This window comes from Mycolicibacterium sediminis, assembly GCF_010731735.1.
Lineage (GTDB): Bacteria > Actinomycetota > Actinomycetes > Mycobacteriales > Mycobacteriaceae > Mycobacterium > Mycobacterium sediminis.
In genome coordinates this window covers 6,156,339-6,211,856 of sequence record NZ_AP022588.1, presented here as the reverse complement: position 1 = coordinate 6,211,856, position 55,518 = coordinate 6,156,339, and the positions used below count along the sequence as shown (strand labels likewise).

The window sequence follows — 55,518 nt, the reverse complement described above, 5'->3', positions numbered from 1 at the left end:
CGTCAGGTCCACGTGCGCGGCGAGGTGGCGAAGGTGGCACCCGAGGTCACCGCCGAGTACTGGTCCAAGCGGCCCCGCGGCTCACAGCTCGGCGCCTGGGCGTCGCACCAGTCCGAGCCCGTGGCGTCGCGCGAGGCGCTGCTCGGCCAGCTCGCCGACGTGACCGCCCGGTTCGCCGACCTCGACACCGTGCCCGTGCCGCCGAACTGGGGCGGCTACCTGATCGCGCCCGTCGAGGTCGAGTTCTGGCAGGGCCGGGAGAACCGTCTGCACAACAGGATTCGCGTCGACGTCCGGTCCGGCACCCTCGAGCGACTCCAGCCGTGACATCCCCCGTCGCTTCGCTCGCCCGGTAGACGTGGCGCGGCTCTTCGCCGACACCACACCCCTGCGCACCAAGGACTTCGCGCGGCTGTGGTGGGCGGGCATACCCACGGTCATCGGCGCCGGCCTCACCCTGTTCGCGGTGCCCGTCCAGCTCTACGCGCTGACGCAGAACTCGGCCTACGTCGGGCTGGCCGGACTGTTCGCGCTGGTGCCGCTGGTGGTGTTCGGTCTGTGGGGTGGCGCGCTGGCCGACGCGATGGACCGCCGGACGCTGCTGATCATCGCGTCGTGTGGGCTCGCGGTGGCGTCGGTGTTCCTATGGCTGCAGGCCGCGCTGCACCTGAACAACGTGTGGCTCGTGCTCTGTCTGCTGGCCTTCCAGCAGGCGTTCTACGCCGTGAACTCACCGACCCGGGCAGCCGCGATCCCGCGCATCCTGCCCGGCGAGCAGTTGCCCGCCGCCAACGCGCTGAACATGACGGTGACGCAGTTCGGCTCGATCGTCGGACCGCTGCTGGCCGGCATCATGCTGCACTGGGTGGACCTCTCCACGCTCTATCTGATCGACGCCGTCACGTGCGCGCTGCCGATCTGGGCGACGTTCCGACTGGGCCGCATCCCGCCGTCGTCGACCGAGAGCGGGTCGGCCCGGTGGGGGTTCGGCGCCGTCCTCGAGGGCTTCCGCTACCTCGCGGGCAACACCGTGGTGCTGATGTCGTTCGTCGTCGACCTGATCGCGATGATCTTCGGCATGCCGCGCGCGCTGTTCCCGCAGATGGCGCACGAGAGCTTCGGCGGCCCGATCGAGGGCGGCTCGACGATGGCACTCCTGGCCGCGGCGATCTCGATCGGCGCGGTCGCGGGCGGCGTCTTCTCCGGGTGGCTGCCGCGCATCCAGCGCCAAGGTCTGGCGGTGGTGATCGCGATCGTGGTGTGGGGCGTCGCGATGACGGGGTTCGGGGTGGCGAGCGGATTTGCGGCGGGCCGGGTCGGGACGCTGCTGTGGGTGGCGCTGGGCTGCCTGGTCGTCGGCGGCGCCGCGGACATGGTGTCGTCAGCGTTCCGCAACACGATCCTGCAGCAGGCCGCCTCCGACGAACTCCGCGGCCGGCTGCAGGGGGTGTTCATCGTCGTCGTGGCAGGTGGGCCGCGCGTGGCGGACACCTTGCACGGTGCCGCGGCGGCGGCGGTCGGGACGACGGTGGCCGCGGCAGGCGGCGGCGTCCTCGTCGTGGTCGGGGTGATCATCGCCGCGGTCGTCGTGCCCGCCTTCGTGCGCTATCGCGTCACGGCGTCGGCGACTTAGATTCCTCACATTCTCTGTGGTTACCATCGCGCGCGTGGTTGAACACCCGATGGACTCCGCCCCCGGTCTACGTGAACGGAAGAAGCAGCGGACCAGGGCGACCCTGATCGACGCCGCCATGGACCTCTGCCTCAAGCAGGGCTACGAGACCACCACCGTCGAACAGATCGCCGCGGCGGCCGACGTGTCACCCCGCACCTTCAGCCGCTACTTCACCGCCAAGGACGCGGTGTTCCTCACGCTCATCGAGGACTACTCGAACGAGGTCGCCCTCGAACTGGAGACCGTGCCGGCCGACGTCGGCCCGCTCGAGGCGATGCGCCAGGCCCACGTCGCGGTGCTGACCCGCGTCGCGCAGCGGCAGGTCGGCCGGATGACCACGGACCGGATCATCCTGATGCTCCGGATCATCAACGCCTCGGACGCGCTGAAGCAGGCGGCATCGGAGTTCCGGCACGACCACACCGAGGTCGTCCTGGCCAAGCGCATGGGCGTCGACGTCGACGACCGCCGCAGACGACTCGTCAGCGCGGTCTTCGCGGCGATCATCGTCACCGCCTGCGGCGACCTGATCGTCGACACCGACACCGTGCGGCTCGGTCCGCTGGTGATGGTCGAGCGTCTCGAGGAGGCCTTCGGTCAGGTGGCGATGTTCACCAGCGACCTCCCCGTTCCGAAGGACCCCGATCGTGTCTGACCTCGTCGCCTTCGCGCCGGCCCGCGGCGGCCTCCGCGAGCACAAGAAGCGACGGACCCGGGCGTCGCTGATCGAGGCCGCCGCCGATCTGTGCCGGCGCAACGGGTACGACAACACCACCGTCGATCAGATCGCCGCGGCCGCCGACGTCGCGCCGAGGACGTTCAGCCGGTACTTCCCGAACAAGGAGTGCGTGGTCGCCGCGATCACCGACGACCTCGACGACCTCATTGCCGAGGCGATGGAGACGCTGCCCGACGACATCACCGTCTACGACGCGCTGCTGCAGTCGTCCATCGAGGTGCTGAGCACCTCCGACGGCTCGGAGACGGCGGGATTCCGTCGCCTCGCGCTGCTCATCGAGATCATCAACGGGTCGACGTCGTTCCGGGCGTCGGCGCTGGCGCTGCGCCACGACGTCACCAACAGGGCGACGATGAAGGTGATGGCCCGCCGGATGGGCGTGCCCGAAGGCGACCGCGCGGTCGCGCTGGTCACCGACACCTGGGCCGTGATCTTCTCCGACTCGTTCGCGGGTCTGGGCAGGCCGGGGAACGAACCGGTCCGCCCCGACGTCATCTGCGACCGGCTCTCCGCGACCGTGGAACTGTTCCGCCGGACGTGGTCGCCGTACGACCCGCCGTCGCGGCGCGCAAGCCAACCCCACACGAGCGCGTCCGAGGGATAGCGACTACTTTCTTTGGTGACGGACAGCCAGTTCGGCGTCGACATTCAGAAGGGACCCATCGTGCCCGATCAGTCCAGGTCCGACGAGGTCGCGACGCTCCGCTACCCAGGTGGGGAGATCGATCTAGAGATCTCGAAGGCCACCGAGGGTTCCGACGGCATCGCACTGGGTTCGCTGTTGGCCAAGACCGGATACACGACGTTCGACGGCGGTTTCGTCAACACCTCGGCCACCAAGAGTGCGATCACCTACATCGACGGTGACGCCGGGATCCTGCGCTACCGCGGGTATCCCATCGAGCAGCTCGCCGAGAAGTCGACGTTCATCGAGGTGAGCTACCTGCTCATCTACGGCGAACTGCCCACCGCCGACGACCTCGAGCGGTTCACCACCCAGATCCAGCGGCACACGCTGCTGCACGAGGATCTGAAGCGCTTCTTCGACGGCTTCCCGCGCAACGCGCACCCGATGCCGGTGCTCTCCAGCGCGGTCAACGCGCTGTCGGCCTACTATCCGGACTCGGTCGATCCCGCGAACGCCGAACAGGTCGAGCTGTCGACCATCCGGCTGCTGGCGAAGCTGCCGACCATCGCCGCGTACGCCTACAAGAAGTCCGAGGGGCAGCCGTTCCTCTACCCGGACAACTCGCTCACGCTGGTCGAGAACTTCCTGCGGATGACGTTCGGCTTCCCGGCCGAGCCCTACGAGGTCGACCCCGAGATCGTCCGCGCGCTCGACATGCTGCTGATCCTGCACGCCGATCACGAGCAGAACTGCTCGACCTCGACGGTCCGGCTCGTCGGCTCGTCGCAGGCGAACCTGTTCACGTCGATCTCCGGTGGCATCAACGCACTCTGGGGCCCGCTGCACGGCGGCGCCAACCAGGCCGTGCTGGAGATGCTCGAGAAGATCCGCCTCGGCGACGACGACGTGGCGACCTTCGTCAAGAGGGTCAAGAACCGCGAAGAGGGCGTGAAGCTCATGGGCTTCGGACACCGCGTCTACAAGAACTACGATCCCCGCGCGCGCATCGTCAAGGAGCAGGCCGACAAGATTCTGGCCAAGCTCGGCGGCGACGACGAGCTGCTCGACATCGCCAAGCAGCTCGAGGAGATCGCGCTCACCGACGACTTCTTCGTCGAGCGCAAGCTCTACCCGAACGTCGACTACTACACCGGCGTCATCTACCGGGCCATGGGCTTCCCGACCCGCATGTTCACGGTGCTGTTCGCGCTCGGCCGACTGCCCGGCTGGATCGCGCATTGGCGGGAGATGAACGGCGAGCCCAGCAAGATCGGCCGCCCGCGCCAGATCTACACCGGCTACACCGAGCGCGACTACGGCAGCATCGACGGCCGCTAGCCGCCACCTGCCCTCACCTGTTTTCGCCGAAACGGCATTCCCTGTCGCGAAGAGGCCGCCTCCGCGACAGGGAATGCCGTTTCGGCGCAAGGTCGTCGTCCGCGGGAGACGCATGTCACCGCTCGGCGGCTTGTGAATTAGAAACTTGTGAACCCACAATGGTTGTGTGAATACAACCATCGGTGATCTGACGCCGCGGCGGAAGACCATCGTGCTGGTGTCCTGCTGCCTCAGCCTGTTGATCGTGTCGATGGACGCCACCATCGTCAACGTCGCGATCCCGTCGATGCGCGCCGACCTCGGTGCCTCGGCGTCGCAGATGCAGTGGGTCGTCGACGTCTACACGCTGGTGCTGGCCTCACTGCTGATGCTCTCGGGTGCGACGGGCGACCGGTTCGGCAGGCGTCGGGTGTTCCAGATCGGCCTGACCGTCTTCGCGGTCGGATCGCTGCTGTGCAGCATCGCGCCCAACATCGAGACGCTCATCGCCGCCCGGCTGATCCAGGCCATCGGCGGGTCGATGCTCAACCCCGTTGCGCTGTCGATCATCTCGCAGGTGTTCACCGGCCGCGTCGAGCGTGCCCGCGCGCTGGGCTTCTGGGGCGCGGTCGTCGGCATCTCGATGGCACTCGGCCCCACCGTCGGCGGCCTCCTCATCGAGCTGATCAGCTGGCGCGCGGTGTTCTGGATCAACCTGCCGATCTGCCTGCTGGCGATCGTGCTCACGGCGGTGTTCGTGCCGGAGACCAAGTCCCTGACGATGCGCAACATCGACCCCATCGGGCAGGGCCTCGCCGTCCTGTTCCTCTTCGGCATCGTCTTCACCCTCATCGAGGGACCCGGCCTGGGTTGGACCAGCCCGGGCGTGCTGGCCATCGCCGCGGCGTCCGCGGTGGCGCTGATCGCGTTCCTGCGCTTCGAGTCGCGGCGGCACGACCCGTTCATCGACCTGCGCTTCTTCAAGAGCATCCCCTTCGCGTCGGCGACGGTGACGGCCATCTGCGCCTTCGCCGGGTGGGGCGCCTTCCTGTTCATGATGTCGATCTACCTGCAAACCGAGCGGCAGTACTCGGCGATGCACACCGGCCTGATCTACCTGCCGATCGCGATCGGTGCGCTCGTCTTCTCGCCGCTGTCCGGCCGGCTGGTGGGCCGCTACGGCGCGCGCCCGTCGCTGTTGGCCGCGGGTGTCCTGATCACCTGCTCGTCGGTGATGCTGACCCTCCTGACGGCGACCACCCCGGTCTGGCAGCTGATCGTCGTGTTCGCGGTGTTCGGCATCGGCTTCTCGATGGTCAACGCGCCGATCACCAATGCGGCGGTCAGCGGCATGCCACTGGACAGGGCGGGCGCGGCGTCGGCCGTGACGTCGACCAGCAGGCAGATCGGCGTCAGCATCGGCGTGGCGCTGTGCGGGTCCGTCGCCGGGGCGGCCCTGAACGGCAGTGGCGCCGACTTCGCCGACGCCGCACGGCCGCTGTGGTTCGTGTGCGTCGCGATGGGTGTCGTGGTGTTCGTCCTCGGGATCGTGTCGACGTCGGCGCGGGCGGTCAGGTCCGCCGAGCGGCTGGCTCCGCTCATCGCGGGAACCCCGGCAGAGGAGGGCGCCCGTGTCGGATGACGCACTGGCCGACGACGTCTGGCGCGCGATGGCCGCCGTCGTCTTCGACAACCGGGACACGTGGAAGCGTGACGTCATCGAGAGGTCCGGTCTGCCGTTCAGCCGGATCCGGGTGTTGCGCAGGCTCGCCGGACGTCCGATGACGGCCAAGGAGGTCGCGGAGTCGGCGACCATGGACGCCCCTGCTGCCACCGTCGCGGTCAACGACCTCGAGGAGCGCGGGCTCGTCGTGCGCGAGGTGAACCCGGCGAACCGCCGGTGCAAGGTGATCTCGCTGACCGATGCCGGCCGCGACGTGGTGGCGGCCATCGACGGGGTCGAGGATCCCGCACCGGCGGCGTTCGACGCCCTCGACGTCGCCGATCTGCGCGCGCTTCGCGATCTGCTCGCGAAGCTGGGGGCGCACTAACCCTCGAGCACCGCCATCGCGGCGCTGTGGCCACCGAGTCCCGACACGGCGCCGCCGCGACGAGAGCCCGAACCGCACAGCATGATCCGGTCGTGCGCGGTGGCGACCCCCCACCGTCGCGCCGCCGTGTCCAGTGGCTCGTCGTCGTCGGCGAAGGGCCACGCCAACCCGCCGTGGAAGATGTGCCCGGCCGTCATGCCCAGGATGTCCTGCAGGTCGGCCGTCGTCTTCGACTCGATGCACGGATCGCCGTTGCCGTCGGTCATGACGACGTCCCGGATCGGTTCGGCGAGTACCGCGTCGAGCGACGCCAGCACGGCATCGGTGAGCACGCGCCGCGCCTCGTCGGGACTGCGGCCCGCCGTCAACCGGTGCGGGGTGTGCAGGCCGAACACCGTCAGCGTCTGCGCGCCGGCGCGCCGGAGGTCGTCGGACAGGATGGTGGGGTCGGTCAGCGAGTGACAGTAGATCTCGCACGGCAGGGGATCGGGCACCGCGCCGCCATTAGCGACGTCGTAGGCCGAATCCAGTTGCGACAGAGCCTCGTTGACGTGGAACGTGCCGCCGAACGCCTCCTCCGGTCCGACCGAGTCGTCGCGCAGTCGGGGCAGGCGTCGCAGCATCAGGTTCACTTTGACCTGCGAGCCGGGGGCCGACGGCGGTTCGGCTTCGCCGAGCAGGCCCGCGAGAACGGTGGGCGTGACGTTCGCGAGGACCACGTCACCGTGCACGCGGTGCTCGCCGTCGGCGGTCCGGTATCCGACCTCGCCGTCGGGGGTGACGGCGTAGACCTCTGCGCCGGTGACGATCTCGGCGCCGAACCCCGATGCGGCGGACGCGAGCGCCTGCGTGACGGCGCCCATCCCGCCGATCGGCACGTCCCAGTCTCCGGTGCCGCCACCCACCAGGTGGTAGAGGAAGCAGACGTTCTGGATCAGCGACGGATCGTCGGTGCGGGCGAAGGTGCCGATCAGTGCGTCGGTGGCCATGACGCCGCGCACCACGTCGTCGTCGACGGCCGCGGCGATGGCCTCGCGGATCGGCCTTTCCGTGATCGCCTCCCAGTCCGAGGCCGCGCCGCCGCCGTCGAGGACCGTGGCCCGCGCCTGAGCCCTGGTGGGCAGCGGCTGGGTCAGCGTGGGCCACAGCGGCCGGGTGACCTCGTTGCAACGCCGGTAGAAGTCGGCGAAGGCCGCCGCGTCCCGACCGGCGCCGATCGCGTCGAACCTGCTGTCCTCGCCGATCAGCAGCCCGGTGCGGCCGCCGTCGGCCGGGTTGGGCGTGTAGGAGGAGAAGCGCCGCCGGGCCAGCCGCACCCGGGCGCCGAGGTCGTCGACGATCTGCCTCGGGAGCAGGCTGACCAGGTAGGAGTAGCGCGACAGCCGGGCGTCGACGCCGGTGAACGCGTGTGCGGACACGGCCGCTCCGCCCACGTGGTCGAGCCGCTCCAGCAGTCGCACCCGGCGGCCGGCCCGTGCCAGGTAGGCGGCTGCGACCAGGCCGTTGTGGCCGCCGCCGACGACGACGGCCTCGAAGCGGTCGTGCCGCACGGCGGTCAGTTCAAGTAGCCTTCGACCTCGCCTGCGGGCCGGACCGCGGCCTTGTCGGGGTCCTGGCCGGCGTCACGCAGGGCGCGGCGCTGCCGCAGCAGGTCCCAGCACTGATCGAGCTGCACCTCGACCGAACGCAAGCGCTGGTGCTCTTCGGTCTCGTCGATGTCCTTGTGCTGGAGCTTGTCGCGCAGGTCGCGCTCCTCGGCGACGAGCTTGTCGACCTGGCTCAGAATGTCGTGGTCCTTGTCCATGCCCTCAGTCTGCCCGACTACCGTGATGGTCGTGGCGAGCGACAAGAAACCAGAGATCGAATTCCCCGACGGCCCCGCACCGACCGAGATGGTCATCACCGACGTCGAGGTCGGCGACGGCGCCGAGGCGGTGCCGGGCGGCAACGTGCGGGTGCACTACGTCGGCGTCGAGTACGACACCGGTGAGGAGTTCGACAGCTCCTGGAACCGCGGCGAGTCCATCGAGTTCCCGCTGCGCGGGCTGATCCAGGGCTGGCAGGACGGCATCCCCGGCATGCGGGTGGGTGGCCGCCGCAAACTGGTCATCCCGCCGGCGCAGGCCTACGGGCCCGCCGGAGGCGGTCACCGGCTGTCCGGCAAGACGCTCATCTTCGTGATCGACCTGCTGGACGTCCGCTGAGCGAGTCGTCCGAGTGGCGCCGGGAGTCACGCCGCTACCGGGTGCGTCCGGGCCCCGGCTGGTGGGCGGCGCTGCTGGTGGTGCCGCTGCTGCTGGCGGTGATCGGTTGGGCGGGCTTCGGCGACCGGGAGGTCGCGGGGCAGGCCGTGCCGAGCGCCGATCCCCCGACCGCGATGTCTGGTGCCCCGGGCCCGCCCACGCCGGCGCCGACGACTCCGGCGGCCGCGCCGCCTGCCCGGTCGGACCTGCCGTTCGGGCCGTTCTCGATCACGCGCAGCACGGACGGTTTCGTCATCGGCGGCAAGATGCCCGACGAGGGGCAGAAGTCGTCGCTGATCGAGGCGATCAGGATGGCGATGCCGGGTGCGGTCGTGGGTGACGAACTCGGGGTCGACCCGAACGTCCGCGTTCCCGACGTCGCGCTGCTCGCAGGCGTCTTCAGCGTCACCGCGAACATCCCCGACTTCCGCGTCACCGTCGATCGCGGCGTGCTGACCCTCACCGGCGTGGCACCGGGCGAGAGGGAGAGGGCCTCCGTCGAGTCGGCGGCCACCGAGGCGTGGCCGGGTCTGCCGGTCGTCAACGACATCCGGGTGAAGTAGGAAGCGTCATGGACTTCGTGACCCAGTGGATCTGGTACCTCGCGGCCTTCCTGGCCGGTTCGCTGGTGGCGTGGCTCGCGGTCGCCATCTGGGTCCCGTACGTCGGCGAGCAGGAGGCGCTCGACGCGATGCCCGGTTCGCGTGAGGTGGGGACGGCCGAATGAGCGACGTGAACTGGTGGTTGACGGCGGTGGCGTTCGTGCTCGGCGGCGCGCTGACCGTGACGTTCACCGTGCGCCGCGTCGTGCGCGAGGTCCCCGTCCGCGAGAAGGGCCGCAGCGCGGGCGCCGCGATCCTGGACGGCGAGTCACCCGACTAGCCGTACCGGCGCCGGGGTGAGGATGCGGGGTCCGGCCTCGGTGACGGCGATGGTGTGCTCGGTGTGCGCGGTGTTCGATCCGTCCGCCGACCGCAGGGTCCAGCCGTCCCCGTCCATGACCAGGCGGTCACTGCCGCGTGCCCACCACGGTTCGAGCGCGAGGGTCATCCCCGGCCGCAGCACGAGTCCCCGTCCGGCCCGGCCGCGGTTGGCGACGTGCGGGTCCTCGTGCATGGTGCGGCCCAGTCCGTGGCCGCCGAATTCGGCGTTGACGCGATAGCCGGCGTCGGTGGCGACCTGGCCGATCGCGGCGGAGACGTCGCCCAGCCGCCCGCCGGGTACCGCAGCGGCGATCCCGGCGTCCAGCGCCCGGCGCGTCGACTCGATCAGCGCCACGTCCGCGGGGTCGGCGGCGTCGCCCACGATGACCGTCACCGCGGCATCGGCCACCCAGCCGTCGATCGACACCGCGAAGTCCAGGGTCAGGACGTCACCGTCGCGCAGGACGTAGTCGTGCGGCATGCCGTGCAGCACGGCGTCGTTCACCGACAGGCAGATGACGTTGCGGAAGGGGCCGCGACCGAAGGATGGCGCGTAGTCCCAGTAGCAGGACGTCGCGCCGCGGTCGGCGACCAGCGTGCGGGCGTGGTGCTCGAGCTGCATCAGGTTCACCCCGGGCGCTGCCTCGGCCGACAGCGTCGCCAGGGTATCCGCCACGAATCGGCCGGTGACCGCCATCCTGTCGATCTCGTCGGCGGTCTTCAGTTCGATCACGAGGGCTCCGTTCAGCGTCGGTATTGTTATACCGCCACGGTAACAGGTGCCGGTATTTGAATACCGGCTATGCTGACGCCCATGGTGCGCGTACCGCTGAGTCCCGAGCAGGTGGCGGCAGGCCGACGGCTGGGCTCGCTGATCAGGACGGCCCGAGCCGGCCGCGATCCCGAGGCCGTCGCCCGTGACGCCGGTATCTCACCGGAGACCCTGCGCAAGATCGAGGTCGGTCGGATGCCCAGCCCCAGTTTCGGCACGGTGGTCGGTCTCTGTCAGGCCCTCGACATGTCCCTGCAGGACGCCGTCGCGGCCTGGCGTGGGACGACCGATCAGCAGGTGGCCATCTAGCTCGGACCGGGCAGCCGCAGCAGGAGTCGGGCGCCGCCCAGTGGGCTGGACTCCAGAGTGGCCGTCCCGCCGTGCAATTCGGCCTGCTGGGCCACCAGCGCCAATCCGAGGCCGGAGCCCGAATGCGAAGCCGTCGACCCTCGGGAGAACCGGTCGAACACCACCTCGCGCTCCGCCTCGGGGATGCCGACGCCGTCGTCGTCGACCGCGATCTCCACACCCGCCCGGGAACTGACCGCCGACAACTGGACGCGCGTCGCGCCGCCGTGCTTGACCGCGTTGGCGATCGCGTTGTCGACCGCCAGGCGCAGCCCGGCGGGCAGCCCCAGGATGATGACCGTGGGCGCGGGCGCCAGTGACACGTCGAGGTCGGGGTAGACCCGCATGGCGTCGTGGGCGGCGCGGTCCAGGAGTTCGGTGATGTCGACGGGGACGTGGTCGTCGGACGTCGACAGCTCGCCCTGTGCCAGCCGCTCGAGGGCCGACAGCGTCGCCTCGATCCGCGACTGCGTCCTGATGACGTCGCCGATGACCTCCTTGCGCTGATCGTCCGGCATGTCCAGCGTCGCAAGCACTTCGAGGTTCGTGCGCATCGCCGTCAGCGGGGTGCGCAACTCGTGCGACGACACCGCGGCGAAGTCGCGCGCCGACTCCAGCGCCGACTTCGTCCGGTCCTGCTCGTCCCAGATGCGCTGCACCAGGCCGTTGACGGCGTCGGCGATCTCGACGGCCTCCGTCGCGCCGCGCACCTCGACGTCGGGCTCGTCACCGCCGAGGTCGATGGCGCGGGTCTGCTGCGCCAGCCGCTTGAGCGGACGCACGGCGAACGCCGCGAGCAGCCAGCCCGCCACCGCTGCCGCGCCGATCGCGAAGGAGCAGATGACGATGACGCGACGGTGCAGGCTGTTCGTGTCGGAGATCGTGGAGTCGTAGGTCGCGCCGACGGCGACCGACATCTCCGGCGCGTCGATGCCCGCCACCCGGAACTCGACGGTGCGGACGCGGTACCGCACGCCGCCCACGACGGTGTCGGCGTAACCCGGCTCGAGATCGGGCAGGATGACCCGCGAGTTGGACGTGACGTTGCCGTCCTGCCGGACGGTGATGACCGCGTCGGCGTCGTTGGGGGACCGCGGGATCTGGTCAAGACCGCGGGGGAGGAACGGGATCGCGAATCCGGCGGCCTCGTCGAGGCGGCGGTCGAGACGTTCCTTGCGGTCGTTCGTGACGCCGATCCAGACGATCGTGCCCACGATCCCCACCACGATCGCGGCGGCGACGGCTGTGGCGAACGCCACGCGCGTCCGCAGTGACGGGGTGCGGCGGAAGATCCTGGACAGCAGGTTCACGGCCCTTACTGCTGCCTGAGCACGAACCCCACGCCCCGCACCGTGTGCAGCAGTCGCGGCGCGCCGCCCGCCTCCAGCTTGCGGCGCAGGTACCCGATGAACACGTCGACCACGTTGGTGTCGGCGGCGAAGTCGTAACCCCACACCAGCTCGAGCAGCTGCGCGCGGGACAGCACCGCCGTCTTGTGCTCGGCGAGGACGGCCAGCAGGTCGAACTCGCGCTTCGTCAGGTCGACGTCGGCGCCGTTGACGCGGGCGCGGCGACCGGGGATGTCCACCTCGAGCGGGCCCACCGAGATGGTCTCCGACGAGAACGTTGCGGTCGACCCGCGGCGGCGCAGCAGCGCCTTCACCCGGGCCACCAGTTCGGCGAGCACGAACGGCTTGACAAGGTAGTCGTCGGCGCCGGCCTCCAGGCCCGCCACCCGGTCGTCGACCGAACTGCGCGCCGACAGCACGCAGACGGGCACGTCGTTGTCCATCGCGCGCAGGGCCGTCACCACGCTCACCCCGTCGAGGACGGGCATGTTGATGTCGAGGACGATCGCGTCGGGCCGGGTCTCGGTGGCGCTGCGCAGCGCCTCGGCCCCGTCGACCGCGGTGAACACCTCGAACCCGGACAGCCGCAGGCCGCGCTCGAGCGACGCGAGCACGTCGGGATCGTCGTCGACCACGAGCACCCGGGGTGAACTCACACCGCTGTCCATGGCGCTCATCTTGCCTGATCGCACCACCCGATCGCGGGAGGCGCGTGACCGGAACGGAGGTCAGCTGCTTCCGCCCCCGCAGCCACCGCCTCCGCACGACGAGCCGCCACCGCACGACGAGCCGCCACCGCAGCTCCCGCCGCCGCCATCGGTGGCGTGGTACACGCCGGGGCCCGACGTCCCGCCCGCGACCGAGCCCCCGCCGCTCGCCCAGAACGCGGTCCGCCGTCGGTCGCGCCGGCGGACCATCACCACCATGAGGGCCGAGAAGAACACCCCGACGGCGACCACCACGAGCACCTCGGCCACTCCCATGGCCGAAGGCTACGACGTTCGCGGTGTCCGCGCATAGGGTGACGACGTGCTCGTCAGGCGTGGTTCGGCCGTCCGCCGGGCGAACGGCGCCGTCGCCGATCTGGAACTACCCGAGGCGGTGTTCCGGACCTGCCCGTGGCAGCCGCGGGAGTTGGTCGACCTGGGGCTGCGTCAGTGGCTGCGGTGCTGCGCCGCGGCCCTACACGACGGCGAGGTCATCGGGATGCCGTCGCACGCCGTCGACGAGGCGTGGCACGGCTTCATCCTCTGTACGGCCAGGTACGCGGCGTTCTGCCGGTCGGCGTACGGCCGGTTCCTGCATCACCACCCGGACGGCGGGGCCCCGCCCGGGGTCACCGGTGACCCGATGTCCGAGCAGCTCCGCCGCACGGTCGTCGCCTGGTCGGTCGTCGCAGCGCCGGGGGAGCAGTGCGTCCTGTGGGACCTGGACCGCCGCATCGGGGTGCCCGAACCGTGGGGCGTGTCCGCGACGCAGGTCACAGCTGTCGAACAGGATCTTCGCAGGGTCTGAACCACCCGAAACGGGGGTAATCCCATGTTCGGGTCGGGGGCGGTTCACGAGGTCGGCATGCCATTTCACGGCTGGGAAATGGTTTGACCTCACCTATTGTTGAGGTTTTACGGTGATGACATGAACTTGGAGACCGTCGCGCGACAGACGCTGTACCGGCAAACCCGGGCACGCGGCGGTGAACTGCGCGAGCTTGCGAACCGCGGCCTGCTCCGACGCATCTGGCAGTTCTCCGCACGGCACCACCGCAGGCTGGGCTTCTTCGTCGGCGTCAGCGTCGTCGGAGCGCTGCTCGCCGTCGCGACCCCGCTGCTGGCGGGCAAGGTCGTCGACGCGATCGTCAACGGTGGCGCGCCGGCGACCGTCGTGGTCATCGCCGCCATCATCGCCGCCGTCGCCTTCGCGGAGACCGCGGTCACGATGCTCACCCGGTGGCTGTCGTCGACGATCGGCGAGGGCCTGATCCTGGACCTGCGCACCGCGGTGTTCGACCACGTGCAGCGCATGCCCGTCGCCTTCTTCACCAGGACCCGAACCGGCGCGCTGGTCAGCCGCCTGGGCAACGACGTCATCGGTGCCCAGCGCGCGTTCTCCGACACGCTGTCGGGCGTCGTGTCGAACGTCGTCACCCTGACGCTGACGCTCGTCGTCATGCTGGGCATCTCGTGGCAGATCACGCTGCTCTCGCTCCTGCTGACGCCGCTGTTCCTGCTGCCCGCGCGCCGGATCGGCCGGTCCATGGCGACGCTGAGCCGCGAGAGCGCGATCAACAACGCGACGATGAACACCCAGATGACCGAGCGCTTCTCCGCGCCGGGCGCGACGCTCGTGAAGCTCTTCGGCAGCCCCGCGCGGGAATCCGAGGAGTTCGCCACCCGCGCCGGTCGGGTCCGCGACATCGGCGTCAAGACCTCGATGCTGCAGGCGACGTTCCTCAGCTCGCTGACGTTGATGTCCGCGCTCGCGCTGGCACTGGTCTACGGCCTGGGCGGCGTGCTCGCGATCGGAGGGCAGTTGGAGGCCGGGGCCATCGTCTCGCTGGCACTGCTGCTCACCCGGTTGTACGCGCCGCTCACCGCGCTGGCCAACGCCCGCGTCGAGATCGCCAGTGCGCTCGTCAGTTTCGAGCGCGTCTTCGAGGTCCTCGACCTGGTGCCGCTCATCCAGGAGAAGCCCGACGCCCGCGCGGTCCCCGACGGCCCGGTCACCGTCGAGTTCGACGACGTCCGGTTCGGCTACCCCTCGGCGACCGAGGTGTCGCTGGCCTCGCTCGAGGAGGTCGCGGTGCTCGACGACCGCGGCGGAGACGAAGTGCTGCATGGAATCTCGTTCCGCGCCGAACCCGGTCAGATGGTGGCGCTCGTCGGGTCGTCCGGCGCAGGCAAGTCGACCACCGCCTCCCTGGTGGCGCGGCTGTACGACGTGTCGTCCGGTGCAGTGCGGCTCGCGGGCGTCGACGTGCGCGATCTGACCTTCGAGTCGCTGCAGGACACCGTCGGCGTGGTCACCCAGGACGGCCACCTGTTCCACGAGTCGATCCGGTCCAACCTCACCCTCGGCACCGACGAGCGGACCGACGACGAGCTGTGGGAGGCCCTGCGGCGGGCCCGCCTGGCCGACGTGATCGCCGACATGCCCGATGGTCTGGACACCATCGTGGGTGAACGTGGCTACCGGCTCTCCGGCGGTCAGCGCCAGCGCCTGACCATCGCGCGGCTGCTGCTCGGCCGGTCGCGGGTCGTCGTCCTCGACGAGGCGACGGCGTCGCTGGACTCGGAGTCGGAGGCGGCCGTGCAGCAGGCCCTGGCGGAGGCACTGGCGGGTCGGACGTCGATCGTCATCGCCCACCGGTTGTCCACGATCCGCGCCGCCGACGTCATCCTCGTCGTGGAGGACGGCCGGATCGTCGAGCGCGGGACGCACACCCAGCTGTTGGCCCGGCGGGGCCGCTACACGCGTCTGTACGAGACGCAGTTCAGCGACGGGGCCGCTGCATGACACGACTGTCTCGCGAGCCCGCGATCTCGCCGCCGCCCGCGGTCGCCCGTGGCTCGTCGTCGCTGATCCGGCTGCTGCCCTACCTGCTGCCGTACCGGTGGCGGTGGGTGCTGATGTCGATCATCGCGCTCGCCAGCACCGGTGCCACCATCGTCATCCCGCTGATGACGCGGGCGGTCATCGACGGCCCGATCCGCAACCAGGACCAGCAGGGCCTCTGGGTGCTCGGCGCGGCCGCGATGGGCATCGGCATCACCGAGGCGCTGCTGTGGTTCATCCGGCGCTGGCTCGTCGCGCGCGCCACGCTGGGCGTCGAGGCGGACATCCGCAAGGACCTCTACGCCCGGCTACAGATCCTGCCCATGTCGTTCCACGGCCGGTGGCAGTCGGGGCAGCTGCTGTCCCGCGTGATGAACGACCTCAGCGCCATCCGGCAGTTCCTCTCCTTCGGGCTGCTCTTCCTGGTGCTCAACCTGATTCAGATCGTCGTGGTGACGGCCATCCTGCTGTCGATGTACTGGCCGCTGGGCGTCGTGGTCGTCGTCTCGGTCGTCCCGATCACGTTGACGGTGCTGCACTTCCAGCGCAAGTTCACCAAGCTGTCGCGGCTGTCGCAGGACCAGGCCGGTCACGTGGCGACCGACGTCGAGGAGGCCGCGCTGGGCATGCGCGTGGTCAAGTCGTTCGGACGCGAGGACTACTCGTTCGACCGCTTCGACCAGAAGGCCCGCGCGCTGTACGACACCGAGGTGAACAAGGTGGCGGTGTCCGCGAAGTTCTGGACGCTGCTCGAGGTGATCCCCAACATCACGCTGATCCTGGTGCTCGGGTTCGGCGCCTACGCCGCGGGCATGGGCCAGGTGACGCTGGGCACGCTGGTCGCCTTCATCACGATGATGCTGTCGCTGGTGTGGCCGATCGCCTCGCTGGGCTTCCTGCTGTCGATGACGCAGGAGTCCTTCACCGCCGCCGATCGCGTCGCCGACGTCTTCGACGCCACCCGCGACATCCACGACGGACCGATCGACGACGTGCCGCACGGCGGCAGGCTGGAACTCGTCGACGTCGGATTCCGGTTCCCGGACACGGACGCCTTCGCGCTGCGCCACGTGAGCGTGACGGTCGAACCGGGCGAGACCCTCGCCCTCGTCGGCTCGACGGGATCGGGCAAGTCCGTTCTCGCGTCGCTGTTCTCGCGGCTGCACGACGTCAGCGAGGGCAGGATCCTGGTCGACGGCATCGACGTCCGCGACATGTCGTTGACCGCGCTGCGCAGTGCGGTGGCGACGGCGTTCGAGGATCCCACGCTGTTCTCGATGTCGGTGGCGGAGAACCTTCGGCTCGGCAATCCGACGGCCACCGAGGAGCAGCTGGCCGAGGCGATCGACGTCGCCGCGGCGAACTTCGTCTACGACCTGCCGTTCGGCCTCGACACCAGGATCGGCGAGCAGGGCATGAGCCTGTCCGGCGGTCAGCGGCAACGCCTTTCGCTGGCCCGCGCGATCCTCGCCAAGCCGGCGATCCTGGTCCTCGACGACACCCTGTCCGCCCTCGACGTGCACACCGAGGCACGCGTGACCGAGGCGCTGGAGCGCATGCTCGGTGACGTCACCGGTGTCGTCGTCGCCCACCGGGCGTCGACGGTGCTGCTCGCCGACCGCGTCGCACTGCTCGAGGGCGGCACCATCACCCACGTGGGCACCCACGCCCAACTGCTCGCCGACGTGCCGGAATACCGTTACCTGCTGGCGGCGGACGACGATCTCGCGGAGGCCGCCCTGTGAGCGTGACGGACTGGCGCGGGCGGACGGTCTCCGACGAGACCGGTGACCTGCCCATCGACGAGACGGTGTCGCGCCGCCGGGAGGCCCGTTCGCTGCTGGGTTCCCTGCTGCGGCCGTACAAGAGGACGGTGGCGCTGCTCGCCGTCATCGTCGTCCTGGAGAACGTCGCCCGGCTGTCGGTGCCGCTGCTGGTGCAGCGCGGCATCGACCACGGCATCCCGCCGATCGTCGAGCGCGGCGCGGCGGGCGAGCTGCTGACGATCGTCGCGGCGCTGTGCGGCGTGGTGGCGGTGCAGGCGACGAGCCGGATGTACTTCCTGCGCCGTTCGGGACGCATCGGCCAGCGCGTGCTGCTGTCGTTGCGGCAGCAGATCTTCCGGCACTTCCAGCAGCTCGACGTGGCGTTCCACGACCGCTACACCTCCGGCCGGGTGGTGAGCCGCTCCACCAACGACGTCGACGCGCTGCAGGACATGCTGCAGACCGGGTTCGACAGCCTGATCACCGCGGTGCTGACCCTCGGCGGCACGGCGGTGCTGCTGGTGGTGCTCGACGTCAAGCTCGGCCTGGTCTGCCTGGGCGTGTTCCCGATCATGGTCGGCCTGATCTGGTGGTTCCGCACGCAGTCGGCGAAGGTCTACCTGAAGGTCCGCGAGAGCGCGGCGCTGGTCATCGTGCAGTTCGTCGAGACGATGACGGGCATCAAGGCGGTGCAGGCCTACCGTCGGGAGCCACGCAACCAGGAGATCTTCGAGGACGTCGCGGATCAGTACCGCGACATCAACGAGCGCGCCTTCAAGCTGCTGGCGATCTTCATGCCGGCGACCAAGCTCGTCGGCAACGTCACGACCGGCCTGGTGCTGCTGTACGGCGGTTACCGGGTGCTGCACGGCGAGATGACGATCGGCACGCTCGCGGCGTTCCTGCTCTACCTGCGGATGTTCTTCGAGCCGATGCAGGAGATCACGCAGTTCTTCAACACCTTCCAGTCGGCGGCCGCCGCGCTGGAGAAGATCGCGGGCGTGCTGGCGCAGCGGCCGGCGATCGAGGATCCGGCCCGGCCGGTCCACCTGCCCGCGGTCAAGGGCGACGTCGCCTTTCGCGACGTCGAGTTCTCCTACGTCGCCGACCGGCCGGTGCTGCCGGGGCTGAACCTCGAGGTGCCGGCGGGGCAGACGGTGGCCCTGGTGGGGACGACGGGTGCGGGCAAGACGACGATCGCGAAGCTGATCGCCCGGTTCTACGACCCGACGTCGGGCACGGTGACGCTCGACGGCCACGACCTGCGCGACCTGACGCAGGGCGAGTTGCGCCGCCACGTCGTCATGGTCACCCAGGAGAACTTCATGTTCGAGGGGACCATCGCGGACAACATCCGGTTCGGCCGCCCCGACGCCACCGACGACGAGGTGCGCGAGGCCGCCGAAGCCGTTGGCGCGTCGCGATTCATCGACGCGATGCCCGAGGGGTACGAGACCGACGTCGCCAAGCGCGGCGGGCGGCTGTCCGCGGGTCAGCGGCAGCTGATCGCGTTCGCCCGGGCGTTCCTCGCCGACCCCGCCGTGCTGATCCTCGACGAGGCGACGTCGTCACTCGACATCCCCAGTGAGCGGATGGTGCAGCGCGCTTTGGCCACCGTGCTCGCGGAGCGCACGGCGCTGGTGATCGCGCACCGCCTGTCCACCGTGCAGATCGCCGACCGCGTGCTGGTGCTCGAGCACGGCCGGATCGTGGAGGACGGCCCACCCGACGAGCTGATCGCGGGCGGCGGACGGTACGCCGCGCTGCACCGCGCCTGGGTGGACTCGCTCGTCTGAGCGGCGCTTTAGAGGCCGCTGGGTGCAGGTCTCCGGCGCAGTGTGATCGACCTGCCCGCCTCTGAGCGACAAGTCGCGACAATCGTTGTGTCCCCAGTTGGCCGGCTGCGCACAGGGAACCTGCCGCCGGGGCATCCGAGACGTGGGCCGTCGGTGTGGCACGTGACGCTCGGGACATGGCCGAATCACTGCTGTTACGCGGCATCGAACTGCGCTACGTCCTGACCAACCATCTGGCCCGACACGGTGACCGCACCGTCGCCGAACTGGTCGTGGTCCTCGAGCACCTCGGCTTCGGTGTATCGGGGCGCCCTTCGAAGGCCGTCTCCGACGCGCTGCGCTGGGAGGTCCGCCTGGGACGGGTCTACAAGCGTGGGCGGACGATCTATGGGCCCGGCTATCTGCCGAGGGCAACCGAATGGCGGATCGATCGTCGGGTGGCAGAACTGCGTGAACGAGCACTTCCGCACCGTCCGCAGGACTCGTCCACCGCCCCGGATTGGCTCTTCGAGTGACGCCCGGACGCGAATGTCGCTACTTGTCGCGCAAAGGCGGGCACATGGAACCTGGCCGCTCAGCACTGAAGTCCTAGCCACCCGCCGAACGTCACGCTCGGCAGCGGTGACCCGGCGCAGCACATAGTCTCCGGAGCATGACGCTCAACCAGCTGCGGGCGTTCGTCGAGGCCGAGCGGCTCGGCTCGTTCACCGCTGCCGCCGAGGCCATGCAGGTGGCGCAGGCGTCGGTATCCGAACTCGTCCGCAGACTGGAGGACGAACTCGGCGCGCAGCTGTTCGTCCGGGGCAGCCGCCGTCTCGCGCTCACCGCCGCGGGCCAGGAACTGCTGCCCTACGCCCAGCAGTCCGTCCACGCCGCCGACGGCGGTGTCCAGGCGGTGCGGTCGGTGGGCTCACTCGGCGGCGGGACCGCGACGTTCGGGGTGCCCCGCAACGCCGACTACTACCTGCTCTCGCACCTCGTCCAGACGTTCCACATGCGCTACCCGTCGGTGCGCGTGCGCCTGGTCGGCCAGAACTCCGCCGAGACCGCCGCGGCCATCCAGGCCGGTGAGATCGAGGCGGGCATGCTGATCCTGCCCATCGACGACGAGGACCTGACCGTCCAGCCACTGCTGCGCGACGAGGTGTTCTACGTCAGCGCCGACCCCACCCACACCGAGAAGCCCGTCACCATCGAGCGTTTCGCGGAGGCGACGCTAGTGCTGTACGACGCGCACTACGGGTGGAAGGACCCGACGCGGCGCCAGCTCGCCGAGCGCGCGCAGCTCGCGGGCCTGCGCCTGGAGCCGATGATCGAGATCGAGCACGTCGAGTCCGCGCTGAAACTGGTGGCCGCCAACGTCGGCGACACCATCGTCAGCGGCGCCGTCGTCCACAGCGACGCCTTCCCCGCCGGACTGCACACTGCGCCGTTCGCCGAACCGCTGTACGACACCATCGCGCTGGCCCAGCACCGCGGGCGTCCGCTGTCGAACGCGACGCGGGAGTTCGCCCGGCTGGCGATCGACACCGTGCGCGACCTTCCGGTCACGACGGCGCCGCGCGGAGGCGGTCCCGCGGTGCCGCTGATCGATCGTTTCGCGCAGGCATAGGGTCATCCTGTGGTTTGCGCAGGAATCGCCCATCTAGTCCTGCGGCAGAATTCGGTTTAGCGTCGCCGACATGCAGATCACCGCTGACGAAGCCCGCGCCCTCGGTCCGTTCACCTGGCTGAAGAAGCCCGCCGTCGACGGCCCTCCCGCACAGCGCGACCCGAAGGTCGTCGAACGCGTGTCGGAGATGCTGTCCGACATCGAGCGCAACGGCCTTGACGCCGTCCGCGGCTACGCCGAGGAGCTCGACGGGTGGACCGGCGACCTCGAGGTGACGGCCGACGACCTCCGCAGGAGCGGCGACGCCCTGCCCGCAGACGTGCGGGCGGCGCTGGAACTCGGCCACGAACGCACCAACCGCTTCGCCACCGCGCAGCGCTCGCACCTATCGGACTTCGAGGTCGACCTCGCCCCGGGCGTCGTCGGCGGCGTCCAGTACATCCCGGTGAGCCGTGTCGGGGCGTACCTGCCCGCAGGTCGGTTCCCGCTGCTCGCCAGCGCGTTCATGACGGTCGGCGTGGCCAAGGCCGCGGGCGTGCCCACGGTGGTGGCCTGCACGCCGCCGTCGGGCGAGCACGGCGCGCACCCCGCGGTGCTGTACGGCGCGTACCTGTCCCGTGCCGACCGCGTCTTCGCAGTCGGTGGCGTACAGGCACTGGGCGCCATGGCATTCGGCCTCCTCGGCGAGGCGCCCGTCGACATGCTGGTGGGTGCGGGCAACGCGTTCGTCACCGAGGCGAAGCGGCAGCTGTTCGGCCAGGTGGGCATCGACCTACTGGCCGGCCCGTCGGAGGTCGCCGTGCTGGCCGACGAGACCGCCGACCCCGAGTGGGTGGCTGCCGACCTGCTGGGTCAGGCCGAGCACGGCCCCAACTCACCGGCCGCGCTCATCACGACGTCGGAGTCGTTGGGCCGCAGGGTCATCGAGGCGATCGAACGCCAACTGGAGACGCTGGCCACCCGCGAGATCGCCGGTGCGGCGTGGCGGGACTTCGGCTCCGTGGTGGTCGCCCAGGACCGCGCCCAGGCCGCGGCGATCTCCGACGTGCTCGGTCCCGAACACCTCGAGGTCCAGACCGACGACGACGAGTTCTTCCTCAAGGAACTGCGCAACTACGGGTCGCTGTTCATCGGCCCGTGGAGCACCGTCGCCTACTCCGACAAGGGCATCGCGGGCACCAATCACGTTCTGCCGACGGGGAAGACAGCCCGCTACAACGCAGGTCTCTCAGTCTCGCGCTTCCTCAAGCCGCTGACCTATCAGCGGGCGCAGCGCGAGGCGACGGCGGCGCTCGCACCGGCCGTCGAGCGCATCTCGGCCTTCGAGGGCCTGGCCGCCCACGAGGCGACCGCGACCATCCGCATCGAGCGGATCGGGCGGCACTCCGGGGCGTTCGACGGCACCCCCGCCGTCGACCGGGGCCGGTGACGCGGCTGCGCGTCTCGGCGGTGTCCCTGGCCGTCGAGTTCGGCGCGCTGGAAGAGAACCTCGCCGCCATCGGGGACGCGCTGGCGAGCGACGAGCCCGGTCCGCACCTGATCGTGCTGCCCGAACTCGCCACCAGCGGGTACGTCTTCGTCGACGCCGACGAGGCGCGCTCGCTGGCACTGCGGGCCGACGATGCGCGGCTGCTCGAACTGGCAGGTCGCCTGAGCCCCCAGACCGTGGCCGTCGTCGGCTTCTGCGAGGTCGACGGTGACCGACTGTTCAACTCCGCGTTGGTGATCGGCGCCGACGGCATTCTCGCCCGCTACCGCAAGGCGCACCTGTGGGCGGCCGAGAACCTCGTGTTCGACGTCGGCGACGAAGCGGGTGCGGTGGTCGACACTCCGGTCGGACGGGTGGGCGTCGCGATCTGCTACGACAGCGAGTTCCCCGAGTTGCCGCGACGGCTGGCCCTCGCCGGCGCCGAGGTGCTCGCGATGCCGGTGAACTGGCCGCTGGTCGAGCGTCCCGCGGGCGAGCATCCGCCCGAGACCGTGCAGGCCATGGCGTCTGCGAGGTCGTCGCGCCTGCCCACCGCCATCGCCGACCGGCACGGCGGCGAGCGCGACGTCGAGTGGACGGGCGCCACGTGCGTCATCTCGTCCGACGGCTGGGTCTGCGCCACGGCCGACGCCGACGGCGTCGCGTCGACCGTCCTCGACCTCGACAAGTCCCTCGGGGTCCACAACGACCTCTTCGCCGACCGGCGCCCGGAGCTGTACGCCGATCTCGCGTCACCCATCCATCCGACCGTCAAGCGAGGCATACATGTCTGAGACGCGCGCCATCGAATCGAAGTCCATCGACTGGGTCCCGCTCGACGAACGCAGGGGGAAGCCGTCGACCCTGTTCCCGCTGTGGTTCATGTCGAACGCGAACTTGACCACGCTGGCGACCGGCATGGTCGGCGCCGCGCTCGGGGCGTCGTTCCTGACGTCGCTGGTGGCGATCGTGCTGGGTGCTGCGGTCGGCACGGTGTTCACCGCGTTCCACTCGGCGCAGGGCCCGCAGCTCGGGCTGCCGCAGATCATCCAGTCCCGCGCGCAGTTCGGCTATCGCGGCGTCGTGGTCATCTGTGCGGTGGTGGTGTTCAGCATCGTCGGCTTCAACGTCTTCAACCAGATCCTCGCCGCCGACGTCATCACTCTCGCGACCGGCACCGACCTGCGCGACCTCTGGTTCGTCATCATCACCGGGCTGGCGCTGACGCTCGCGATCTACGGCTATCACTGGATCCACCGCTTCCAGACCTGGCTGACGTGGCTGTTCCTCGCGACCTTCGGGGTGTTCACCGTCGCCGCGCTGATCCTGCTCGACGTGCCCGACGGCCAGTTCGGCTTCGGCGGGTTCACGTGGGCGGCGTTCCTGGTGCAGTTCGCGGCGGCTGCGGCCTACGCCCTGGGGTGGGCACCGTACGTGTCGGACTACTCGCGCTACCTGCCGCCGCAGACCAGCCCGCGAAAGGCGCTCTGGTACACCTACTTTGGCGTGTTCGTTGGCGCAGTGTGGCTGATGGCGCTCGGCGCGCTGGTGGCCGGCGTGTTCGCTGACGCGTCCCCGCTGGAGGCCGTCAAGTCCGCCGCCGACGACCTAGTCCCCGGGTCCGGCGTGTGGCTGCTGATCGCCGCGCTGCCCGGCCTCGTCACCGTCATCACGGTCAACGTCTACGCGGCGTCGCTCGAACTGATCACGATGGTCGACTCGTTCAAGGCCGTACAGCCGACGCGTCGACTCCGGGTGATCGCGTGCAGCGTGGTCGCCGGCACCGGACTGCTGGGCGCGGTGCTCTCGTCGGGCGACTTCCTCGCCAACTTCGGCAGCTTCCTGGTGGTGCTGCTGTACCTGCTGGTGCCGTGGACGTCGGTCAACCTCGTCGACTACTACTTCGTCCGCCGCGGCCACTACGCCATCCGCGAGATCTTCATCCCCACCGGCAGCGTCTACGGGTCGTGGGGCTGGCGGGGTCTCGGCGCCTACGCGATCGGCATCGTCGCGATGATCCCGTTCGTCGTCACCGTCTGGTACACCGGCCCGATCGCCGCGGCCCTCGGTGACGTCGACGTCGCACTGTTCGTCGGCCTGGTCGTGTCGGCGGTGGCCTACGTGCTGATGGCCAGGTCGCTCGACCTCGCCGGTGAGATCGCCAAGGCCGAGGCGGACGCCCGCGAGCACGGCGTCGAGGCGGTGTCGTTCGCCGGCCGCGTCGCGCCGGTAGAAACCTAGGGGAGACCGGGTCCCCGCCGATCCTGCCGAACTCACAGCAGGCTCCCGGCGGGTTGGCAGACTGGTCCCCATGACGACCAACACCGATCGCTATCGTGCTGCCCGCGATCACCTGGTGGCCGTGATCGGCGACTACGACGCGGCCGTGGAGACCTTCGCCTGGCCGATGATCGAGGGCACCTTCAACTGGGCGACCGACTGGTTCGACGTCGTCGCGCGCGACCCGGGGTCGGCCGACCGGCTCGCGCTGTGGATCGTCGCGCAGGACGGCACCGAGCGGAAGGTGACGTTCGCCGAGATGGCGGAGCGGTCCGACCAGGTGGCGACGTGGCTGGCCGGCCTCGGCGTCGGCAAGGGCGACCGCGTCATCCTGATGCTCGGCAATCAGGTCGAGCTGTGGGAGGCGATGCTCGCGGTAGCCAAGCTCGGCGCGGTCATCATGCCGACGACGGGTGCGCTCGGGCCCGCCGACCTGACCGACCGGATCTCACGCGGCGACGCCGGTTACGTCATCGCGAATGCCGCTGACACCGCCAAGTTCGACGACGTCCCCGGCGACTACGTCCGGATCGTCGTCGGCGCGCCCGTCGCCGGGTGGCACGCCTACGCAGCTGCCGCCGAGGTGGAGTCGGCCGGTCCGTTCGCCGCGTGCACCTCCGTCGACGATCCGCTGCTGGTCTACTTCACGTCCGGGACGACGAGCCGGCCCAAACTGGTCGAGCACTCGCAGGTGTCCTATCCGGTCGGGCATCTGTCGACCATGGCGTGGATCGGCGCGCGGCCCGGCGACGTACACCTGGCGATCAGCTCGCCGGGGTGGGCCAAGCACGCGTGGAGCTGTTTCTTCGCGCCGTGGATCGCCGAGGCGACCATCTTCGTGTTCGACTACGCGCGGTTCTCCGCCGCCGACCTGCTCGGCCAACTCCGCCGGACCGGGGTCACGACGTTCTGCGCGCCACCGACGGTGTGGCGCATGCTCATTCAGGCCGACCTGGGTGAGCGGCCCGAGGCCCTGCGCGAGATCCTCGGCGCGGGGGAGCCGTTGAACCCCGACGTGATCACCCGGGTGGAGAAGGCGTGGGGGCTGACGATCCGCGACGGGTTCGGCCAGACCGAGACGACCCTGCAGGTGGGCAACACACCGGGCCAGCCCGTGAAGGCGGGGTCGATGGGCCGGCCGATGCCGGGCGTCCCCGTGGTCCTCGTCGACCCCGTCAGCGGTGACCTCGCCGACGAGGGGGAGATCTGCCTGGATCTCGCTGCGGCGCCGGTCAATCTGATGACGGGATACCTCGGCGATCCGGAACGCAACGCGCACGTGATGGCGAACGGGTACTACCACACCGGTGACGTGGCGAGCCGGGACGCGGACGGCTACATCACCTACATCGGCCGCACCGACGACGTGTTCAAGTCGTCGGACTACAAGGTGTCGCCGTTCGAGTTGGAGAGCGTGCTGATCGAGCATCCCGCGGTGGTGGAGGCCGCGGTGGTGCCACAGCCGGACGAGACGCGGTTGTCGGTGCCCAAGGCGTACGTCGCCCTGGCCGAGGGGTGGACCGCCGACGCCGGCACCGCCAAGGAGATCATGGCGTACGCGCGTGACCACCTCGCGCCGTACCTCAAGGTGCGTCGCGTCGAGTTCTTCGAACTGCCCAAGACGATTTCAGGCAAGATCCGTCGCGTCGAACTCCGGACGCGGGAGGATGAGGCGCATCGGTCGGGTACGCCGATCGACACCGAGCACCGTTACGAGGACCTGTTGTGACCGACTCATATGACGCCGGCCCGACCGACGTGCCTATCCTCGAGGAGACGATCGGCGCGAACCTCTCGAGGATCGCCGCGGAACATCCGGACGTCGACGCGCTCGTCGACGTCGCGCAGGGCCTGCGGTACACGTACGCCGAGTTGAACGCCGAGATCGACGTGGTGGCACGTGGTTTGATGGCATGCGGCATCGCGACGGGCGATCGCGTCGGTCTGTGGGCGCCGAACCGCGCCGAGTGGACGATCTCGCAGTACGCGCTGGCGAAGATCGGCGCCATCCTCGTCAACGTCAACCCGGCCTACCGCACGCACGAGCTGGCGTATGTGCTGAACCAGTCCGGCACGCGCATGCTGATCGCAGCGACGTCCTTCAAGTCGTCGGACTACGTGGCGATGGTCGCCGAGGTGCGCGAGTCGGCTCCGGCACTGACCGACGTGGTGTTCCTCGGAACCGACGACTGGGATCGGCTGCGCGACGGCGCATCCGAGGTGTCGCCGGACGACCTTGCCGCGCGGATGGCGAGCCTCGCCAACACCGACCCGATCAACATCCAGTACACGTCGGGGACGACGGGATTCCCGAAGGGTGCGACGCTCTCGCACCGCAACATCCTCAACAACGGGTACTTCACCACCGAGCTGATCGGGCTGGGTCCCGACGACCGGCTGTGCATCCCGGTGCCGTTCTACCACTGCTTCGGCATGGTGATGGGCAACCTGGGCTGCACCAGCCACGGCACCACGATGGTGATCCCCGCGCCGGGCTTCGATCCGGGGTCGACGCTCGCCGCGGTGGAGGCGGAGCGGTGTACCGGCGTCTACGGCGTGCCGACCATGTTCATTGCGATGCAGTCGCATCCGGAGTTCGCCGAGCGAGACCTGTCGTCGCTGCGGACGGGCATCATGGCCGGCGCGGTGTGCCCGGTCGAGGTGATGAAGCACTGTGTCGAGGACATGCACATGTCGGAGGTGGCGATCGCCTACGGCATGACCGAGACGTCGCCGGTGTCGTGCCAGACCCGCATGACCGACGACCTCGAGCGCCGGACGTCGTCGATCGGGCGGGCGCACCCGCACGTCGAGATCAAGGTCGTCGACCCCGAGACCGGTGAGACCGTGCCCCGTGGCGAACCCGGCGAGTTCTGCACCCGCGGCTACTCGGTGATGCTGGGATACTGGGAAGACCCTGAGAAGACCTCCGCGGCAATTGATCCCGACGGGTGGATGCACACCGGCGACCTCGCCGTCATGCGTGACGACGGCTACTGCAACGTCGTCGGCCGGATCAAGGACATGGTGATACGCGGCGGCGAGAACGTCTACCCGCGCGAGATCGAGGAGTTCCTCTACACCCATCCCGACGTCGAGGACGCCCAGGTGATCGGGGTGCCGGACGCGAAGTACGGCGAGGAGATCTGCGCCTGGATCCGGATGCGGCCCGGCCGCACCGCGTTGGACGTCGACGCGGTGCGCGACTTCGCGCGGGAGCGTCTGGCGCACTACAAGATCCCGCGGTACGTCCACGTCGTCGACGAGTTCCCGATGACGGTCACCGGCAAGGTGCGCAAGGTCGAGATGCGCGAGCGCAGCGTCGAGATCCTCGGGCTGTCAGGCGAGTAGCTCGGTCAGCTTGTCGTTGGCGGTCCGTAGACGCGGGGCGATCATGGCGGCACCCTTCTCGGCCTCCGCGTCGTCGGTCTGCATGTGGCTGACGGCGTTGAGGCGGGCGCGGTTCAACCACTGCATGAGGTCGGGGTCGGTGAACCAGACGAGCTGATTGTGGTTGAACGCCACGGTCATCGTGAGCCAGTCGATCGGCTTGGTGGGATGCGGGACCGGTTGGCAGTAGTGGTTCTTGGTGTCGTCGTCGGCGTGCATCGTCTCGACGCGCGCGATGACCGCGGCGCTGAACGCGGGCTGGCACGTGCGCACCGACTGCAGGGTGATTGCGCCGGGGGAGAAGACGGGGACGGGGTCGCGCTGGCCGATGCCGTCGCCGGTGCAGTCGAGGTACAGCGTGTCGGGTGCGGTGTCGATGGTGCCGTGGGTGAGCGTGACGCGGCCGGGTTCGATCGACTCGACGTAGCCCTTTCGGACGACGTTCGTGATCGTGCGGAGCTTCTCGAGTTCGTGCTGCGACACGATGGCGCAGCGGTACATCGTCGGCTCGACGTCCTGGTCGATGCGCAACAGGCAGCCGAAGGCCTCGAGCTGGTGGTAGAGGTCGTCGACGGAGGTGGCCTTCTTGATGGCGCGGGACTGCGCGGAGAAGTCGGCGAGGACGCGGCGGGCGAACTGCATGCCCGGTTGCACGGCGGCGCGGTCGAGCAGCCAGGAGTCGCGGGGCTTGATCCAGGTGATGCGGTCGGAGCCGATGCCGTGGCGGAGCAGCCACAGGCAGGTGTCCATCGACGTCTTGCCGGCACCGACGATGACGTATTCATCGTGGACGGGTTGCCTGGGGAGGCCGTTCGGAGGGATGCACTCGACGCCGTCGGCGATCGAGTAGGCGGGCGGCCTCATCGAGGGGACGATCACGCTGAGGTAGGTGGCGTCGACGATCCGCGTGGCGGCCGTGACCCTGATGTCCTCGCCGCCGAGGGTGCGGACCACGCCGGTGCGGTCGCCGTCGGTTCCGGTGAACTCGCTCATCGGGAGGTAGCGGACCCGGCCGCTGGGCAGCAGGTGCTGGCGCATGACGGTGTCGTAATAGGAGACGACCTCGCTGCCGCCGGCGAGTTCGTAGAAGCCCTCGTTCCACCCGCTGGCGTCGATCGAGTCGGTGCCCAGGGTGCGCGAGTTGACGCCGTAGTACGCGGACGGTTGGTGCAGCCGGACGTACGGGTAGGCGCTGAGCCAGTGCCCGCCGGGCTGGTCGTTGCGGTCGACGATGATCACGGTCGCGTCGGTCTCGGTGATGATCGTGTCGGCGAACGCCATGCCCATCGCGCCGGCTCCCACGACGACGTAGTCGGCCTCGATCGTCTGCATCGGCACAGTTTGCCAGTAGGCGATTCAGCGGTAGACGAGACCCGACAGGCGCGCGGCGAGGCCGTTCCGTGCGGCGGGGATGCGACCGAGGATGCCGAGCAGCACGTTGCGGATGGGCCGAAGCGGACGTGGCAGCGTGGCGAGGCGGGTGAGCCTGTCGGTCAGTTCGATCACCTGCTGGGCGATCGGGCGTCGGGCGTCGGCGTACTCGTCGAGCAGTGCCTCCGGACCGCCGCGGAGTACCCGCGTGAGCGCGTCGCCGAGCGCGACCGCGTCCTGGATGCCGAGATTCATGCCCTGCCCGCCGGCCGGGCTGTGGACGTGGGCGGCATCGCCGGCGAGCAGTATCCGGCCCTTGCGGTAGGTGTCGGCGACGCGGTGGTGCACGCGGAAGCGCGATCCCCAGGTGACGTCGGTGACGGTCACCCCGCCGGCGCCGCGGGCATCGAGCAGTCCCTGGACGAACCGTGTGGTCGGGTGTTCTGGTGCGTCGTCGATGGGTGCCACGATGCGGAAGGTTCCGTCGGGCAGGGGAGCCACGACGGTGAGCCCTTCGCTCGCCCAGAAGAGCCGGACTTCGTCGGTGGGGGTGTCGCTCGGTTCGTCGCCGTGGAGGACCGCATCGGCGAGCACGAACGCGTGCTCGTAGGAGGATCCCTCGAATCCGATGCCGGCCTGCTCGCGGACGGTGCTGTGCATGCCATCTGCGCCGACGAGGTAGGCGGCACGGATGGCGTCCCAGCCGTCGAAGGTGGCGGTGATTCCGTCGCGGCCTTCCTCGAACGACAGCAGCGTCGTGTCGCGGACGACGTCGCCGCCCAGTTCGCGCACGCGCTCGAGCAGCAGTCGTTCGGTGACGTTCTGCGGGATGAGGAGTGTGTAGGGATGCTCCGTGTCGAGGCCGCTGAAGTCGATGGGCACGAGCACGGCGGCGCCGTCGCGGATCGTGAAGCGCGGTGCCGTGATGCCTTCCTTGATCAGGCGGCGGGTCACGTCGATGCGGCCGAGCACCTCGAGTGTCCGGGCGTTGACCGCGGCGGCGCGAGAGGTGGTGGCACCCTCGGCCCGACGGTCGATCAGCGTGACCCGCACGCCGTCGTGTAGCAGCGATGCGGCCAGGGTGAGGCCGGTCGGGCCGGCTCCCACGATGAGGACGTCAGTGTCGTTCATGGTGGCCTCCTGTCATTTGCCAACGCTTGTTGACTTATTCAGCGTGCGCGCGTCGGCCAAAAAAGTCAACAGCTGTTGGCATATGCTCGGCGGCATGGGACGGAAGGGTGACGACACCAAGGCGGTGATCCTGGCGGCGGCGCGGGAACGCTTCGCCGAGTCCGGTTACGAAGGAGCGACGATTCGCGCGATTGCGGCGGATGCCGGCATCGACCCGTCGATGGTGATGCGGTACTTCGGCAGCAAGGAGCAGTTGTTCGCCGCCGCCGCCACGTTCGACCTCCGCTTCCCAGACCTGTCCCACGTTGCCCGGTCGGACGTCGGAAACGCGATGGTGTCCCACTTCCTCGACCGGTGGGAGGGTGACGAGGCGCTGGTGATGCTGCTTCGGTCGGCCACGACGAACGCCGATGCCGCACAACGGATGACGGATATCTTCGCCAGCCAGGTGACGCCCGCGATAACCCGTTTCGCAGCCGACGACGCACCGCGCCGGGCCGGGCTGATCGCCACTCAAATTCTTGGCATGGCGCTGTGCCGCTTCGTCCTGCGCCTTCCCCCGATCGTCGACATGGGCCGCGCGGAATTGATCGGCTGGCTCGGTCCGACCGTGCAGCGTTACGCCATGGAGCGCGACCCCGGCTAACGGTCGTCATCGGACCCTGAGGGTGGCTTTGCGTTGCCAGCGTTCGACGTGTGGGGCGTTGAGGGTGCGTTCGTGGTGGATGCGTTGGGTGCGGTCGTGGGTGCGGGTGTGTTGGCGTTTGGGCATGGGGAGGGTGGACGTCGGCGGGGTGTCCTCGGCTGCCCTGATCAGGGCGGGGTCGAGGGGTGCGGTGGGCGTGCAGAGGGCGGGGAAGAGCAGTCGGCTGCCGGGGGTGGTGGTGTAGGTGCTCTGGTCGGGGCCGGTCCAGACGACTGTCCCGTTGGGGAGTTGTCGGTCTCGCCAGCCGCCGGCCCCGCCCCAGAAGGTCTTGAGGAGGTGGTGTCGGCGGCATAGTGCCTTGAGGTTGGACGCCTGGGTGGGCCCGGTGGGGTGGGCGATGGTGTGGTCGAGGTCGCAGCTGGTGGCGGGGACGTCGCAGCCGGGGAAGCGGCAGGTGAGGTCGCGGCACCGCACGAACGCCGCGAGCTTGGCCGAGGGGGTGTAGCGCGGTTCGGGCGGCGCGTCGCGGGGGTGGACGATGCGGCGGATGGTGGCGGTGAGCGCGACGCGGCGGGTGATGGCACCGGGCAGGTAGGGCCCGCCGATGATCTGGCCGGGCCGGGTGGCCGCGGGCTGGCCGGGGTCGTCGTTGGTGAGCATGTCCTGCAGGGACCGCTCCCAGGGATGCTTCTCGGCGGGTGGCTCGGTGTTCGGAGCGCCCGTGGCGGGTGCGGGCGTCTCGCCGGTGGCCGTTGTCGTGGCGGGCGCCTCCGTCTGCTGTTGGGCGGTCTCACGCTGCTCCGTCTTCTTCTGCGCGGCGTGGTGGGCGTCGCGGTCTCGGCGTAGGGCGATGAGGTCGATGCTGGTGTCGGGAGTTTGTCCGTCGAGTGCGGCGTCCTGAGCGGCCGCGGCGGGTGTGGTGTCGTCGAGGGTGTCGTCGTTGACGACGACGTAGACCACCGTCGACGGCGTCGGAACTGGTGGGGTGGCGGTGCAGTCCTCGCCACCGCAGAGGCAGGGGAGGTGGTCGGTGCCGGCGAGCAGCGCGCCGACGGCGTCGGCGCGGCGTTGATCCTTGGTGCGCGGGTCGGCGGGACAGGTCGTATCGGCCAAGGCGTTGAGGCGGGTGTCGAGGGCGGCGGCGTCGGTGGCCAGCAGCACCCCGAGCAGGGTGGCGCAGCCGTTGCCGTCGGCGTCGACGTCGAGGTAGCGCGACCGGGCGGTGACCTGGGAGCGGCGTACGGCGTAGGGGTCGTGGGTTTCGACGATGGCGTCGATCGCGACCGTCAACTTCCGTTTGGACATCGGTGGCCACAGGCGTAGGGCGGCGGCGATCTCGGCGTCCACCGCGGCGAGTGCGGCGGGGTCGGTGATGGCGAAGGTGCGGTAGGCGATGGTCGACACCGTGGCGTAGGTGAGCAGACCTTGGGCGAACACCTCGCCTACGCGGGGTAGGCGGGTGCGTAACGCGTGGGCGATCAGTAGTTGGGCGCCGGCGGCGTCGGGGGTGGTGTTCTGGGCGGCGCCGATTTCGGCGGCGACGGCGGCCCAGTTGTCGAGGTACCACTGTTCGCGGTTGTCGGAGTCCGCGCCGGCGCGGCGGGCTTCCAAGAGGTCGGCCATCGCGGCGAGCCGGCGCGCGCTGGCGGCTGATTCGACGCGCGCCCAGGCGGCGACCGCTCCGCCACCGGGGGTGCGGTGGTGGGTGGTGTCGGCGACGAGTGAGTCGAACATGCTTTCGATTTTAGGTGCCGCGGCGCGGGTGTGGATGGATGGATTCGGCTCCTGTGGATGGATCGGCATCTGGGCATAAGTGCGTTGCGGGGCAACGTGTTTGTCGGACCCAGGTGGTAGGGCCGGGCGACGGTGGCGGGCAGGAGAGGGCGTTGAAGGGGCGGCCGGTGAAACGCGGCACGGGCGACGGCGATGGGCAGAAAAGGGCGCGGGCAAAGGGAAGCCACCTCCACCCAAAACGCCACCCCATCGACGAAGTCAGAAGCGCGAAGCGCCTCGCACGAGAGATGCTCGTAGAACCCTTGGAGAGAAGGGGTGAGGACTATGCACACGACGAGCATGCGTCGGTCCGTTGCGGCGCCCATCGACGACGTCTTCGACTGGATGGCGGACGGAAGCAACTGGGCCACGGTGCGAGGGATGTTCTACTCCCGCGTCCACCCGGCCGACGGCCCCGAGCCCTACGGTGTCGGCTCGCTTCGGGACTTCGCCAGTTTCGGGTCGAAGGTCACCGAGGTGGTGACGCGATTCGAGCGGCCGCACTGCATCGGGTATCGGGCGTTGTCCAGCATCCCCCCGATCCGGCACGACGGGGGATCGATTACCTTCCGCGCGATCCCCGGCGGAACCGAGGTCTGCTGGACGACGACTCTCACCCTGAAGGTTCCGGTGCTGGCGGACGTCCTCACTCGACTCTTCCTCCCCCTCGTGCGGATCGGCATGGTGAACGTGACCGCGACCGCCGAGCGCGCGCTGACCCGACGCTAAGCCTCCAACTCCCCGGCAACCTTCCGCTCCAACGCGAGCCGCGTGACGGCGGGTAACACGATGAGCCCGTCGAGTTCTCGTTGCGCGCGTCCGTAGGCGTTTCGTCGCTCCTGCGACGTCGCTGCGGTATCCGACGCCACCCGCAGCAGCGCCTGCGCGCGATCGAGTCGCTCCCTGTCGTCGCTCGAGAAGTCGCTGCGGCGACGCCGCACCGCCTCGGTCTCGGCGACGTCGAACGCCGTCGCATAGTCGTGCACGGCGTCGCGGTACTCGAGTTGGGCGTCCCGGTCCCCGACGACGTCGTCGACGTTCTCGGGCCGCAGCAGATCGGCTCGACTTCGCGCCCTGTGGAACGCGGCCGTCAGCGGGTCCCGCATGTCGGTCATCAGCGGGAAGTCGAGCAGCTTGGCGACGTCCACCTCGTAGTCGAGCCACCGCTGATCGGTCTCCGCGTGCTTCGCCACCAGTCGCGTGACCTCCCGTCGCGCGGCGGCGGCGTCGACCCGTCCGCGTCCCGACGCCTCGGCGACCGCGACCTTCGTCTCCTGCTTTATCCGGTAGCGCTCGAGCCGTCGTTCCGCGCGGCGCTCGTTGGCTGCGCTGACGGCCCGAACGCCGCCGCCGATCACGCCACCGAGCGGGAAGATCAGCCACCAGAAGTTGCCGGCGAAGTTCAGCAGGGCATCCACCGCTCCCAGGATGCCACCCGTCCGAAGGGCCCGGGAGTCACGGCTTCAGCCGGTCGATCGCCGCTCGGAACGCGACGTTGGGATCGGCGTGGGGCAGCGTGGCGAGGACGTCGGCCAGCGCCGCACCGCCGCTGACCGCGCGGTGTCGGCTGCCGTAGAGCGCGCCGACGGTCGGGGTGCGGCTGTACGCCTCGTAGCAGTGCACCAGGACAGTCCGGCCCTGAGCCCGCAGTTCCTCGACCAGCCGCACGGCGTCGAGCAGCACGAAGTCGAGGTGCGGGTTGGCCTCCCGGTCGGGCTGGTCGATCAGACGGACGTCGACCTGCTCGACGCCCGCGGGCAGGTCGTCGTCGTGCACCCGGCACAGCGAGACGATCGCGTCGACCCCGGGCGGCGGCCGAAGCAGGGCGGCGGCGTTGCCCAACCACACGCCGTCGTCGTACGGGTGACGCACGACGACGACGTCGGCCGTCGGACCGGGAAAGTCGCGTTCCGCACCCACGGTCCGCGTCGCCAGCCGCACCAGGTCCCGGGCGCGCAGCCCGGGCCACCCCCTCAGCATCCTGCGCCACGTCCCGGGCACTGCGGAGGCGCCCCACCGCGCCCCCAGCAGGCCACCGGCGATGGCTGCGACGGTGTCGGTGTCGTTGCCCGACCGCACGGCAGCGTCCAGCGCCAGGCGGAGATGGTCGGCGGCGAACGTCCCGGACTCCGGATCATTCACCGGCACCGCAGTATTCACGATCGCCGACCAGGCTGCCTGCAACGCCTCGACGACCCAGCCGTTGTTCCGGAACGACGACGGCGCCGAACTCTCCGCGACGTCCAGGCGCGACGTCCACAGCGCGCGACGATCGGCCGGCAGGCGATCCATGCCGATGCGGACGTCGAGTTCTCCGGTGAGCACCGCATGCCGGATGGCCAGGCACCACAGCACGCAGGCATCGAGGGCGTCGGGATCGGCGTGCGTCAGCTCGCTGATCGCGCGGGCGGCGTGCGCCAACCCCTCCTCGTCGTCGAGGTACGCGAGGGCGACGGGTGCGGTCCGCATCAGCGACCCGTTGCCCGCGGTGTGGCCGGTCCGGTCGTGCAGTTCCCGCGAGACCGCGAGCGCGTTGGCCGCCGTGACGCCGCGCCGGCCCGTCTCGTCGAGGACGCTGCGCGTCTGGTTGCCGACGTCGGTCGCCGTACGCGACCAGTCGTACCAGCGCGCGACGATGGCGGTCTGGGCCGACTCGTCACGCAGGTCCGCTTCCGTCGCGGCGACCTCGGCGATGGCGATGGCCATCGAGGTGTCGTCGGTCCACTCGCCGGGCTTCCAGCCGAAGGCCCCGCCGCCCACCATCGCGACGTCGAGTTCGGGGCCGCGAGGCGGCTGGAACTCGTACGGCGCCCCGAGCGCGTCCCCAGTCGCGGTCGCGAGCAGGACGCCGACCGCCCGATCAAGTTGTGCAGTAGTCGGTTTCATGGCCGGCTCCTCCCCAGGACAATTTTGCGCTAAAGTGCGATAAAGGTAACCTACACCAGGGGGACGACGGCATGGCCGAACGCAGGGCGCTCGAGCGGTACCCGCGTCCCAGCGTGGCCGTCGACGCCGCGGTCCTCACCCTGGACGCGTCGGGCCGGTCGCTGCTGGTGCTCGAGGTGCGGCGCGCCGAGTCTCCCGGGTGGGCGCTACCGGGGACCTTTCTGCACGAGGGGGAGACGCTCGCCGACGCAGTGCGTCGCGCGCTGCTGGACAAGGCCGGCGTCGAGGGGTTGGCGCCCAGGCAGTTACACGTGTTCGACGCCCCGGGCCGCGACGACCGGGGATGGGTGCTGTCGGTGGCGCACGTCGCGGTCGTGCGGCCGGAACACCTCGAGGGCGCGTTCCGCGACCGCACGCGACTGACGCCGGTCGACCGACCCGGTCGGCTGCCGTGGGACCACGCCGACATCATCGGCCTCGCCGTCGACGACCTCCGCGAGCGCTACCGCGAGAAGGCGGACCCCGACGGGCTTCTCGGTGACACCTTCACCCTCAGCGAGCTTCGGCACGCCCACGAGGCGGTGTCGGGCCGGCGGATTCTCCGGGACGCCTTCGCGCGCGGGATGCTGCGACGGGAGCTGATCGAATCGACCGGAGAGGCGGCCGAGGGCGGCCGCGGTCGGCCGGCCGAGATGTTCCGGCGGACCTAGGAGGGCACACCCATCCGCCGGTATCGCGCGAGCCTTTCGGTGTACCGCCGATCCGACGGCACGGACCGCAGGGCGCTCAACTCGTGGGCCACCGTCGCCGACAGTCGGCCGACGAAGTCCAGGGGAGTGTCGGCGGCGTCGACGTGCTCGCCGACGATCACGTCGACGATCCCGTTGCGCAGCAGATCGGCCGACCGGATGCCCTGTGCTTCGGCGAGTTCCGGGGCGTGATCGACGTCGCGGTAGACGATGGCGCTCGCACCCTCCGGCGGGAGCGGGGCGAGCCACCCGTGCAGCGCCGCGAGCACCCTGTCCGCGGGGACCATGGCCAGCGCCGGACCGCCGCTGCCCTGACCCAGCAGCACCGACACGGTGGGCGTGTCGAGCGTGACCAATTCGGCCAGACACAAAGCGATCTCGCCGGCCAGGCCGCCCTCCTCGGCTTCGGTCGACAGCGCAGGCCCGACGGTGTCGATCACCAGGACCAGCGGTAGGCGCAGGCTCGCTGCCAGACCCATCCCGCGGCGCGCCTCACGCAGCGCGCGCGGGCCGACCAGCCCGCCGCCCCGGCCACGCTGCTGGCCGACGACGACCGCCGGCTGACCGCCGAAGCGCGCCAGTGCCAGCAGTGTCGTCGCCGCCTCGCCCTGACCACCGGTACCCGAGAGCAGCACCCGCTCCGTCGTCCCGTGCTCCAGCAGGTACCGCACTCCCGGTCGGTCCGGCCGCCGCGACGCCTCGACGGAGTCCCACGCGGGGACGTCCGGCACGGTCTCGCGAGCGGGTGCCTCCGGCAGTGGGCCCGGCTCGTCGGAGAGAACGACGAGGGCCCGGTGCAGCGTCGAGCGCAGCAGCTCGAGCGGGACGACGCCGTCGATGACGCCGTGCCGGTTCAGGTTCTCCGCGGTCTGCACGCCGGTCGGGAAGGGCTCGCCGTAGAGGTGTTCGTACACCCGGGGTCCGAGGAAGCCGATCAACGCGCCCGGCTCGGCGACCGTCACGTGCCCGAGCGACCCCCAGGACGCGAAGACGCCGCCGGTCGTCGGGTGCCGCAGATAGACCAGGTAGGGCAGGTGCGCCTGCTTGTGCAGCTCGACGGCGGCGGTGATCTTCACCATCTGCAGGAAGGCGACGGTCCCCTCCTGCATGCGGGTGCCGCCGGACGAGGGGGACGCCACCAGCGGCAACCCCTCGGCGGTGGCACGCTCGATCGCCGCGGTGATGCGCTCGGCGGCCGCGACGCCGATCGACCCGGCCAGGAAGTCGAACTCGCACGCGACGACGGCGACGCGGCGGCCGTGCACGGTGCCCTCGCCGGTCAGGACCGACTCGTCGAGTCCGGTCGCCGCCGCTGCCTCGTCCCGCTCTCGCCGGTACGCGTCGCTGGTGGGAACCGTCAGCGGCGTGGCGTCCCAGCTGCGGAACGAACCGGCGTCCAGCACGGCATCGCGAAGCGCCTCGGCGGCTATGCGGCTCACCTCGACGAGGCTATCTATAGTCTGGTCGCCATGATTGGTGTGACCCGCGACGGCGCCGTGTTGACCCTGGAGATGCAGCGCCCCGAACGACGCAACGCGCTCAACAGCGAACTGGTCGACGGACTGCGAGATGCGATCGAGAAGGCGGCCACCGAGGACGTACGGGCGATCGTCCTCACCGGCGGCGGCCACGTGTTCAGTTCGGGTGCCGATCTCTCCGGCGGGCAGGGCGTCGCCGACGAGCTCCCGGAGAAGGCGAAGGCCCTCAACATCGCGATCGACCAGGCCCCCGTTCCCGTCATCGGGGCGATCAACGGCCCGGCCATCGGCGCCGGCGTCATCCTCTCGATGATCTGCGACCTCCGCGTCGTCGCCCCGGAGGCCTACTTCCAGTTCCCCGTCGCCAAATACGGCATCGCGCTGGACAACTGGAGCATTCGCCGGTTGGCGTCGCTGGTCGGCGCGGGCCGCGCCCGCGGCATGCTGATGGCCGCCGAGCGCCTCACCGCCGACGACGCCCTCGCGACCGGGATGGCCAACCGCATCGGGACCCTCGCCGACGCGCAGGCGTGGGCCCAGGAGATCGCCGGGTTCGCGCCGCTGGCGCTGCAGCACGCCAAGCGCGTGCTCAACGACGACGGCGCCTACGAGGACGCGTGGCCTGCCCACCAGGAACTGTTCGACCGGGCGTGGGCCAGCAGCGACATCATCGAGGCGCAGGTCGCCCGCATCGAGAAGCGGCCGCCGAACTTCACGGGCGCCTAGACATGATGCGCGAAGCGGTGCGGCTGATCGGCGGGACCGCCGCGATCGTCGGAGGGGGCTGGGCCCTGCGCGCACTGCAGGGCGCGCCGTCGGCGCTGGGTGCCTCGCCGGTCGAGATCGGCGCGGTCGCGAAGCGCTCCCCGAACTATCACGACGGCGTGTTCGTCAACCTCGAACCGGCGTCGGAGACCAGCCTCACCAGGGAACAGCAGTTCCTGCTGGTGCGGGACGTCGTCGCCAACGGCGCCGTCCAGCGTCCGCCCGCGCCGGTGCCGCTGGTCACCCCGGCCGCGGACGTCCCGGCCGCCGACCTCGCCGTCACTTGGTTCGGGCACTCGTCGGCCGTCATCGAGGTCGACGGCTACCGCATCCTGGCCGATCCGGTGTGGAGTGACCGCTGCTCACCGTCGCAGGTGGTCGGCCCGCATCGACTGCACCCCGTCCCGGCGCCGCTGGAGGCGCTGCCCGCCATCGACGCCGTCATCATCAGCCACGACCACTACGACCACCTCGACGTCGACACCATCAAGGCGCTGGCCAACACCCAGCGGTCGACGTTCTTCGTCCCGCTCGGCATCGGCGCGCACCTGAGGACGTGGCGCATCCCCGACGACCGGATCGTCGAACTCGACTGGAACGAGAGCGCCCGGCTCGGCGAGCTGACCCTGGTGTGCACGCCGGCGCGGCACTTCTCCGGACGCTTCGTCAACCGCGACGTGACGCTGTGGTCGTCGTGGGCGGTGATCGGTCCCCGGCACCGGGCGTTCTTCGGTGGCGACACCGGCTACGGCACGATCTTCGCCGACATCGGCTCCCGGCACGGACCGTTCGACCTGACGCTGATGCCGATCGGCGCGTACCACCCCGGGTGGCCGGACATCCACATGAACCCCGAGGAGGCCGTGCGGGCGCACCGCGACGTGACCGACGACGGGCTCCTCGTGCCGATCCACTGGGCGACGTTCAGGCTGGCCCCGCACCCCTGGTCCGAACCGGTCGAGCGGCTGATCACCGCGGCGGGCGGCCACGGCGTGCCCATCGCGGTCCCACGCCCCGGCCAGCGTGTCGAGAAGGTGTCGGACACGCCATTGGACACGTGGTGGCGCGCCTGAGCGGATAGCGTGCACCTGTGCAGCTCGCGATCTTGATCCGCCGCCTCCTCGTGCCTTCGGCCGCCCTTCTGCTCGTCGCGGGCTGCGGCTCGTCGACCCAGCAGGCCGAGACGTCCGCGACGTCCGCCCCGCCGCCGACGTCCTCGCTGTCGGAGGTCCCGCCGCCGCTGGTTCCGGCGATGCCGTTGCCGGAGAACGCCGTCGAGAACGCCGTCGGCAAGCTGGACGGGCTCGCCGACGACCTGATGAAGAAGTCCGGTCTGCCGGGCATGGCGGTAGCGGTGGTGCACGGTGGGAAGACGGTGTACGCCAAGGGATTCGGTGTCAAGGACAATCGCAGGCCCCCGGACGATGCGCAGAACCGCGTCGATCCCGACACCGTCTTCCAGTTGGCGTCGGTCTCCAAGGCGTTGACCGCGACCGTCGTCGCACACCAGGTGGGGCAGAAGGCGATCAGCTGGGACACCCCGATCGTCGAGAAGCTGCCCCGCTTCGCCCTCGCCGATCCGGCCGTGACGAGGATGGTCACCGTCGGCGACATGCTCGCACACCGGTCCGGTCTGCCGGACCACGCGGGCGACCTGATGGAGGAAGTCGGTTACGACCGGCAGTACGTCCTGGACAGGCTGCGCGACTTTCCGCTCGCCCCGTTCCGTACCTCTTACGCCTACACCAACTTCGGCTTCACCAGTGGCGCCGAGGCAGTCGCGGCGGGGGCCGGCAAGTCCTGGGAGGACCTCAGCCAGGAGGTGCTGTACCAGCCGCTCGGGATGGCGTCGACGAGTTCGCGGTTCGACGCGTATGCAACCAGGCAGAACCGTGCCCTCGGACACATCCACCTCGGCGACCGGTACGCGCCCGACTACGTGCGCGACGCGCAGGCCCAGTCACCGGCGGGCGGGGCGAGCAGCTCGGTCAACGACATGACGCGCTGGATGACCATGGTGCTCGGCAACGGGACCTACGAGGGCACGCAGGTCGTCGATCCGGCCGCACTGCTGCCCGCGGTGACGCCGCAGATCGTCTCGGATCGCGGCAGCGTGCCTGCGATGCGGTCGGGCTTCTACGGGTACGGGTTCAACGTCAGCACGACGTCGACCGGTCGGCAGCAGTTCAGCCACTCCGGCGCCTTCGAACTCGGGGCGGCGACCAACGTCCTCTTCCTGCCGGCAGCCGACGTCGCGATCGTCGTGCTGACCAACGCGACGCCGTCCGGTGCTCCCGAGACGTTGACCGCCGAGTTCGCCGACCTCGTGCAGTACGGCGAGGTTCGCGAGGACTGGTGGAAGCCGTACCACGACGCGTTCTTGGGGATGGAGGAGCCGGAGGGATCGCTGGTGGGCAAGCAGCCGCCCGCGAATCCGGCGCCACCCGCTCCGCTGGCGACCTATGTCGGTGACTACGCCAACCCGGTGTACGGGCCGGCCAGGATCACCGAGGTGGAGGGAGGTCTTCGGCTTGCGCTGGGCCCGAAGTTCACCGTGCCGCTCAAGCATTGGGACGGCAACGTGTTCTCGGTCGGTTTCGTGTCGGAGAACTCCAATCCGGGCAGCCTGACGACGGCGACGTTCGACGGCAAGACGCTGAACCTCGAGTACTGGGACGAGGACGGGCTCGGGGTCTTCACCCGTGCCTAGCGGCACCATCGTCGGCCTCTCCGAGGAGGAGGTGACGCAGCGCGTCACCGAGGGCAAGACCAACGACGTCCCGGCGCGCGCGGCGCGAAGTGTCTCGGAGATCTGGCGTGCCAACGTCTTCACCCGGATCAACGCCATCCTCGGCGTGCTGTTCCTGATCGTCCTGTCCACCGGTTCCTTGATCAACGGCCTGTTCGGCCTGCTGATCGTCGCCAACAGCGCCATCGGCATCATCCAGGAGCTGCGCGCCAAGCGGACGCTCGACGAACTCGCGATCGTCGGGCAGGCGAAGCCGACGGTGCGCAGGCAGTCGGGGACCGGTCCGCGGCGACCCAGCGAGGTGGTGCTCGACGACGTCATCGAACTCGGGCCGGGCGATCAGATCGTCGTCGACGGGGAGGTACTCGAGGACGCCAACCTCGAGGTGGACGAGTCGCTGCTCACCGGCGAGGCCGACCCGATGGTCAAGGTCGTCGGCGACCACGTCATGTCGGGCAGTTTCGTGGTGGCGGGCAGCGGCGCCTACCGGGCGACGAAGGTCGGTCGGGAGGCCTACGCCGCCAAGCTCGCCGAGGAAGCCAGCAAGTTCACGCTGGTGAAGTCGGAACTGCGCAGCGGCATCGACAGGATCCTCCGGTTCATCACCTACCTGCTCGTCCCCGCGGGTCTGCTGATCATCTACACGCAGCTGTTCACCACCGACGCCGGCTGGCGGGAATCGGTGCTGCGCATGGTCGGTGCACTGGTGCCGATGGTGCCCGAGGGCCTCGTGCTGATGACCTCGATCGCGTTCGCCGTCGGCGTGGTCCGGCTCGGGCGGCGCAAGTGCCTGGTGCAGGAGCTTCCGGCGATCGAGGGGCTGGCGCGCGTCGACGTGGTGTGTGCCGACAAGACCGGCACCCTGACCGAGAACGGCATGCGGCTGTCGGAGTGCAAGGCGCTCAGCGGTGACGACCTCGAGGCGGTACTGGCGCAGCTCGCCGCCGACGACGCCCGGCCCAACGCCAGCATGCAGGCCATCGCCGAGGCGTACGGCAGCGCGCCGGGATGGACCCCGACCGCGGCGGCGCCGTTCAAGTCCGCCACCAAGTGGAGCGGCACCTCCTACGGCGAGCACGGCAACTGGGTGATCGGCGCGCCGGACGTCCTCCTCGATCCGAGGAGCGACGAGGCCGAGCAGGCCGAACGCATTGGGGCGCAAGGGCTGCGCGTACTACTGCTCGGCTCGTCCGATCGCCCGGTCGATGCTCCCGACGCGCCGGGCGTGGTGACCCCCGTCGCGCTCGTGGTGCTCGAGCAGCGGGTCCGGCCCGACGCGCGCGACACCCTCGAGTACTTCGCCGCGCAGAAGGTCACGGTCAAGGTCATCAGCGGTGACAATGCCGTGTCCGTGGGTGCCGTGGCGGGCACGCTCGGTCTGCACGGCGAGACCATGGATGCCCGCGGGCTGCCCGACGAGCACGAGGCGCTGGCCGACACGCTCGAGGAGTACACCACCTTCGGCCGGGTGCGCCCCGACCAGAAACGCGCGATGGTGCACGCCCTGCAGTCACGCGGCCACACCGTGGCGATGACCGGCGACGGCGTCAACGACGTTCTCGCACTCAAGGACGCCGACATCGGCGTCGCGATGGGGTCGGGCTCCTCGGCGTCGCGAGCGGTGGCCCAGATCGTGCTGCTGGACAACAGGTTCGCCACGCTGCCGTACGTCGTCGGCGAGGGACGGCGCGTGATCGGCAACATCGAGCGCGTCTCCAACCTGTTCCTCACCAAGACGGTGTACTCGGTGCTGCTGGCCGTGGCGGTCGGTCTCGCCGGGCTCGCGTCGAAGGTCTTCGGCACCGACCCGCTGCCGTTCCCGTTCCAGCCGATCCACGTGACGATCGCGGCGTGGTTCACCATCGGCATCCCCGCGTTCATCCTGTCGCTGGCGCCGAACGCCGAGCGGGCGCACCCCGGCTTCGTCCGCCGGGTGATGACGTCGGCGCTGCCGAGCGGTCTGGTGGTGGGCGTGGCGACCTTCGTCTCCTACCTGCTGGCCTATCAGGGGCGCGCGGCCACCGACGCCGAGCAGACTCAGGCCTCGACCGCGGCGCTGATCACGCTGCTGGTCGGTGCCGTCTGGGTGCTCGCGGTCGTGGCGCGACCCTACGAGTGGTGGCGGGTCGCGCTGGTGACGGTCTCGGGGCTCGCGTACGTGGTGATCTTCTCCCTTCCCGTCGCCCGGCACCTGTTCCTGCTGGACCCGTCCAACGCCCGGACCACGACGACGGCGCTGGTCGTCGGCGCGATCGCGGCCGCGCTGATCGAGGCGACCTGGTGGGTTCGGGGCCGGATGCTCGGGGAGCCCCGTCGGCTGTGGCGGACGGCGGACTGACCCACGGCGATAGGGTGGGGACATGGGATTCCTGGACAAGGTGAAGGACTTGGTGTCAAAGAACGCCGACAAGGTGGACACCGCGATCGACAAGGTCGGCGACGTCGTCGACAAGAAGACGCAGGGCAAGTACGCCTCGCAGGTCGACAAGGTGCAGGAGGCCGCGAAGAAGGCCGCCCGCGACCAGGCGGGTCCGCGGGGCCCCGGTCAGGTGCCGCCCTCGCAGCAACCGCGGCAGACCCCGCCGGCCAACGAGCCGCCGACGGCCCCGCCCGTCTCGTAGGCGACGCCGGGAGGACACGTGGCGAAGCTCTCCGTATCGGTCGACGTTCCGCTCCCGCCGCAGGCGGCCTGGGAGGCGGCGTCCGACCTGTCGCGCTACAAGGAGTGGTTGACGATCCACCGGGTGTGGCGCAGCACGCTGCCCGAGACGCTCGGCAAGGGCACCGAGATCGCCTCCATCATGGAGGTCAAGGGCATGCCCAACCGGATCGACTGGACCATCGTCAACTGGAGGCCGCCGGAGTCGATGACGCTCAACGGCAACGGCAAGGGCGGCGTCAAGGTCAAGCTGATCGGCAAGATCAAGCCCGCGGAGAAGGATCCGGACGGCTCGACGGTGACGTTCGACGTGCACCTCGGCGGCCCGGCGTTGTTCGGGCCCATCGGGATGATGGTCGCCGCGGCGCTGAAGAGTGACATCCAGCAGTCGCTGGAGAACTTCAAGAGCGTCTTCGCCTGATGCCCGAGACCTACGTGAAGGCGTGCATCAACGGCGCGCGCACGCCGGACCAGCATCCCGGCCTGCCCGTCACGCCCGATGAACTCGCCGAGGCGGCGCTGCGAGCGCACGAAGCCGGCGCCAAGGCCGTGCACCTGCACCCGAAGACGCCGGACGGCACGGACTCACTGGAACCCGACGTCGTGGCCGCCGCCGTCGAGGCGGTGCGCACCGCCGTGCCCGGTCTGCCGCTGGGCGTGACGACCGGTTTCTGGGCGATGCCCGACGTCCACGCCCGCCGCCACGCGGTCGAGGGGTGGACGGTGCTGCCGGACTTCGCCTCGGTGAACTGGCACGAGCCGGGGTCGGCGGAGTTGGCGCAGGTGCTGCGGGACAAGGGCCTGGGCGTCGAGATCGGCCTGTTCCACGCGGATGCCGTCGCGTCGTGGGCCGAGTCCGAGATGGTCGATCACGCGATGCGGGTGATGATCGAGTTGCAGGGCGACGACGACGTCGCGGTGGCGAACGAGATGCTCGCCCTGGTCCGCGCCGCCGGGTCGCCCGCACCGGTCCTGCTGCACGGCCTCGACGAGAGTTGTTGGCCGCTGCTGGAACACGCGGGTGCGTGCGGTGCGCAGACCCGCATCGGCATGGAGGACACGCTCCGCCTGCCCGACGGTTCGGTCGCGCCGGACAACGCGGCACTGGTGGCCGCGGCGGTGGAGCTGCTCAGTCGGTAGGTGCGTGCAGCGCGAAGTCGGCGAAGTCGAAACCGGGCACCACGACGCAGCTGACCAGCGTCGCCTCGTCGTCGCGCGGGGTGGCCCGCTGCCAGTGTCCCGGTGGGACGAGTAGCTGCGGCTGCTCCCCGGCATCGACGTCGCTGCCGAGCAGCAGGGTGGTCGCGTCCTCGCGGTCCTGTCCTACCTCGAGCAGGAGCGGGCTGCCCCGGTGGAACAGCCACATCTCGGCGCTGCGCACCGTGTGCCACGTGGATTGCTGACCGGGCAAGAGCAGGAACAGGATTGCGGTACCCGCACTGCGGAGTCCGGTGTAGTCGGGCGGCAGGGACGACGGCGGGATGAGCAGGTCGCTACGCCACGTCTCGCGGAACCATCCGCCCTCCGGGTGTGGCGACAGGTCCAGGCTGCGGGCCCAGCCGGGTAGCTCGGTCATGGGTGCAGCCTACGACGCGACGACCGCCGGACCCGATACGCTCATCGCATGGCTCGACTGCGTCCGGGATGGTTCGTCGTGCTCTGCGCGACGGTGCTTCTGGTCAGCGCGTGGCTGCCCTGGCTGACGACCCTCGCCGACGGCGGGGGACGGGCCACCGCCGTGGGTGGCCGCTACGGGCAGATCGGGGTTCCGCCGAACGGGTTCGGCGTGGGTCAGCTCGTGGTGCTGCTGTCGTCGGCGCTGATCGTCGCCGCCGCGATGGCTGCGCGGGGACTGTCCGCGCGGATCGCTTCGGCTGCGGCACTGACGATTTCGGTGCTGATCGCCGTGCTGGTGGGGCTGTACTACCGGCTCTACGTGGCCACGCCGGTGGCTCCCGGGGTGGGCTTCTACGTCGCCGGCGGGGTGACGGCATTGGCCATCGTCACGTCGATACTCACCATGGTGGTCGCATGGTCGCAGGCGGGACGGCGATGAGCGGGTTCGTCGAGCCGGTGACGCTGACCGGACCGCAGTGGGTGACGCTCGAGCCGCTGACCGAAGCCCACGTGCCGGAGATCGTGGCCGCGTCGGCGCACGTCCGCGAACTCTGGTTCACCACCGCGCCGACGCCCGAGACCGCCCGGGAGTGGATCGACGGGCGGCTCGCGGTGCAGCATCCGCAGACGGGTCTGACGATGGTCGTGCGCGACTCGGACGGCGCAGTGGTCGGATCGTCGAGCTTCTGCAACGTCGATCCGGCCAACCGGCGACTGGAGATCGGCTACACCTGGTACGTGCCCGCCGTACGCCGGACCGGGGTGAACACCGAGTGCAAGCTGATGATGCTGGGTCACGCCTTCGACCAGTTGGGTTGCGTCGCGGTCGAATTCCGCACGCACTTCTTCAACTCGACCAGCCGGGCTGCCATCGAGCGTCTCGGTGCCAAGCTGGACGGCATACTGCGCAGCCAACAGTTGCTGCCGGACGGCTCACGGCGCGACACCGTCGTCTACTCGATCTTGGACGTGGAGTGGCCTGCGGTGCGCAACAACCTGAGGTTCCGACTGGGCGGGTGACGGCGCGGTGCGCCGCCACCCACCCGTCGCCGGCTCAGCCCGCGTCGACCGTGGTGGGCGACGCTATGGACTGCCTGCTGTCGCCGTGGGTGATCTCGATCTTGCGTGCCTTCGCGCGTTCGGCCACCGGAATCGTCACGGTGAGTACGCCGTTCTCGTAGGACGCGGCGATTCCCGCGGTGTCGATGCCCTCGCCCAGGGACAGCTGCCTGCGGTAGGTGCCGAAGAACCGCTCGTTGGTCAGCCACTGGACGGAGTCCTCGGAGCGGGGCGTGCGATGGGCGGAAATGGTGAGGGTCCCGTTGTCCACGTCGAGATCGACCGAACCCGGATCGACACCGGGCAGATCAGCCGTCAGGACGTAGTGGTCCTCGAGCTTGCAGAGGTCCATCGGCATGAATCGCGGGCTGCGGGACGTTCCGGTCTGTCCGGCGAGCAGTCCACGGACGTCGTTGTTCACGCTGCTGAAGGGGTCGAAACGAAGCACAGCAATCCACCTCCTCGTCACTTGTGAGCCCACCACCCTGGCGGGCGACAAATCACTGTGCGATACCAAAATTAGCACTCGATGACGGAGAGTGCTAGCCCAATTCCAGAGATTTTCCGTCGAGATCGCGGGCGCACTGATCGCATGTCAGCATCCCCTCGAAGCGGCTGCCGCAGGCGGTGTGGTGGAGCGCGACGGCGGATCCCTCGGGGGCGAGGTACCAGCGCTGCGCCCACTGCAGCGCCGTGACGATCACGCCGAACACGGCCCGGCCCTTCTCGGTCAGCCGGTACCGTCCCCCCGAGTTGTTCAGCACTCCAACGAGAGTCAGGGTCGACAGGCGGTCGGCGAGGGTTCCGGGTGGCGCGCCCAGCTGCTCGCCGAAGTCCCCGAACCGGGTGGTGCCGACGAACGCCGCCACCAGCAGGGCGAACGCCCACCTGTTGCCGAGGATGGTCATGGTCTCGGGGAACAGGCCGGCCCCCGGCGCAGCCGCACCCGACGCGGACCGACGGCGGGTGACCTGCTCCGGCATCGAACGCGGCCAGGATCCGCTCGGGCCCCACGCCACCGTCAGGTCCTTCTCGGACGTCGGTGCCTCGCACGCCCGGCACACCAGAAGCGGCGTGAACACGGCCCCACATCCGGTGTGGCGCATGGCGGGCAGCCGTTCGGCGTGGTGGGGTACCCACCGCCGTTCCCACGCCCAGATCGAGGTGAGCACGGGCCACAGTGCGCGACCGCGAGGCGTCGGCAGGTACTCGGCGCGGCGCGGCCGGTCCTGATAGACGCGCAGTGCCAGCAGCCCGCCGTCGGTCATGGCCCGCAGCCGCGAGGTGAGCACCGCGTGCGAGATCGGCAGCCGCTCGGCGAATTCGCCGTACCGGGTGGCACCCAGGAGTGCCTGCTGCGCCAGCAGCAGGGTCCACTCGTCGCCGAGGATGCCCAGCATGCGGCCCACCGCGTTCACGCCGCCCGGCTCGAGCGGCGTGTGCTCCGGGTGCACTACAGTCCGATCGCCTCGGCGGCGCCGTCGGTCTGCTGCCACCGGCGCAGTTCGGATCCCGGCGCCCACGTCGAATGCGTTCCGCTGGAGACCCGTTCGGGCAGGGCCAGCGTGCAGATCGGCCCGTCGCCGACCCGGGCGGCGTCGAACACCAGGCAGTAGGACGCGTCGGCGTTGACGTCGGTGGTGATGGTGACCAGGTACCCGTCGTCCTCGGCGGTGCTGCCGACACGCGGAGCCATGGCCGTCTCGCTGCCGTACACGCCGTCGCCGAAGGCGTACCGCTCCTCGGTACCGGTGTGCAGGTCGTGCTTCACCAGGCCGTCGAACAGGAACCAGGCCGGCTTGCCGGTGGCGGCGTACGCGAACCGGTAGTCGCGGCCGGCGTGCCCGGGGTTGATCATCCCGAACTCGGAGATGGAGTCTGACAGGTCCTCCTCCCGCACCGCGCCCGTGCGGAGGTCGAGGCGCCACCGGTGCAGCCGGGCCTGCATGCGGTCCAGGGCGAGGAAGCGGAAGGCTCGCTGCCACTTGTCGCCCATGCCGTTGTCCGCGGGCTCGGGGTCGCCCTGGAAGAAGCCGTCGAGGACGATCTCGTCGCCGTCCTCGTAGGCGTTGGTGAAGTGCAGGACGTAGGTGGGATCGGCCTCGAACCACCTGACGTCCTCGGTGCGGCCACGGCGCGGGATCACGGCGAACCGGGACGGCACGTCGCGGTGGAAACGCGGCAGGTGCACGCCGTGTTCGAGGTACTCGGGCGCCCAGAACAGCGGCAGGTCGTTGAGGATGGCGTAGTTCTCGGTGAACGCCATGTCGTGGGGCAGGCGCGGGCCGGGCAGTGGCACGTCGACGTAGTGGGCGAGCCGATCGTCGGAGTCGACGACGCCGTAGTGCATGTACGGCGCCTCCTTGCTGTAGTTGAAGAACAGCATCTCGCCGGTGGTGTCGTCGACCTTCGGGTGGGCCGACACCCCCCAGTTGCGGGGAAAGTCGCCGTGCCACTCCGACTTTCCGAGCGTCTCCGCCGAGTAGGGGTCCAGCCGGTACAGCTCACCGCACTGGTAGTGGCTCGACAGCGCCACGCCGCGGTGCACGACGACGTCGGTGGACGACGCGTCCTTCATCAGGGTGCGTGCGCCCCAGCCGTAGTCGCGCCGGGCCAGTTCGATCGGCTCGGCGATGCCCGGCCACAGCGGTCCGCCCGCGTCGAGTTCCTCGGCGAAGCCGTCGGTGCGGACGAAGCGGTTGCGGTAGAAGGCCTTCCCGTCGCGGAAGCCGACGACGTGCATCATGCCGTCGCCGTCGAACGGGTGATAGTGCTTCAGTGCGGGGTGCAGCGGGTTCTCGGTGTTGCGCAGGTACACGCCGTCGAGGTCGGTGGGGAGTTCCCCCGCGACCACCCGCAGGTCGTCGTCGTCCCACTCGGTGGTCTGTGGCCGCCACGGTCCGGTGCGGTAGGGATGGTCGTCGTCCTCGGGAAGGGTGGAGAGGAACCGCGCGACGATCTCCGGGTTGGTTTGAGCGGTGGTCACTTTCGGGCCTCCTGAGCCTGCGCGACGACGAAGCTGACGGTGGTGGCGGTGCTGCCGCCGAAGTTGAGGGTGCCGAAGGTCCGGGCGCCGTCGACCTGGTAGTCGCCCGCGGTGCCGCTGACCTGCTTGGCGGCGTCGAGCAGCATCCGGACGCCCGTGGCGCCAACGGGGTGGCCGCCGCCGATCAGACCGCCGCTCGGGTTGATCGGCAGCCGACCGCCGATCTCGATCTCGCCGTTCTCGATGGCCTTCCACGACTCGCCCGGCCCCGTGAGGCCGATGTGGTCGATGGCCATGTACTCGCTGGGCGTGAAGCAGTCGTGCACCTCGATGCCGTCGAGGTCGTCGAGGGTGATCCGAGCGCGGTCGAAGGCCTCGTGCACGGCGCGCCGGACGTGCGGCATCACGTACTCGCCCTCCCGTGACCGGTCGAGTTTCTGCTGCATCCCGAGGCCGACCGTGCGATGGCCCCACCCGGCGATGCGCCCGATCGGCCGCGCGGTGGGGTGGTCGGCCAGATAGCGGTCGGACACCAGCACGACGCCGGTGCCGCCGTCGGTCATCTGGCTGCAGTCCAGCCGGCGGATCCGGCCGTCGACGACGGGGTTGGTCACGTCGTCGTCGGCGATCGTGGCGGGGATCGACCAGTCGCGGGTCTGCGCGTTGGGATTGGCCCGCGCGTTGGCGAAGTTGGTGGCGGCGATCGCGCGCAGGTGCTGACCGTCGATGCCGTAGCGCCGGTCGTACTCGTCGATGACCCGGCTGAACATGTACGGCCACATGAACGTCGCGTCGGCGCCCTCGTGGCCGGCCCACGCCGCCGCGCCGAGGTGCGCGGCGGCGGTGTCGCCGGGCACCGTCTTCTCCAGTTCGACGCCAATCACCAGCGCCGAGTCGTAGGCACCCGACCGCAGGTCGGCCATCGCGGCCAGGACGGCGACGCTGCCCGATGCGCAGGCCGCCTCGTGGCGGGTGGCAGGGGTGTCCCAGAGCCCGTCGACCACGGTGGCGGGCATGGCACCGAGGTGCCCCTGGGCGGCGAACATCTCGCCGAACGCGTTGCCGACGTGGATGACGCCGACCTCGGTGGCGTCCATCCCGGCCGCCAGCAGCGTCGCCTCGACGACGTCGGCGGTCAGGTCCGAGAAGTCGCGGTTCTCGCGGGTGAGGTTGCGCGCGAAGTCGCTCTGATGGCCGCCCAGGATCCACACGCCGCTCATGCCCTCGCACGCTACTACGACTAACAGAGTGACATCGGGTGATTCGTCGGCCCGGACGGGCATGATGGGACGAAGGTGCGAAACTTGCGACCGATCGTCGGCAACGCGAATACTTGGCCGATTGCCCGCGCCGAGCCACGAGGGGGAGATTCGAGGTCATGACGACCGACAACCACGACCTCGCCGTGCGGATGGCGGACCTGGCACGCAACATTGCCGCACCCCGGACCGTGACCGCGGTGCTCGCCGAGGTCACCGAGGCGGCCCGGGACCTGATCCCCGGGGTGGACATCGCCGGGGTGCTGCTCGTCGGCAAGGGCGAGAGCTTCGAGACGCTCGCCCCCACCTCGCCGCTGATGTTCGAGATCGACAAGCTGCAGATGGCGTGCCTCGAGGGGCCCTGCGTCCAGGCGGCCCTGGCGGAGACGGTCGTGCGGACGAACGACTTCCGCAAGGAGACCGAGTGGCCGAACTACTCGCCGAAGGTCGTCGAACTGGGCGTCCTCAGCGGGTTGTCCTTCAAGCTGTACACCGCCGACCGGACCGCCGGCGCGCTCAACCTCTTCGGCTTCGAGGCCAACGACTGGGACGTCGAGGCCGAGACCATCGGGATGGTGCTCGCGGCGCACGCGGCCGCCGCCATCATGGCCAGCCGCGAGGGCGACCAACTGCAGTCGGCGCTGTCGACCCGTGACCGGATCGGTCAGGCCAAGGGCATCATCATGGAACGCTTCAATGTCGACGACGTGCAGGCCTTCGCGATGCTGCGACAGCTGTCGCAGGACAGCAACGTCAAGCTCGTCGACGTGGCGGGACAGGTCATCGACACCCGGGGGAAGTGACCCCGGTCAGGCGTCGGCGAGCACCGGGTACAGGGTGTGCGTCCCGCGCAGTCCCTTCAGTTCGACCTCGCGCGGCGTCCCCAGCCTGACGTCGTCGAGACCCGAGATGGCCTCCCGGACGGGTTCGCTGACCAGGATCTCGCCACCCTCGGCCTGGTTCGCCACCCGCGCGGCGGTGGCGACGTCGAGGCCGAACAGGTCGGCTCCTCGCCGTACCGACGTGCCCATGTGGATGCCGATGCGGACGCGGATCGCCTCCCACTTCTGCGGGTTCTCGTCGAGCGCGTGCTGCAGGTCGGCGCTGCAGCGCACGGCGTTCTCCGGGTCGGCGAACGCCATCATGAAGCCGTCGCCCTGGTTCTTCACGACGTGACCGCCGTGCGCGTTCACCCGCGAGGTGACGAGCTTGTTGTGCCGGTCCAGCAGTCGCACCCAGGCGCGGTCGCCCATCGCCTCGTTGGCCTGCGTCGAGCCCTCGATGTCGGAGAAGACGATGACCACGCGACCGTCGGCGGTCAGCCTGGCGAGGTCGGGGCGCTCGACCTGCGCCCAGCCGGCGAGGTCCTCGATCGAGTTCCGCACCGTGGCGCCGAGGCCCTTCGTGATGAGCATGTCGGCGGTGTGGAACACGGTCTTGATCGCCATGGGGGCGACGCCGCGGCGGCGACGACGGGCGCCCTGCTCCTGCTTGATCCGCGCGAGTTCGTGACGGGCGCCGGTCAACTGCTTGCGGTTGACGATGAACAGGACCATGAACGTGACGAGTCCGGCGAACTCCAGCGCGATGACCGCATAGAGGATGTACTCGAGGGTGGACGGCGTCGGCACCCGCTGATTATGGTGGGCGCTCCCGCACTCTCGGCACGTGACGGCCAGGAAGACGCACATGACACCGATCGGTAAGACTCCCGCCCTGCTGGTGGCGGCCATCGGCGCGGTCTGCGTCATCGGTCAACTGGGCATCGCGCCGGCGTCGGCGTTCGACGACTACGGCTACTCGACGTGCACCGCGACCACGATGCCGCCGCCCGACCAGAACTACGACGCGGTCGCCACGTCCTGCTGCGTCGAGCACGCGGGCGTCCCCACCCCGACGAACTACGGGATCGGCTGCGTCGCGGCGGTGACCGATCCGGCGCCCGACTACCGGCCCGTCATCTACATGCCCACCCGGCCCGCGCCGCCGGAGGAGAGCGACGTGGCGCTCGACGAGTTGATGAAGCTGCCGCCCGCCCCGGACGGCCCGCCGCTGCCCTGAGCGGCGAACGTCGAGTTTCCGTCGTCGAGAGTGCTTTCGGGCGACGAGAAGTCGACGTTCGCGACGGTCTGTCCTGGCTAGCGCACGACCAAGACCGGGCACTCGGCACGAGACAGCACGTTCTGGCTCACCGAGCCCAGAGTCGACGTCGCGATGCGGCCGCTGCCGTGACTGCCCACGACGATCAGTTGTGCCTCTCTGGAGAGGTCACGCAGACCCTTCGCCGGGCTGATGTCCTGAAAGACCTCGGTCACGTGGGTGGTCCCGTACTCCTTGGCCAGCGGCGCGACGAGTTCGTCCATGCGTCGACGCTGCTGGGTCTGTAGTAGATCCAGCAGCTGCCAGTCCATCAGCCCCTGGCTATAGCCCAGGCCGACCGCGGGCGCGAGTTCCCACATGTGCACCACCTGGAGCGGAGCGTGCAGCGCTCGCGCCGTCTCGAACGCGGCGGTCAGTGCGCGTCGCGAATCCTCGGATTCGTCGATGCCGACGACGACGGGCAGCGGTTTGCCGGTGCGACGTGCCACCGCGGTCCGCCAGACCAGCACGGGGCATTCCGCACGGTGGGTGATCCGCACGACGTGGCTGCCCAGGATGTCCTCGTCGGTGCCGCTTCCCACCACCAGCAGCCGGGCCCGTTGGGACGCATCGCGGAGTGCGCCGCCGACGGACTCCCGGACCGTCACGCTGCGCACGTCGAGGTCCGGATGAGCCGCTCGCACGGCTGCCTCGACTGGACCGAGAACGGCGTCGTCGGTGCCCTCGGTCGGCTGAGGCGCCGCAGCTTCGGTGAGAAAGTGCCAGTTCAGTCCTGCCACTGCGTGCAGCAGCACCAGTGCCGACGAGGTACTCGCCGCGTACTCGCCGGCCCACCGCGCGGCTGCCAAGGCCGTATCGGAGCCGTCGATCCCCACCACGACCTGCTGTGCGGCGTCGGCATCCCTATTCATTTCTGCACACTATCGCCGCTCATCGAGGGGGCTCGAGGGGCATCCGCTCACGGAGGCTGTCGTAGATCGGCGGTGACCTGAGCAGTTCTGCGGCCAGTACCGCGGCGGCGGTGGCAGCGATCATCGGCACCACGACCGACGTCGTGGCCGTCATCTCGACGACGAGGACGATCCCCGTCAGCGGTGCGCGGACCGTCGCCCCGAACAACGCCGTCATGCCGACGATGGCGATCGGGACCGCCAGAGCTGCGGCGTCGATCGACGAGATCGCCCCCGCGACTCCGACGAACAACACTCCCCACAGCGCGCCGAGGGCCAGCAGCGGTGCAAACAGTCCACCCGGTACCGCTGCGGCGTAGGACAGCGGACCTGCCACGAACCGCAATGCCAGCAGCCCGAGCACCGAGGGCAGGATCAGCGAGTCGCCGTTCAGGATCGACTGCGTCACCGCATCACCGCCGCCCACCCCGAGGGGTTGGATGAACGCCACCAACCCGATCACCGCGCCGATCACGGCTGCCTTGACCGTCGCGGAGACTCGGGGCACCAGCTTGACGTGGTCGACCAGCGCGAGCACGACGCGGTTGTACAGGACGCCAAGGCATCCGGTGGCCAGGCCGAAGACGACGAACAGTGGCAGCCATCCCACGCCCGGGGAGGCCACCTCGGGTACCCGGAAGTCCGGCTGGTCCCCGACGATCGGCCGCGAGCATCCGACTGCGGTGGCGGCCGCGAAACCGGTGGCCAGCACCGTGCGCAGACGAAAGGACTTGGTCACCTCTTCGAGGGTGAACAGAGCGCCTCCGATGGGGGCGTTGAACGCAACGGCCAAGCCGGCACCGCCGACGGCGGTCTGCAACATCCGCACGGTGTCGAGGGGGAGCCGGGCGAGGCGCGCGACGGCTGCCCCGACCGCCGCACCCATGTGCACCGTCGGCCCCTCACGTCCGAGGACCAACCCCGAGCCGATGCCCAGCACCCCACCGACGAACTTGGCCGGCAGCAGGCGCAGCATCGGTGGCGAGGCGTCGCCGCGGTACACGGCCTCGACGTGCTGGATGCCGCTGCCCGCCGCCAGCGGAACCCATCGCACGACCCCGGCAGCAAGGGCGGCACACGAGCCGACGACCACGATCGGTACAAGCCACCCCGGTCCAGCGAGTCGGTGCGCCCATTCCGATAGGTCCACGCGGAGTGTCTCGGCCCATCGGAGGCACCAGCGAAACGCGCCGCCGACGATCCCGATGACCACCCCGGCCGCCATCGCACAGACGCAGACCCAGACGAGTCCTGTTTCGTCGTCCCGACTTTCAGGCATCTTGGCTCCGAGCGAGTGTGGCGAGGTCGAGTTCGCACCGACCGGAGAGCAGCGGTGCGAACCGACGTGGTGCCCCCGGCATGATTCGAACATGCGACACCGGCTTTAGGAGAGCCGTGCTCTATCCCCTGAGCTACGGGGGCGGACCGGCT

57 protein-coding genes and 1 tRNA gene (1 of these 58 cut by a window edge) are annotated in these 55,518 nt (G+C 69.9%); 37 read left to right on the top strand and 21 right to left on the bottom strand.

Going from position 1 to position 55,518, the window contains the following annotated elements:
* From pdxH to G6N64_RS29590, 7 genes are all read left to right on the top strand, one after another.
* Positions 1-327, top strand: partial view of a pyridoxamine 5'-phosphate oxidase gene (gene pdxH, locus G6N64_RS29620; protein ID WP_246230856.1) — the 3' portion only. It extends 378 nt beyond the left edge of the window; 327 of the gene's 705 nt are visible here — the last part of the coding sequence; its start codon lies beyond the left edge, outside the window; its stop codon occupies positions 325-327.
* A gap of 31 nt (positions 328-358) precedes the next feature.
* Entirely contained in the window at positions 359-1,633 is a 1,275-nt protein-coding gene (locus G6N64_RS29615) for an MFS transporter (RefSeq protein WP_163801302.1), read from the top strand.
* Positions 1,634-1,667: 34 nt separating this feature from the next.
* The gene (locus G6N64_RS29610; protein ID WP_246230855.1) at positions 1,668-2,330 is read left to right on the top strand and encodes a TetR/AcrR family transcriptional regulator; all 663 of its coding nucleotides are present in this window, start codon (positions 1,668-1,670) and stop codon (positions 2,328-2,330) included.
* Entirely contained in the window at positions 2,323-3,018 is a 696-nt protein-coding gene (locus G6N64_RS29605; protein WP_163801301.1) for a TetR family transcriptional regulator, read from the top strand. Before G6N64_RS29610 ends, G6N64_RS29605 begins: the two co-directional genes overlap by 8 nt.
* 60 nt (positions 3,019-3,078) lie before the next feature.
* Positions 3,079-4,380: a citrate synthase gene (locus tag G6N64_RS29600; protein ID WP_163802210.1), complete on the top strand. Its 1,302-nt coding sequence runs from the start codon at positions 3,079-3,081 to the stop codon at positions 4,378-4,380.
* A 166-nt stretch (positions 4,381-4,546) separates the two neighbouring features.
* A complete protein-coding gene (locus tag G6N64_RS29595; RefSeq protein ID WP_174266901.1) occupies positions 4,547-6,001 on the top strand; it encodes an MFS transporter in 1,455 nt (484 codons plus the stop codon).
* On the top strand, positions 5,991-6,410 hold the full coding sequence (locus G6N64_RS29590) for a MarR family winged helix-turn-helix transcriptional regulator (protein WP_163801300.1): 420 nt from the start codon (positions 5,991-5,993) through the stop codon (positions 6,408-6,410). The genes G6N64_RS29595 and G6N64_RS29590 overlap by 11 nt, the downstream gene beginning before the upstream one ends.
* Here the strand turns inward: G6N64_RS29590 and G6N64_RS29585 are convergent.
* Positions 6,407-7,960, bottom strand: a complete 1,554-nt coding sequence (locus tag G6N64_RS29585) for a phytoene desaturase family protein (protein WP_163801299.1) — start codon at positions 7,958-7,960, stop codon at positions 6,407-6,409. The genes G6N64_RS29590 and G6N64_RS29585 overlap by 4 nt on opposite strands.
* A gap of 5 nt (positions 7,961-7,965) precedes the next feature.
* Positions 7,966-8,214: a DUF2630 family protein gene (locus G6N64_RS29580; protein WP_163801298.1), complete on the bottom strand. Its 249-nt coding sequence runs from the start codon at positions 8,212-8,214 to the stop codon at positions 7,966-7,968.
* A gap of 88 nt (positions 8,215-8,302) precedes the next feature.
* Here G6N64_RS29580 and G6N64_RS29575 point away from each other — a divergent pair, with 88 nt between their 5' ends.
* Genes G6N64_RS29575 through arfC form a run of 4 tightly spaced genes read left to right on the top strand, consistent with a single transcriptional unit; the run spans position 8,303 to position 9,535 of the window.
* A complete protein-coding gene (locus tag G6N64_RS29575) occupies positions 8,303-8,614 on the top strand; it encodes an FKBP-type peptidyl-prolyl cis-trans isomerase (RefSeq protein ID WP_246231357.1) in 312 nt (103 codons plus the stop codon).
* A gap of 41 nt (positions 8,615-8,655) precedes the next feature.
* Positions 8,656-9,216, top strand: coding sequence for a channel-forming protein ArfA/OmpATb (arfA, locus tag G6N64_RS29570; protein ID WP_163801297.1), 561 nt, complete (start codon positions 8,656-8,658; stop codon positions 9,214-9,216).
* Between the two features lie 8 nt (positions 9,217-9,224).
* Complete coding sequence (gene arfB, locus G6N64_RS30005) at positions 9,225-9,380, top strand: channel accessory protein ArfB (RefSeq protein WP_174266900.1); 156 nt, start codon at positions 9,225-9,227, stop codon at positions 9,378-9,380.
* Entirely contained in the window at positions 9,377-9,535 is a 159-nt protein-coding gene (gene arfC / locus G6N64_RS29565) for a channel accessory protein ArfC (RefSeq protein ID WP_163801296.1), read from the top strand. Before arfB ends, arfC begins: the two co-directional genes overlap by 4 nt.
* Here the strand turns inward: arfC and map are convergent.
* Positions 9,524-10,309, bottom strand: a complete 786-nt coding sequence (gene map / locus G6N64_RS29560) for a type I methionyl aminopeptidase (RefSeq protein ID WP_163801295.1) — start codon at positions 10,307-10,309, stop codon at positions 9,524-9,526. The genes arfC and map overlap by 12 nt on opposite strands.
* Before the next feature lie 81 nt (positions 10,310-10,390).
* On the opposite strand from map, the gene G6N64_RS29555 reads away from it, so the two are divergent.
* Positions 10,391-10,657: a helix-turn-helix transcriptional regulator gene (locus G6N64_RS29555; protein WP_163801294.1), complete on the top strand. Its 267-nt coding sequence runs from the start codon at positions 10,391-10,393 to the stop codon at positions 10,655-10,657.
* On the opposite strand, the gene G6N64_RS29550 is transcribed toward G6N64_RS29555, so the two are convergent.
* The 3 genes from G6N64_RS29550 to G6N64_RS29540 are packed head-to-tail and all read right to left on the bottom strand — an operon-like array spanning position 10,654 to position 13,028.
* Positions 10,654-12,006: a sensor histidine kinase gene (locus G6N64_RS29550; RefSeq protein ID WP_163801293.1), complete on the bottom strand. Its 1,353-nt coding sequence runs from the start codon at positions 12,004-12,006 to the stop codon at positions 10,654-10,656. The genes G6N64_RS29555 and G6N64_RS29550 overlap by 4 nt on opposite strands.
* Positions 12,007-12,011: 5 nt before the next feature.
* Complete coding sequence (gene prrA, locus G6N64_RS29545; protein WP_163801292.1) at positions 12,012-12,722, bottom strand: two-component system response regulator PrrA; 711 nt, start codon at positions 12,720-12,722, stop codon at positions 12,012-12,014.
* A 51-nt stretch (positions 12,723-12,773) separates the two neighbouring features.
* Positions 12,774-13,028, bottom strand: a complete 255-nt coding sequence (locus tag G6N64_RS29540) for a hypothetical protein (RefSeq protein ID WP_163801291.1) — start codon at positions 13,026-13,028, stop codon at positions 12,774-12,776.
* A gap of 46 nt (positions 13,029-13,074) precedes the next feature.
* Here G6N64_RS29540 and G6N64_RS29535 point away from each other — a divergent pair, with 46 nt between their 5' ends.
* From G6N64_RS29535 to G6N64_RS29485, 11 genes are all read left to right on the top strand, one after another.
* A complete protein-coding gene (locus tag G6N64_RS29535) occupies positions 13,075-13,560 on the top strand; it encodes a UCP032817 domain-containing protein (protein WP_163801290.1) in 486 nt (161 codons plus the stop codon).
* A gap of 120 nt (positions 13,561-13,680) precedes the next feature.
* Positions 13,681-15,558 (top strand): ABC transporter ATP-binding protein, encoded by a 1,878-nt coding sequence (locus G6N64_RS29530; RefSeq protein WP_163801289.1) that lies wholly within the window; start codon positions 13,681-13,683, stop codon positions 15,556-15,558.
* Positions 15,555-17,342, top strand: coding sequence for an ABC transporter ATP-binding protein (locus G6N64_RS29525; protein ID WP_163801288.1), 1,788 nt, complete (start codon positions 15,555-15,557; stop codon positions 17,340-17,342). The genes G6N64_RS29530 and G6N64_RS29525 overlap by 4 nt, the downstream gene beginning before the upstream one ends.
* Positions 17,339-19,159, top strand: coding sequence for an ABC transporter ATP-binding protein (locus G6N64_RS29520; RefSeq protein ID WP_163801287.1), 1,821 nt, complete (start codon positions 17,339-17,341; stop codon positions 19,157-19,159). The genes G6N64_RS29525 and G6N64_RS29520 overlap by 4 nt, the downstream gene beginning before the upstream one ends.
* Positions 19,160-19,335: 176 nt before the next feature.
* Positions 19,336-19,674 carry a hypothetical protein gene (locus tag G6N64_RS29515; RefSeq protein ID WP_163801286.1) on the top strand — a complete coding sequence of 113 codons (339 nt, stop codon included), beginning with the start codon at positions 19,336-19,338 and terminating at the stop codon, positions 19,672-19,674.
* 137 nt (positions 19,675-19,811) lie between these two features.
* A complete protein-coding gene (locus tag G6N64_RS29510; RefSeq protein ID WP_163801285.1) occupies positions 19,812-20,771 on the top strand; it encodes a LysR family transcriptional regulator in 960 nt (319 codons plus the stop codon).
* Positions 20,772-20,841: 70 nt separating this feature from the next.
* Positions 20,842-22,200, top strand: a complete 1,359-nt coding sequence (hisD, locus tag G6N64_RS29505; protein WP_163801284.1) for a histidinol dehydrogenase — start codon at positions 20,842-20,844, stop codon at positions 22,198-22,200.
* Complete coding sequence (locus G6N64_RS29500; protein ID WP_163801283.1) at positions 22,197-23,033, top strand: nitrilase-related carbon-nitrogen hydrolase; 837 nt, start codon at positions 22,197-22,199, stop codon at positions 23,031-23,033. The genes hisD and G6N64_RS29500 overlap by 4 nt, the downstream gene beginning before the upstream one ends.
* Positions 23,026-24,480: a purine-cytosine permease family protein gene (locus G6N64_RS29495; protein ID WP_163801282.1), complete on the top strand. Its 1,455-nt coding sequence runs from the start codon at positions 23,026-23,028 to the stop codon at positions 24,478-24,480. The genes G6N64_RS29500 and G6N64_RS29495 overlap by 8 nt, the downstream gene beginning before the upstream one ends.
* A 70-nt stretch (positions 24,481-24,550) precedes the next feature.
* Positions 24,551-26,248 (top strand): AMP-binding protein, encoded by a 1,698-nt coding sequence (locus tag G6N64_RS29490; RefSeq protein WP_163801281.1) that lies wholly within the window; start codon positions 24,551-24,553, stop codon positions 26,246-26,248.
* Positions 26,245-27,870: an AMP-binding protein gene (locus tag G6N64_RS29485; RefSeq protein ID WP_163801280.1), complete on the top strand. Its 1,626-nt coding sequence runs from the start codon at positions 26,245-26,247 to the stop codon at positions 27,868-27,870. Before G6N64_RS29490 ends, G6N64_RS29485 begins: the two co-directional genes overlap by 4 nt.
* Here G6N64_RS29485 and G6N64_RS29480 read toward each other — a convergent pair.
* Together G6N64_RS29480 and G6N64_RS29475 are read right to left on the bottom strand one after the other, a co-directional pair.
* Positions 27,859-29,241 (bottom strand): NAD(P)-binding protein, encoded by a 1,383-nt coding sequence (locus G6N64_RS29480; RefSeq protein ID WP_163801279.1) that lies wholly within the window; start codon positions 29,239-29,241, stop codon positions 27,859-27,861. The genes G6N64_RS29485 and G6N64_RS29480 overlap by 12 nt on opposite strands.
* 24 nt (positions 29,242-29,265) lie before the next feature.
* Entirely contained in the window at positions 29,266-30,411 is a 1,146-nt protein-coding gene (locus tag G6N64_RS29475) for an FAD-dependent oxidoreductase (RefSeq protein ID WP_163801278.1), read from the bottom strand.
* 94 nt (positions 30,412-30,505) lie between these two features.
* On the opposite strand from G6N64_RS29475, the gene G6N64_RS29470 reads away from it, so the two are divergent.
* Positions 30,506-31,057 (top strand): TetR/AcrR family transcriptional regulator, encoded by a 552-nt coding sequence (locus G6N64_RS29470; RefSeq protein ID WP_163802207.1) that lies wholly within the window; start codon positions 30,506-30,508, stop codon positions 31,055-31,057.
* A 6-nt stretch (positions 31,058-31,063) separates the two neighbouring features.
* On the opposite strand, the gene G6N64_RS29465 is transcribed toward G6N64_RS29470, so the two are convergent.
* The gene (locus G6N64_RS29465) at positions 31,064-32,791 is read right to left on the bottom strand and encodes an HNH endonuclease signature motif containing protein (protein WP_163801277.1); all 1,728 of its coding nucleotides are present in this window, start codon (positions 32,789-32,791) and stop codon (positions 31,064-31,066) included.
* Between the two features lie 324 nt (positions 32,792-33,115).
* Here G6N64_RS29465 and G6N64_RS29460 point away from each other — a divergent pair, with 324 nt between their 5' ends.
* On the top strand, positions 33,116-33,559 hold the full coding sequence (locus G6N64_RS29460; protein WP_163801276.1) for an SRPBCC family protein: 444 nt from the start codon (positions 33,116-33,118) through the stop codon (positions 33,557-33,559).
* Here G6N64_RS29460 and G6N64_RS29455 read toward each other — a convergent pair.
* Both G6N64_RS29455 and G6N64_RS29450 read right to left on the bottom strand, forming a co-directional pair.
* Positions 33,556-34,248: a hypothetical protein gene (locus tag G6N64_RS29455; RefSeq protein WP_163801275.1), complete on the bottom strand. Its 693-nt coding sequence runs from the start codon at positions 34,246-34,248 to the stop codon at positions 33,556-33,558. The two genes, G6N64_RS29460 and G6N64_RS29455, sit on opposite strands and share 4 nt — an antisense overlap.
* A 37-nt stretch (positions 34,249-34,285) precedes the next feature.
* Positions 34,286-35,716, bottom strand: a complete 1,431-nt coding sequence (locus G6N64_RS29450) for an ADP-ribosylglycohydrolase family protein (RefSeq protein ID WP_163801274.1) — start codon at positions 35,714-35,716, stop codon at positions 34,286-34,288.
* A 71-nt stretch (positions 35,717-35,787) separates the two neighbouring features.
* Between G6N64_RS29450 and G6N64_RS29445 the strand changes: the two genes are divergently transcribed.
* Positions 35,788-36,426 (top strand): NUDIX hydrolase, encoded by a 639-nt coding sequence (locus tag G6N64_RS29445; protein WP_163801273.1) that lies wholly within the window; start codon positions 35,788-35,790, stop codon positions 36,424-36,426.
* On the opposite strand, the gene G6N64_RS29440 is transcribed toward G6N64_RS29445, so the two are convergent.
* Positions 36,423-37,904, bottom strand: a complete 1,482-nt coding sequence (locus G6N64_RS29440) for a carboxyl transferase domain-containing protein (protein WP_163801272.1) — start codon at positions 37,902-37,904, stop codon at positions 36,423-36,425. The two genes, G6N64_RS29445 and G6N64_RS29440, sit on opposite strands and share 4 nt — an antisense overlap.
* Positions 37,905-37,934: 30 nt before the next feature.
* On the opposite strand from G6N64_RS29440, the gene G6N64_RS29435 reads away from it, so the two are divergent.
* From G6N64_RS29435 to G6N64_RS29405, 7 genes are read left to right on the top strand one after another with little or no spacing between them, the layout of a single operon-like run.
* Positions 37,935-38,669, top strand: a complete 735-nt coding sequence (locus G6N64_RS29435) for an enoyl-CoA hydratase (RefSeq protein WP_163801271.1) — start codon at positions 37,935-37,937, stop codon at positions 38,667-38,669.
* Positions 38,670-38,674: 5 nt separating this feature from the next.
* Positions 38,675-39,781: an MBL fold metallo-hydrolase gene (locus G6N64_RS29430; protein WP_163802206.1), complete on the top strand. Its 1,107-nt coding sequence runs from the start codon at positions 38,675-38,677 to the stop codon at positions 39,779-39,781.
* Positions 39,782-39,798: 17 nt separating this feature from the next.
* Positions 39,799-41,418: a serine hydrolase gene (locus tag G6N64_RS29425; protein ID WP_246230853.1), complete on the top strand. Its 1,620-nt coding sequence runs from the start codon at positions 39,799-39,801 to the stop codon at positions 41,416-41,418.
* On the top strand, positions 41,411-43,795 hold the full coding sequence (locus tag G6N64_RS29420) for a cation-translocating P-type ATPase (RefSeq protein ID WP_163801270.1): 2,385 nt from the start codon (positions 41,411-41,413) through the stop codon (positions 43,793-43,795). Before G6N64_RS29425 ends, G6N64_RS29420 begins: the two co-directional genes overlap by 8 nt.
* A 22-nt stretch (positions 43,796-43,817) precedes the next feature.
* Positions 43,818-44,078, top strand: a complete 261-nt coding sequence (locus G6N64_RS29415; protein ID WP_163801269.1) for an antitoxin — start codon at positions 43,818-43,820, stop codon at positions 44,076-44,078.
* 18 nt (positions 44,079-44,096) lie between these two features.
* Entirely contained in the window at positions 44,097-44,537 is a 441-nt protein-coding gene (locus tag G6N64_RS29410) for a type II toxin-antitoxin system Rv0910 family toxin (RefSeq protein ID WP_163801268.1), read from the top strand.
* Positions 44,537-45,256 carry a 3-keto-5-aminohexanoate cleavage protein gene (locus G6N64_RS29405; protein WP_163801267.1) on the top strand — a complete coding sequence of 240 codons (720 nt, stop codon included), beginning with the start codon at positions 44,537-44,539 and terminating at the stop codon, positions 45,254-45,256. Before G6N64_RS29410 ends, G6N64_RS29405 begins: the two co-directional genes overlap by 1 nt.
* Here G6N64_RS29405 and G6N64_RS29400 read toward each other — a convergent pair.
* Complete coding sequence (locus G6N64_RS29400) at positions 45,246-45,692, bottom strand: cupin domain-containing protein (RefSeq protein WP_163801266.1); 447 nt, start codon at positions 45,690-45,692, stop codon at positions 45,246-45,248. The genes G6N64_RS29405 and G6N64_RS29400 overlap by 11 nt on opposite strands.
* Before the next feature lie 48 nt (positions 45,693-45,740).
* Between G6N64_RS29400 and G6N64_RS29395 the strand changes: the two genes are divergently transcribed.
* Both G6N64_RS29395 and G6N64_RS29390 read left to right on the top strand, forming a co-directional pair.
* Positions 45,741-46,172, top strand: coding sequence for a hypothetical protein (locus tag G6N64_RS29395; RefSeq protein ID WP_163801265.1), 432 nt, complete (start codon positions 45,741-45,743; stop codon positions 46,170-46,172).
* Positions 46,169-46,753 (top strand): GNAT family N-acetyltransferase, encoded by a 585-nt coding sequence (locus tag G6N64_RS29390; RefSeq protein ID WP_163802204.1) that lies wholly within the window; start codon positions 46,169-46,171, stop codon positions 46,751-46,753. Before G6N64_RS29395 ends, G6N64_RS29390 begins: the two co-directional genes overlap by 4 nt.
* Positions 46,754-46,787: 34 nt before the next feature.
* On the opposite strand, the gene G6N64_RS29385 is transcribed toward G6N64_RS29390, so the two are convergent.
* The 4 genes from G6N64_RS29385 to G6N64_RS29370 form a co-directional block, all read right to left on the bottom strand.
* The gene (locus G6N64_RS29385) at positions 46,788-47,240 is read right to left on the bottom strand and encodes an Hsp20/alpha crystallin family protein (protein ID WP_163801264.1); all 453 of its coding nucleotides are present in this window, start codon (positions 47,238-47,240) and stop codon (positions 46,788-46,790) included.
* Between the two features lie 94 nt (positions 47,241-47,334).
* Positions 47,335-48,192 (bottom strand): winged helix-turn-helix transcriptional regulator, encoded by an 858-nt coding sequence (locus tag G6N64_RS29380; protein ID WP_163802203.1) that lies wholly within the window; start codon positions 48,190-48,192, stop codon positions 47,335-47,337.
* Positions 48,193-48,245: 53 nt separating this feature from the next.
* Positions 48,246-49,778: a carotenoid oxygenase family protein gene (locus G6N64_RS29375; RefSeq protein ID WP_163801263.1), complete on the bottom strand. Its 1,533-nt coding sequence runs from the start codon at positions 49,776-49,778 to the stop codon at positions 48,246-48,248.
* Positions 49,775-50,998, bottom strand: a complete 1,224-nt coding sequence (locus tag G6N64_RS29370) for an acetyl-CoA acetyltransferase (protein WP_163801262.1) — start codon at positions 50,996-50,998, stop codon at positions 49,775-49,777. The genes G6N64_RS29375 and G6N64_RS29370 overlap by 4 nt, the downstream gene beginning before the upstream one ends.
* 158 nt (positions 50,999-51,156) lie before the next feature.
* On the opposite strand from G6N64_RS29370, the gene G6N64_RS29365 reads away from it, so the two are divergent.
* Complete coding sequence (locus G6N64_RS29365) at positions 51,157-51,840, top strand: GAF and ANTAR domain-containing protein (protein WP_163801261.1); 684 nt, start codon at positions 51,157-51,159, stop codon at positions 51,838-51,840.
* Between the two features lie 6 nt (positions 51,841-51,846).
* Here G6N64_RS29365 and G6N64_RS29360 read toward each other — a convergent pair whose 3' ends face one another.
* Positions 51,847-52,593, bottom strand: a complete 747-nt coding sequence (locus tag G6N64_RS29360; RefSeq protein ID WP_246231356.1) for an adenylate/guanylate cyclase domain-containing protein — start codon at positions 52,591-52,593, stop codon at positions 51,847-51,849.
* 133 nt (positions 52,594-52,726) lie between these two features.
* Between G6N64_RS29360 and G6N64_RS29355 the strand changes: the two genes are divergently transcribed.
* Positions 52,727-53,098, top strand: coding sequence for a hypothetical protein (locus G6N64_RS29355; RefSeq protein WP_163801259.1), 372 nt, complete (start codon positions 52,727-52,729; stop codon positions 53,096-53,098).
* A gap of 77 nt (positions 53,099-53,175) precedes the next feature.
* Here the strand turns inward: G6N64_RS29355 and G6N64_RS29350 are convergent, their stop codons facing one another.
* From G6N64_RS29350 to G6N64_RS29340, 3 genes are all read right to left on the bottom strand, one after another.
* On the bottom strand, positions 53,176-54,048 hold the full coding sequence (locus G6N64_RS29350) for a universal stress protein (RefSeq protein WP_163801258.1): 873 nt from the start codon (positions 54,046-54,048) through the stop codon (positions 53,176-53,178).
* Between the two features lie 19 nt (positions 54,049-54,067).
* The gene (locus tag G6N64_RS29345; protein ID WP_163801257.1) at positions 54,068-55,366 is read right to left on the bottom strand and encodes a H(+)/Cl(-) exchange transporter ClcA; all 1,299 of its coding nucleotides are present in this window, start codon (positions 55,364-55,366) and stop codon (positions 54,068-54,070) included.
* A gap of 67 nt (positions 55,367-55,433) precedes the next feature.
* Positions 55,434-55,509, bottom strand: a tRNA-Arg gene (locus G6N64_RS29340).
* Between the last annotated feature and the right edge of the window lie 9 nt (positions 55,510-55,518).

Bases quoted from the DNA above. Each gene is read 5' to 3' on its own strand.
- G6N64_RS29530 (WP_163801289.1), top strand. From the start codon at position 13,681: ATGAACTTGGAGACCGTCGCGCGACAGACGCTGTACCGGCAAACCCGG.
- G6N64_RS29370 (WP_163801262.1), bottom strand. From the start codon at position 50,998: ATGAGCGGCGTGTGGATCCTGGGCGGCCATCAGAGCGACTTCGCGCGC.
- G6N64_RS29435 (WP_163801271.1), top strand. From the start codon at position 37,935: ATGATTGGTGTGACCCGCGACGGCGCCGTGTTGACCCTGGAGATGCAG.
- hisD (WP_163801284.1), top strand. From the start codon at position 20,842: ATGCAGATCACCGCTGACGAAGCCCGCGCCCTCGGTCCGTTCACCTGG.
- G6N64_RS29405 (WP_163801267.1), top strand. From the start codon at position 44,537: ATGCCCGAGACCTACGTGAAGGCGTGCATCAACGGCGCGCGCACGCCG.
- G6N64_RS29350 (WP_163801258.1), bottom strand. From the start codon at position 54,048: ATGAATAGGGATGCCGACGCCGCACAGCAGGTCGTGGTGGGGATCGAC.
- G6N64_RS29445 (WP_163801273.1), top strand. From the start codon at position 35,788: ATGGCCGAACGCAGGGCGCTCGAGCGGTACCCGCGTCCCAGCGTGGCC.
- arfB (WP_174266900.1), top strand. From the start codon at position 9,225: ATGGACTTCGTGACCCAGTGGATCTGGTACCTCGCGGCCTTCCTGGCC.
- G6N64_RS29415 (WP_163801269.1), top strand. From the start codon at position 43,818: ATGGGATTCCTGGACAAGGTGAAGGACTTGGTGTCAAAGAACGCCGAC.
- G6N64_RS29480 (WP_163801279.1), bottom strand. From the start codon at position 29,241: ATGCAGACGATCGAGGCCGACTACGTCGTCGTGGGAGCCGGCGCGATG.
- prrA (WP_163801292.1), bottom strand. From the start codon at position 12,722: ATGAGCGCCATGGACAGCGGTGTGAGTTCACCCCGGGTGCTCGTGGTC.
- G6N64_RS29525 (WP_163801288.1), top strand. From the start codon at position 15,555: ATGACACGACTGTCTCGCGAGCCCGCGATCTCGCCGCCGCCCGCGGTC.
- G6N64_RS29470 (WP_163802207.1), top strand. From the start codon at position 30,506: ATGGGACGGAAGGGTGACGACACCAAGGCGGTGATCCTGGCGGCGGCG.
- G6N64_RS29395 (WP_163801265.1), top strand. From the start codon at position 45,741: ATGGCTCGACTGCGTCCGGGATGGTTCGTCGTGCTCTGCGCGACGGTG.
- G6N64_RS29430 (WP_163802206.1), top strand. From the start codon at position 38,675: ATGCGCGAAGCGGTGCGGCTGATCGGCGGGACCGCCGCGATCGTCGGA.
- G6N64_RS29465 (WP_163801277.1), bottom strand. From the start codon at position 32,791: ATGTTCGACTCACTCGTCGCCGACACCACCCACCACCGCACCCCCGGT.
- G6N64_RS29540 (WP_163801291.1), bottom strand. From the start codon at position 13,028: ATGGGAGTGGCCGAGGTGCTCGTGGTGGTCGCCGTCGGGGTGTTCTTC.
- G6N64_RS29575 (WP_246231357.1), top strand. From the start codon at position 8,303: ATGGTCATCACCGACGTCGAGGTCGGCGACGGCGCCGAGGCGGTGCCG.
- G6N64_RS29365 (WP_163801261.1), top strand. From the start codon at position 51,157: ATGACGACCGACAACCACGACCTCGCCGTGCGGATGGCGGACCTGGCA.
- G6N64_RS29450 (WP_163801274.1), bottom strand. From the start codon at position 35,716: ATGAAACCGACTACTGCACAACTTGATCGGGCGGTCGGCGTCCTGCTC.
- G6N64_RS29360 (WP_246231356.1), bottom strand. From the start codon at position 52,593: ATGGTCCTGTTCATCGTCAACCGCAAGCAGTTGACCGGCGCCCGTCAC.
- G6N64_RS29555 (WP_163801294.1), top strand. From the start codon at position 10,391: ATGGTGCGCGTACCGCTGAGTCCCGAGCAGGTGGCGGCAGGCCGACGG.
- G6N64_RS29475 (WP_163801278.1), bottom strand. From the start codon at position 30,411: ATGAACGACACTGACGTCCTCATCGTGGGAGCCGGCCCGACCGGCCTC.
- G6N64_RS29390 (WP_163802204.1), top strand. From the start codon at position 46,169: ATGAGCGGGTTCGTCGAGCCGGTGACGCTGACCGGACCGCAGTGGGTG.
- G6N64_RS29355 (WP_163801259.1), top strand. From the start codon at position 52,727: ATGACACCGATCGGTAAGACTCCCGCCCTGCTGGTGGCGGCCATCGGC.
- G6N64_RS29380 (WP_163802203.1), bottom strand. From the start codon at position 48,192: ATGCTGGGCATCCTCGGCGACGAGTGGACCCTGCTGCTGGCGCAGCAG.
- G6N64_RS29495 (WP_163801282.1), top strand. From the start codon at position 23,026: ATGTCTGAGACGCGCGCCATCGAATCGAAGTCCATCGACTGGGTCCCG.
- G6N64_RS29515 (WP_163801286.1), top strand. From the start codon at position 19,336: ATGGCCGAATCACTGCTGTTACGCGGCATCGAACTGCGCTACGTCCTG.
- G6N64_RS29460 (WP_163801276.1), top strand. From the start codon at position 33,116: ATGCACACGACGAGCATGCGTCGGTCCGTTGCGGCGCCCATCGACGAC.
- G6N64_RS29490 (WP_163801281.1), top strand. From the start codon at position 24,551: ATGACGACCAACACCGATCGCTATCGTGCTGCCCGCGATCACCTGGTG.
- G6N64_RS29400 (WP_163801266.1), bottom strand. From the start codon at position 45,692: ATGACCGAGCTACCCGGCTGGGCCCGCAGCCTGGACCTGTCGCCACAC.
- G6N64_RS29510 (WP_163801285.1), top strand. From the start codon at position 19,812: ATGACGCTCAACCAGCTGCGGGCGTTCGTCGAGGCCGAGCGGCTCGGC.
- G6N64_RS29580 (WP_163801298.1), bottom strand. From the start codon at position 8,214: ATGGACAAGGACCACGACATTCTGAGCCAGGTCGACAAGCTCGTCGCC.
- arfC (WP_163801296.1), top strand. From the start codon at position 9,377: ATGAGCGACGTGAACTGGTGGTTGACGGCGGTGGCGTTCGTGCTCGGC.
- G6N64_RS29345 (WP_163801257.1), bottom strand. From the start codon at position 55,366: ATGCCTGAAAGTCGGGACGACGAAACAGGACTCGTCTGGGTCTGCGTC.